The sequence below is a fragment of the Pseudomonas sp. Sample_14 genome, assembly GCF_004307515.1.
Classification (GTDB): domain Bacteria; phylum Pseudomonadota; class Gammaproteobacteria; order Pseudomonadales; family Pseudomonadaceae; genus Aquipseudomonas; species Aquipseudomonas atacamensis.
The window spans coordinates 33,229-90,899 of sequence record NZ_RCOC01000071.1 but is presented as its reverse complement, the minus strand read 5'-3'; the positions used below and the strand labels follow the sequence as shown (position 1 = coordinate 90,899).

Here is a 57,671-nt window from a genome sequence, read left to right as displayed (position 1 = left end):
GACTTCCTCACCGAGGCCTTCTTCAATCGCCGCGAGCAGGGCCGGCAAGGCATCGGCGGCGATGCTCGGCTCGGCGATCAGCTCCAGCACCTGACCGCGGCGGGCACCGAGACTGAGCAGTTTGCTCAGGCTCTTCACCGACACGGCGCTGTCCTGGCTGTCGACGATGCGCACACGGATTTCGCCGTCAAAACTCTTCGCCAGTTGCGCAAGAATCTTCGCTGGTCGTGCGTGCAGACCATGGGCGTTGGCCAGGGCAATACGTGCACTCGGCCAGTCGGCCGGCAGTTCACCGCCAAGCACTTCGAGGACTTTGCGGCTGCTGGTGGCGCGGCCGAGTTCGTGGCCGCGACCTTCGATCAGCAACGCGCACAAACGCTCGAGCAACGCCTGATGCGCTTCGCCCAGACTGGCGAGGCAGAACAGTCCGCTGAGCGGCTGGCCGAGGTAGCGCATCGGTTTGTCCGGGGTGACGAACGCCAGTCCCGGACGCTTCACGGTCTGCTCGCTGTGCAGCCACCACAGGCCATCGCCCAGTGGCAGCGCTTCGACTTGCTGCAACACGCCGGCAAAGCCGTTGCTCACACAATCGGCCTGACGCAGCAGACGTGCGCCGCGCCAGACCAGTTCTTCGAAATCGTCGGCCGACACGCCGAGGCCGATCATCTGCGCATCCAGCGCCAGTTCCTGCGGCGCGCCTTGCAACAGTTTAAGCAGCGCTTCGGGGGAGCTGGCGCGACGCAAGGCCTGGCCCAGATCGGTCTCGCCGAGGGCGCGGGTCAGCAGTTGCAGCAGGCGCAGGTGTTCGTCGGATTTCGCCGCGATGCCGATCGCCAGATAAACGATCTGGCCATCGCCCCAGTCGACGCCGTCGGGAAACTGCATCAGGCGCACGCCGGTGGTGAATACCTGATCGCGGGTTTCCGGGGTACCGTGGGGAATGGCGATGCCTTGACCGAGAAAGGTCGAGCCCTGGGCTTCCCGGGCCTGCAGGCCGGCGAGGTAGCCGTCAGCTACCAGACCATCGGCGACCAGATGACTGGCCAGCAATTGCAGGGCAGCGGGTTTATCCACGGCCGACTGGCCCATGGATATCTGCTCTATAGTGAGCTCGAGCATGCGATCTCCTTTTTGGCGCAGTTCAACGCCAGGTATTGTTTTGAATGGTTCACAGCTTAGGCGCTCTGCCGCGCTTTTCAGCGGCAGTTTTGGCGGTTTCACGGCAGGACCGGCCAAAGGCGTCTAAAACGTAGAAAATACGCTTGCTGAAACGTTTAATCTAGATTGATCGGCACGTTACTCGATAATGTCTCATCCTTGAAGTCCAACTGGTCGGATCTGCCCAGGCAATAAATCGACTGCCCTTATCGGGTAGGATTGGCGAAAATGTCGCGGCATGCTCGAAAAAACAAGGAAATACCGGGTTGAAACTCAGTGATATCGCGCGGTTGGCCGGCGTCTCCGTCACCACCGCCAGCTACGTCATCAACGGCAAGGCCGAACAGCAACGCATCAGCAACGCGACCGTCGAGCGCGTGCGCGCGGTGGTCGATCTGCACGGCTTCACGCCCAATCCGCAAGCGGCCGGCCTGCGCAGTCGGCATACGCGCACCCTGGGTTTTATCCTGCCGGATCTGGAAAACCCCAGTTACGCGCGGATCGCCAAGTTGCTCGAACAAGGCGCACGGGCGCGCGGTTATCAATTGCTGATCGCCAGCTCCGACGATGCGCCGGACAGCGAGCGCCAGTTGCTGCAACTGTTCCGCGCGCGTCGCTGCGATGCGCTGATCGTCGCCAGTTGCCTGCCGGCCGGTGATGACAGCTATCGGCAGTTGCAGGCCAAGGGTCTGCCGATCATCGCCATCGACCGGGTCATGGAGCCGGAGCATTTCTGCTCGGTGATCAGCGACGACCGCGAGGCCAGCCTACATCTGACCCAGAGCCTGCTCGATCCGCAGCCCAAGCAGATCGTGCTGCTCGGCGCCCGCCCGGAGCTGAGCATCAGCCAGGAACGTGCCGCCGGCTTCCGCGAGGCTCTCAAAGATTTCAAAGGTGAGGTGCTGGTCGAGCACGCCGAGTCGTTCAGCCGTGAGTGCGGCAAGCAACTGATGGAAGAACTCCTGCAGCGTCTGGGGCATTTGCCTGACGCGCTGGTGACCACCTCCTACGTGCTGCTGCAAGGCGTGTTCGATGCGCTGCATGATTTCCCGCTGAAATCGCGGCCGCTGCGCCTGGGCACGTTCGGCGACACGCAGTTGCTGGATTTCCTGCCGCTGCCGGTCAACGCCATGTCCCAGCAACACCAGTTGATCGCCGACAAGGCGCTGGAACTGGCCCTGGCCGCGGTCGAGCAGGACGACTACCAACCGGGCGTGCAAGCCATCGCGCGGACCTTCAAGCAGCGTATTCATCGGGACTGAATCGTGGAGCTGATCGACAGCCACACCCACCTCGACTTCCCCGACTTCGATGCCGATCGCGCGGCGCTGCTGGCCGAAAGCCGTGCCCTCGGCGTGCGGCGCATCGTCGTGCTGGGCGTGCATCAGGGCAACTGGCAACGGGTCTGGGATCTGGTGCAGAGCGATGCCGACCTGTACGCGGCGTTCGGATTGCACCCGGTGTTTCTCGATCAGCATCGCCCCGAAGATTTGAGCGCGCTGGGGGACTGGCTGACGCGGTTGCGCGGACATCGGCAGTTGTGTGCGGTGGGCGAGATCGGCCTGGATTACTTCATCGAAAACCTCGATCGCGAACAGCAACAGGCGTTGTTCGAAGCGCAGCTGCAACTGGCCGCGGACTTCGGGTTGCCGGCGCTGATCCACGTACGCCGCAGCCACGCAGCGGTGATCGCCACGCTCAAGCGCTTCAAACTCAAACGCGCCGGCATCATCCACGCCTTCGCCGGCAGCCGCGAAGAAGCGCGGGAATACCTCAAGCTCGGTTTCAAACTGGGTCTTGGCGGCGCACCGACCTGGCCGCAGGCGCTGCGCATGCATCGGGTGCTGCCGGAACTGCCGCTGCAATCAGTGGTACTGGAAACCGACTCACCGGACATGGCCCCCGCCATGTTCCCCGGCCAGCGCAACAGCCCGGCGCATCTGCCGGCGATTTGTGCGGCGCTGGCCGAGCTGATGAATATCACGCCTGAACAACTGGCCAACGCCAGCACCGCCAACTGCTGCGAAGTCTTCGGCTGGTAACACCGCCGTCCCCTGTGGGAGCGAGCCTGCTCGCGAAAGCAATCTGTCAGTGACATCGTCAGTGCCTGACCCGCCGTCTTCGCGAGCAGCCTCGCTCCCACATTTTTGATCCGGTTCCAGCCTTTCAGACACGAAACGCACTGATCAGCTGTTTGAGCTCAACCACCTGCGCCGACAGCGCACGGCTGGCATCTTCGGTCTGGTGTGCACCTTGTGCTGTGCGTTCGCCAGCGCGATTGATCTCGACGATGTTCTGGTCGATGTCATGGGCCACGGCGGTCTGCTGTTCGACGGCAGCGGCGATTTGCTGGTTCTGGTCGACAATCATGCCCACCGCGCCAAGAATGTTCTCCAGCGCCTGCTGGACTTTTTCCGACTGGCCCACCGTGCCATTGGCCATCTGATGGCTGACGCCCATGGCCTTCACCGCCGCGCCGACGCCGCCATGCAGTTTGGCGATCATCTGCTCGATTTCTTCGGTCGATTGCTGGGTACGCTTGGCCAACGTGCGCACTTCATCTGCGACCACGGCAAAACCGCGCCCCTGCTCGCCGGCCCGCGCGGCTTCGATAGCGGCGTTGAGCGCCAGCAGGTTGGTCTGTTCGGCGATGCTCTTGATCACCTCAAGCACACGGCTGATCGACTGGCTGTCGCTGGCCAGTTGATTGATCACCAGCACCGACTGGTCGATTTCGCTGGCCAGTGCGGCAATGCTGCCCTGTTGCGATTCCACCAGGCCGCGCCCGCTGAGTGTTTCGTCATTGACGCTGTGGGCGCTGCTCACCGCAGCGGCGGCACTGCGCGCGACTTCCATTGAGGTCGCCGACATCTGGTTCATCGCCGTCGCCACTTGTTCGATCTGCGAGCGCTGCCCAGCGACAGCCTGATTGCTCTGCGCCGAGACGCTTTCGACCTGCACGGCCTGGCGCTCGACCTCGCCGACGGTATGCCCGACACGTTCGATCAAGTCGTGAATCTTCTTCACCGTGCCGTTGAACACCTCGCCCAACTCGCCCAGTTCATCGCGGCTGCTGGCCTTGAAGTTGACGGTCATGTCACCGGCCGCGACCTTGTCCATCATCGCGCCCAGGCTTTTCAGGGTGGTGCGGGTCGAGGCGTAGAAACCGCCATAAAGATAGAAAATCAGCACGAACACCACCGACAGCGCCGAGGCTTGCAGAATCATGTGCGTGCGGTTCTGTGCCAGACGCTGCTGCAACTGGTTGTCGAGGAATTTCAGCGTGGCCTGATTGAGCTGGTAGGTGTTTTCCATCAGCCCGGTGACCTGATCGTAGAATGCCTGCCACGGCGCATCGAGGGTGTCGGCCATCACCACTTGTTCTTCAAACAGCTCGCTGGCCTGCTTCAGCGAGGCCTTGCTGGTGTCAGCCTGGGCACTGAGGGATTCGCGTGCGGCGTTGCTGGAGCCGAGGGCGTCTTGCAGTTTCAGGGCGTACTCGGCCTGGAGTTTTTCGATCTGCACCAGCAGCTCGTCAAAACGCGTGCTCGAGGAACTGTTGAGAAAGCCCTGGCCCAACGAATACGAGCCCATCGCCCGGCCTTCGCCGAGAGTTTGCGTGACGCTAGGGGTAATCAGCGTGACCAGTTCGCTGAGCTGACGAATGTCGCTCTGGTTGTCGCGGCTCAACCCGGCCTGACTGGTGATGATCTGGCTGAAAATCTGCGCATTGGCCAGCAACTTGCCGATCAACGCGCTTTTGCTTTGCAGCGAAGTCTCCGCCTGCTGGGCCTTGAACGCGGCGATCATTTCATCGCGCTTGGCCTCGAACTGCTTGATCTGCTCGGGATCTTCGGTCATCGCCGTCAGCCCTTCGAGGCGCGCGAGCACAGCCTGCTCCAGCGTCTGGATCTGCGCTTCGACATTGCCGGCCTTGCCGGACTGGCCGAGGGTGACATCGATCTGCACCAGATTGTTCAGGGTCTCCAGATCCCGACGCAGGGTCAGGCTGCTGCCCAGCAGGTCGAGACTTTGCAGTTCGACGCGGGTGCCCTGAAATTCGCGATAGGAGTCGCGTACCAGATAGAAATTGGTCACCAGCATCGGCACCAGGAACAGCACGCTGATCAGGCTGAACTTCATGCCGAAGCTCAGACGGTTCATCAGCGAGACGGCGGGATAGAGCAAGCTCTTCACTGGAAGTCTCCCTTGGTTTTTCTTGTTTTTATTGGCAGGCGCGGGACGACAGCAGATAGCCACTATCGGGCGCTATCTCTGTATAGCGTAAATCGGCGGGAGGTTTTGTAACTTATGGTTACTGATGCATGGTGGAACAGGGTTTTCAGGGCTGCGACGCAGCCCATCGGGGATAAATCCCCTCGCCACAATGAGTTTCACGCTGGCTTATCAGTGAACCAGAACCGTCCACAAGGCAAACCCGGCATACCACAGCACCGCCGCGCGCAGCAGCAGTTCCCACAGGCAATCGAGGGTGTTGATGCCGTCCGGGCCGACCACTGGCGGTGGAACTTCCCCGGCTGCCAGGCCGACCTTGTTGATCAACTGCGCAGCGCTGATGTTCCAGTTCAGCAGCTCATGCAGCATCACCCGGCTGACCGCGACGAAGTTGCCGACCAAGGCCAGACTCGCCGCCAGCAAACGCACCGGCACCCAATCGAAGGCATGACGCAACTGCGCAGCACGCTCGACCAGCGCCGGATTGCTGCCGTGCTCTTCGGCCAGCGCCAGCAAGCGATAGGCCAATGCCGCCACCGGACCGAGGAGGAAGTACCAGAAGATCACCGCAAAAAAACTCTGATAGGCCTGCCACAGCAGATGCCCCTGCACTTGTTCAAGCAATTGCTCGCCGCTGTCGGCGCAGATGTCCAGGTCGCGCTTGGCCACGTGGGCCGCCGCTTGCAGATCCTCACGGCGCCAGGCGTCGCGGAACGGTCCGAGGCCGCCGAGCAGGTCGCCACGCCCGAGGCTGTAAATCACCACCAGCAAATGCACCGGCAGCGCCAGCAGACCGTACGCCACCGGTTCCAGCACCAGCAGCAACAGCGCCAGCAACGCCACCGGGCACAGCACCAGAATCGTCAGCACCAGCCACGGTTGCCTGGCCAGCCGTTTGCTGTTTTCGAGTTTGTGCAGTTCGCGGATCCATCCGCCGTCGCGTTGAAGCCGATGGCGCAGGGCCGAAAACTTCTCGATCCACACCGCCAGCAGTAACACCAGAAAACTCATTGTCCTTCCTCTTTTGCCAGGGCTGCGCGGTAGCGTGCCCAGTCGAATGCTGGTCCCGGATCGGTCTTGCGCCCCGGAGCGATATCGCTGTGGCCACAGATACGCTGAGCGGTGATCGCCGGAAAACGTTTCTGCAACTGCCGGGTCAGCGCAGTCAACGCGCGATATTGCTCGTCGGTGAACGGCAGATCATCGGTGCCTTCCAGCTCGATGCCGACGGAAAAATCGTTACAGGTTTCACGACCCTCGAACACTGAAACGCCTGCATGCCACGCCCGCGCAAGACAAGAGACAAACTGGGTGACCTTGCCGTCACGTTCGATCAGAAAATGCGCCGAGACGCGCAGGTCAGCGATGCCTGCAAAGTACGGGTGTTCGGTGACATCCAGACGATTCTGGAAAAATTCCTGCACCTTGCCCGTGGCGAATTGCGCCGGCGGCAGGCTGATGTTGTGGATGACCAACAGGGACACTTCGCCCGCCGGGCGCTCATTGAAGTTGGGCGACGGGCAGATCTGCACGCCATGACACCACCCGCTCGCGGGATCCAACTGCATACCGATTCCTTCAACGCCGACCATGTGGGCGCCCAGTATGCCGCGATCCGCCCCCGCCGCGCGATCACTTGCCGCGATTGAGTCGCCGCAGGTCGCCCAGCACCGATTCCAGTGCGCGGTCGAACAGCAAGGTGTCATCCAGCGCACGCGCGGCGCCACGGCTGAAAGCCAAGGCGAGGTCGGTGCGGCTGTGCTCCAGCACCTTCGTCCCGGTGCGGTCGACGAAGACATATTTGCCGGTCTCTTCGATGATCGCGGCGAGTTTGCAACGCAAGCTCTGTTCGTCGTCTGCGTCGAACACCACCCAGTGGCCCACACGCAACTGCTCGACCTGAGACAGACCGGCAGCGTCTTGCGCCAGGCGCGGCGCCGGGGTGGCTGCTGCCTGGTCGGCACTGTGCTGCAAGACCTCGGGCGTGACTTCCATCAGCGGCATGGCGCTGTGCTCGGCATCGTCGGAACGTTCCAGCACGCGTACGTGCAGAGCCTCCAGCTCACTGAAAAATTCGCTGGTGGCAAACGGGTCGAACGCGGTGCTGCTCAGGCCATCGCGCAGTGACTTGAGCAAACCCGGGACCAGTGCCAGCAGGCGCAGGCTGGATTCGCCGTCGTCATGGCGCTGCACGCTCCAGACCAACTGTTCCATGGTCTGCACGTCGGCGTGCCATTCGGCAGACTGATCGCCATGCTTGAGGCAGGTCAGCAACAGCACTTTGCTCCAGGCCTGCTGGACGAAACTCACCACCGTCGCCGGCAGCACTTTGCCCAGTAGCGCCTGTTGCAACGCCTGCGCGACACGCCGCTGAGCCAGCTCGGCCCTCGCCCGGCCTTCCTCGGCGTCCCGCAAGCGTTGTTCCAGCAGTTCAGTGCGACGGCGTTCTTCCTGAGTGAAGGCGAGGAAGTCGGCGAGCAGTTCGGAGAAGATCGCCGGGTCGTCGACAAACTCGCTCAGCAAGCGTTGCACCACTTGCTCGATGCGCACGTAGAGGCTGTCGCGCTCAGCGCCGTCGCAATCGCTCCAGCCCATTGCGGCCTCGGCGATTTCGTTGAGCAGGCGCCGCGCCGGGTGCGTGCTGCGGCTGAAGAAACTCTTGTCCAGCACGGCGACCTTGAGCATCGGAATCTGCAATCGGGCAATCAGCGCCTTAAGCGCATCAGGCACGTTGCGATCATCGAGGATACAGTCGAAGACCATGGCGATCAGGTTGATCACGTCTTCGTCTGCAGGCGCGACGACACGGGAGCGGCCACTTCTGACGCTGACCCGGGTCAGCAGTTGCTCGAGCTGATGGCGCAGATCGAAATCTTCCTGAGCCTCCAGCGCCGGTACGTATTGCTGCAAGTGCGACAACAAACGCAACAGGTCGCGGGTGTTGATCGGATGCGCCGGGGCGCCGGGCTCCAGGGTCGGTGTGACGCGGCCGCGGACCTGGGCGAGCAATTGCTGCATCGCGGCGAACACTTCCTCGATGCCTTCGTCCGCTGGCGGCTCGTCGAGATCTTCAATCAATGTGTCGCTGTCCGCAGGCTCGACCATGCGACGAGCCACGGCGGGCTTCAGATGTGGCAACACGCCGGTCGCGAGCAACAGCTGATTGGCCTCGCCATACAGCTGCTCGGTGTCAGCCAGCACATAGCGTTCGAACAGTTTGAGCAGGATCAGCTTGACCTTGATCTCGACGCCGAGGTTACGCCCGGCCTGCAGGAAATATTCGCAGAGCATCGCCGGACTCAGCGGGTTGTGCTGATCGTCCAGACGCTTGCCGAGCATCGAGCTGAAGCGTGCGGTCAGTTGATCGAGAGCGAAGCCGTCGCGCTTGAGCACGCGACTGACCATGGTCTGCACGGCCACGGTACGCTCCATGGCATCGGTGCGCGGCGCCGACTCTTCGACCACCGGCGTGCGTGGCAGAGTGTTGGCGGCGGGGTCGTATTGGGTAAGGCCGGCGAAGGCTTCAAAGAACAGTTCAAGAAAGCCGCGCTCGATATTCTTGCGCTTGAGGCGCAGGTCGCGCATGGCTTCGAAAAAGATGTTCTGATCGACGTCGTTGCGCGCCCGGTCGGCCATTTCGAACAGCGTGTCGTCGGCGTTATCGAACAGCTCCTGCAAATCGTGGCGCAGCTGCTGCGCAGCCTTGTCGCGAACCTGCAGCAGAATCACCGGCAAGCGGGCAAGCGGCGAGTGGTCCGCCAAATCGGCAGTCGCCCGGTGCAAAGGCACCACTTTCCCGTCGTTGCGCATCCAAGCCTCCTGGAACGGTGATTCGGTTCGTCGCTTTCGACACTGCCCCAGCGGAGTCGTTCGTCAAAGCCATGACGTCAAATACAAGGCGGATTATCTGGCAAAAGAGGCCGGCGATGCTATAGGCCTCAGGGTTTCCCCTATACGCCATACACCTCGCACTCAGCGCAGGAAAATCGACCAGATGCGCCAGGCACGCACGTTCTCGCCTTGGGTTGGCTCGCGCCCTGCCCCTATAATCGAACCACTTTGTTTGTGGAGTCCGTTATGCCGAATCTACGTCTCGCCGATCTGACCGCCGAAATCGAAAACAACGTGCGCCGTGCGTTGCTCGAAGACGTCGGCAGCGGCGACATCACCGCGCAACTGATCCCGGCCGAACGCCTGGCCAAAGCCACCATCATCACCCGTGACGACGCCGTCATCTGCGGCACCGCATGGGTCGATGCGGTGTTTCGCCAGCTCGATCCGCGTGTGGCGGTGCATTGGCAAGTGGTCGACGGCCAGCGGGTCAAAGCCAATCAGCCGCTGTTTCATCTGGAAGGCCCGGCGCGCTCACTGCTGACCGGTGAACGCAGCGCGCTGAACTTCCTGCAGTTGCTGTCCGGCGTGGCGACGCGCGCGCAGTACCTGGCAGACTTCGTCGGCGAGACGCAGGTCAAGTTGCTCGACACCCGCAAAACCCTGCCCGGCCTGCGTCTGGCACAGAAATACGCCGTAACCTGCGGCGGCTGCCACAACCATCGCATCGGTCTCTACGACGCCTTCCTGATCAAGGAAAACCACATCGCCGCCACTGGTGGCATCGCCGAAGCCGTGGCCGCCGCACACAAGATCGCCCCGGGCAAACCGGTGGAGATCGAAGTGGAAAGTCTTGAAGAGCTGAAGCAAGCGCTGGCAGCGGGCGCCGACATCATCATGCTCGACGAACTGAGCCTGGATGACATGCGCGAAGCCGTACGCCTGACCGCCGGCAAAGCGAAACTGGAAGCCAGCGGCGGCATCAACGAAAGCACGCTGCTGCCGATCGCCGAAACGGGCGTGGATTACATTTCGATTGGTGCGATGACCAAGGATGTCAAAGCGGTGGATCTGTCGATGCGCTTGAGCCTCTAAACGCAGCGGCAAGCTACAAGCTACAAGCTACAAGCCAAGCGACTCTGCTTTGACTTGCAGCTTGTAGCTAGAAGCTCGCAGCTGCTCTTATACGACGAGATTATTCATCTCGCAGTACTCTTCCCACTCGACACCCAAGACTTCCGCCGCTTCCTTGTGCAGCACGAGGCGCTGCGCCTCGAATTCCTCCGGCGTGCTCGTGTACTTGAGGGTCAGCTCCCACGGCTGCAAGCCCTGCGCTTCGGCTTCGTCTTCGAAGGCCCACTGGATCTGGTCTTTCTGATCATCGGGACTCAGGTCCTTGATCTCATCCTTCAGTTCCGGCACATCCAGAAGGTATTTTTCCAGCGCTTGTTCGTGGCGTTGCTCTTGGGTCAATTCAGTCATGGGGTTCTCGCTGATCTTAGGAATGGAGGATGGATCTGGATCATCAAGGATCTCTCTGACGCAGGAAGCCATTGGAAAATCGGGTTTTCCTGGCCTTCAGGACCATTCGTGGATCATCTGAAAACAACGGTGCTTGCTTGTCTGGTACGAAGGAATCCTAACAGAGACGCAAGCCAGTGCAACCGGGGGAATGAAATGAAGGGTGGTATGCGCTTGGTTACAGTTTCCTGTTTCCATGCGCGAAATTCACTGCGTATAAATCCTCGCCATCGCCTTTGATAGTCGAGGCGAACGAAACCTTCACATTGACCGCCCAAAAACAGGCAACTATATTCAGTTGCAATCATAGGCCAGCATGTCAAAGACTGAAAAACTTCTCGCCAAGCTAATCAACGGGCACAGCGCATTCACTTGGTCCGAGCTTGTCACTCTGTTAGGTCGTCTTGGTTACTCTCAGCTGGAAGGATCCGGTAGCAGGATCAAATTCGACAATGGGGATCCGAACGCATTGATCAACCTGCACAAGCCCCATCCCGGAAATGAAATCAAAACATACGCAAGACGCCAGATTATCGAGCAACTGAAAAAAGGAGGCCTGATTCAATGAGTTCCCAGCTGCACTACAAAGGCTATGTTGGCTCTATCGAGGCGAGCACGGAAGATAAGTGCCTGTTCGGAAAACTCCTTTTCATCAGGGCGCTGGTTAATTATGAAGGACAAACGGTGGCTGAACTGGAAGCAGCCTTTCGCGAGGCGGTAGATGACTATTTACAAACCTGTCAGCAGCTCGGGCAGAAGCCTGAAATCCCATGCAAAGGATCGTTCAATGTTCGCATAGGTCACGATCTGCATTTAGCAGCGGCTCTGGCGGCAACCCGTCAAAATGTGTCGTTGAATGATCTGACACGTCAAGCACTGAACGAATACCTCCAACACCACGCATAAAACCGAAGGCGAAAATTTTTTGCCCGAGACAGGAATCGAACCTGCGACCTTCGCGTTACGAGTGCGCTGCTCTACCGGCTGAGCTACACGGGCGGTGGGCTAAACCTAGCACCGGTCTCGAGCTGCGGCAAATTTGTGGGTTGTCTGATGGTTTTCTTTTGAGAACCACATTTGTGGCGAGGGGATTTATCCCCGTTGGGCTGCGAAGCGGCCGTGAATCTGGCACCTCGGTGTTTCAGGCGGTCGGCAGTGTCTGGTTTTACGACTGCTTCGCAGCCGAACGGGGATAAATCCCCTCGCCACCATTTCTTTATTTCAGATAAAAAATGCCCCCGCCGTTTGCACGGCGGGGGCATCTTCATTGCGCTAAAGCGTTGGGGTGATTAAACGCCCGAAGCCTTGGCAGCTGCCACGTCTTTGATGGACAGCTTGATACGGCCGCGGTTGTCCACGTCCAGTACCAGCACTTCCACTTCCTGGCCTTCCTTCAGGATGTCGGTCACTTTCTCAACGCGAGCGTCGCTCAGCATCGAGATGTGCACCAGACCGTCCTTGCCCGGCAGGATGTTTACGAATGCGCCGAAGTCGACGATGCGCTCAACCTTGCCGACGTAGATCTTGCCGATCTCGGCTTCTGCAGTGATGCTCAGAACGCGCTGACGAGCAGCTTCTGCAGCATCCTTGGTTTCGCCGAAGATCTTGATCGAACCGTCGTCTTCGATGTCGATCGAAGCCTTGGTTTCTTCGCAGATCGCACGGATGGTCGCGCCACCTTTACCGATAACGTCACGGATTTTGTCGGTGTCGATCTTCATCGCGATCATGGTCGGAGCGTTGGCCGACAGTTCGGTACGCGACTGGCCAATGATCTGGTTCATCTGGCCGAGGATGTTCAGGCGCGCTTCAAGGGCCTGGCCCAGAGCGATTTCCATGATCTCTTCGGTGATGCCCTTGATCTTGATGTCCATCTGCAGCGCAGTCACGCCTTTGGCGGTACCGGCTACCTTGAAGTCCATGTCGCCCAGGTGATCTTCGTCGCCGAGGATGTCGGTCAGGACGGCGAACTTCTCGCCTTCTTTAACCAGACCCATGGCGATACCGGCCACCGGTGCTTTCATCGGTACACCAGCGTCCATCAGTGCCAGGGAAGCACCGCACACGGAAGCCATCGAGCTCGAACCGTTGGATTCGGTGATTTCCGACACCACGCGGATGGTGTACGGGAACACGTCAGCGGCTGGCAGCATGGCCGAAACCGAACGACGGGCCAGACGGCCGTGACCGATTTCGCGACGACCGGCGCCACCCATGCGACCACACTCGCCTACCGAGAACGGCGGGAAGTTGTAGTGCAACATGAACGGGTCTTTCTTTTCGCCTTCCAGGGTGTCCAGCAGTTGCGCGTCACGGGCGGTGCCCAGTGTTGCCACAACCAGCGCCTGGGTTTCGCCACGGGTGAACAGTGCCGAACCGTGAGTCTTCGGCAGAACGCCAACTTCGATGTTCAGCGGACGTACAGTCTTGGTGTCGCGACCGTCGATACGTGGCTTGCCGTTAACGATATTTTCGCGAACGGTGCGGTATTCGATTTCGCCGAAGGCTGCTTTGACTTCAGCAGCGCTTGGCTGGCCTTCTTCACCGGACAGCTTGGCAACCACCTGGTCCTTCAGCTCACCCAGGCGAGCGTAACGGTCGGCCTTGATGGTGATGGTGTAAGCCTGGGAGATCGCTTCGCCGAACTCGGCACGGATAGCGCCCAGCAGTTCGGTGGCTTCTGGCGCAGGAGCCCAGTTCCAGGTTGGCTTGGCGGTTTCGGCAGCCAGTTCTTTAACTGCGTTGATCACAACCTGGAATTCGTCGTGAGCGAACAGTACCGCGCCCAGCATCTGGTCTTCGGTCAGCTCTTTGGCTTCCGATTCAACCATCAGCACGGCGTCGGAAGTACCGGCAACGACCATGTCCAGGCTCGAAGCGGCCTGCTGCTCGTAAGTCGGGTTCAGCAGGTAGCCGGTGCTTTCGTGGAAAGCCACGCGAGCGGCGCCGATCGGGCCGTCGAACGGAATGCCCGAAATGGCCAGGGCAGCCGAGGTACCGATCATCGCAGCGATGTCCGGATCGGTCTTCTTGCTGGTGGAAACGACGGTGCAGACAACCTGCACTTCGTTCATGAAGCCTTCTGGGAACAGCGGACGGATCGGACGGTCGATCAGTCGGGAAGTCAGGGTTTCTTTCTCGGAAGGACGGCCTTCACGCTTGAAGAAACCGCCAGGGATCTTACCGGCAGCGTAAGTCTTTTCCTGGTAATGAACGGACAGAGGGAAGAAGCCCTTGCCCGGATCGGCTTGCTTTGCACCGACAACAGTCACCAACACGCTGACGTCGTCGTCAACGGTGACCAATACTGCGCCGGAGGCCTGACGGGCGATACGGCCTGTCTCGAGGGTAACGGTCGATTGACCGAACTGGAATTTTTTGATTACCGGGTTCACGGTGTCCTACCTTCTTTGTGGCTCTTGGGGGAAACGGTTTCTTGCGAATTCTTGGGCAATCTCGGGAATCGGCCCGATGGCAATTGTCCGGGTGCTACAGGTAAAGCCATGCTGCAGATAAAACTTGAGGCTGGGAGCCTGCAAGACGCCAGCGGAAAACCGCTGACGCCCGACAGACCACCAACCTCATAGCGCAATCGCTGATTAGCGACGCAGACCCAGGCGAGCGATCAGCGCGGCGTACCGGCTTACGTCCTTGCCTTTCAGGTAGTCCAGCAGCTTGCGACGCTGGTTAACCATGCGGATCAGACCACGACGGGAGTGGTGATCTTTACCGTTGGCCTTGAAGTGACCTTGCAGTTTGTTGATGTTGGCGGTCAGCAGTGCAACCTGCACTTCTGGCGAACCAGTGTCACCAACAGCTTGCTGGTAGTCAGCAACGATTTGAGCTTTTTCTTGAACGTCGAGAGCCATGAGGCAATCCTTCCTTATCAGGAAACTGTTTCAGGGAAACAGCTTCAACAGGCCAGGGACAAATCCCTGTATCTATAAATGAGTAGTGACCATGCCTGTTAACAGCCACACTCGCCGGCCCGCTTAACGCAGACCGGTTCCGGTCATTCTGACCGAATCAAGCGACGCGGCGCGATGCGCCCGTCTTCGCTCACTTCACCGATACCGATGAAACGACCATTGTGATCCTGTACTCGCACCATGCCGAACTTCGGCGCATCCGGGGCACGTACCGGCTGGCCGTTGAGCCAGTAGAACGCGCTCGCTTCAGAGAAGTGCAGCAACGGCCAATCCTGCAGGCCGCTGTCCGATGGCATCAGGAAGCGATCGACCGCTTCGTTGCCGCCTTCGGCATGTACCGCTTCCAGCTCTTCGAGGGTCACGGTCTGCGCCAGGGTGAAAGGCCCGGCCTGGGTCCGGCGCAGTTCTGCGACGTACGCACCACAACCGAGTTGCTCACCGATATCCTCCACCAGGGTACGAATATAGGTGCCCTTGCTGCAGTCCACCGCAAGCCGCGCAGTATCGCCTTCGAAGGCCAGCAATTCCAAGCGCGCAATAGTAACAGAACGCGGTTCGCGCTCCACTACTTCGCCTGCACGTGCCAGTTTGTACAGCGGCTGGCCATCACGCTTGAGTGCCGAGTACATCGGCGGTATCTGACTGATTTGCCCGCGAAATTTCGGCAGAACCGCTTCGACATCGGCGCGACCAACGGTCACCGGACGCTCCTGCAAAACCTCGCCTTCGGCATCGGCCGTGGTGGTGGTCTTGCCCAGTTGCGCCAGGGTCTCGTAGCCCTTGTCGGAATCGAGCAGGTATTGCGAGAACTTGGTCGCCTCGCCGAAGCACAGCGGCAACACGCCGGTGGCCAACGGATCGAGGCTGCCGGTGTGCCCGGCCTTCTCGGCATTGAGCAGCCAGCGCACCTTCTGCAAGGCAGCGTTGGAGGTGAACCCCAACGGCTTGTCGAGCAGGATGATGCCGCTGACGTTACGACGGATACGTTTGACCTGAGCCACCGAATTACTCCTTGGTGTCTTCAGGTGCTGGAGCGGCAACGTGCTGATTGTCTTCAGCCACGGCGCGCTCGATCAATGCCGACAGATGCGCGCCACGCACGACGGATTCGTCGTAGTGGAAGTGCAATTGCGGCACGCTGCGCAGCTTCATTTCGCGGGCCAACTGCATGCGCAGGAAGCCTGCGGCGGCATTGAGCACCTTGATGCTTTGCGCGATGTCTTCAGCGTTGTCCTGACCCATCACGGTGATGAAAATCTTCGCGTGACCGACGTCACGGGACACTTCCACAGCGGTGATGGTGACCAGGCCGACGCGCGGGTCTTTGACTTCGCGACGGATCAGTTGCGCCAGCTCGCGCTGCATCTGATCGCCGATACGTTGGGTACGGCTGTATTCTTTTGCCATGATTTGTTACCTGTTACTGCCCAGCGGTGAAACCCGCAAGGTCTGAAAGCGGCAAACGCCCGGCCTGACAAAAGCCAGACCGGGCGTTGCGTTTAGAGTCCGGACGCTGTGCCGTGCATTTGCATGCTACGGCCCATCGTGGCCCTTGAAGTGCGCGAGTCAGAGGCTGCGAGCAACCTGAACCTTCTCGAAGACTTCGATCTTGTCGCCGACTTTGACGTCGTTGTAGCTCTTCACGCCGATACCGCATTCCATGCCGGCACGTACTTCGGAAGCGTCATCCTTGAAGCGGCGCAGGGATTCCAGCTCGCCTTCGAAGATAACGATGTCTTCACGCAGTACACGGATCGGACGGTTACGGTGCACGACACCTTCGATCACCATGCAACCGGCGATCGCGCCAAACTTCGGCGAACGGAACACGTCACGCACTTCGGCCACACCCAGGATGTTCTCGCGAACATCGCTGCCGAGCATGCCGGTCAGGGCTTTCTTGACGTCTTCGATGATGTCGTAGATCACGTTGTAGTAACGCATATCCAGACCTTCCTGCTCGACGATCTTGCGAGCGCCGGCATCGGCACGCACGTTGAAGCCGAACAGTACAGCGTTGGAAGCCAGTGCCAGGTTGGCGTCGGATTCGGTGATACCACCGACACCGCCACCCACGACGCGCACTTGTACTTCGTCGTTGCCCAGGCCATTCAAGGCACCGTTCAACGCTTCCAGCGAACCACGGACGTCGGATTTGAGGACGATGTTGAGCGTCTTCTTCTCGGCCTGACCCATGTTTTCGAAGATATTTTCCAGCTTGCCGGCGTGAGCGCGAGCCAGTTTGACTTCGCGGAACTTGCCTTGACGGAACAGAGCCACTTCACGGGCTTTCTTCTCGTCGGCAACCACGCTCATCTCGTCGCCAGCGTCCGGGGTACCGTCCAGGCCGAGGATCTCGACAGGGATGGATGGACCGGCTTCCTTGATTGGCTTGCCGTTCTCGTCGAGCATGGCACGTACACGGCCGTAGTTCGAACCGACCAGGACCATGTCGCCTTGACGCAGCGTACCGTCCTGAACCAGCACGGTTGCTACCGGGCCACGACCCTTGTCGAGACGCGATTCAACCACGACACCACGGCCAGGAGCCGATGGAGTAGCTTTCAGTTCGAGAACTTCGGCCTGCAGCAGAACGGCTTCAAGCAGCTCGTCCACGCCAGTACCCATCTTCGCCGAAACCGGAACGAATGGTGTGTCGCCACCCCAGTCTTCGGAAGTCACGCCGTGAACCGACAGCTCGCTGCGGATGCGATCGAGATCGGCGCCCGGCTTGTCGATCTTGTTCACTGCTACCACCAGCGGCACGCCAGCTGCCTGAGCATGCTGAACCGCTTCGATGGTTTGCGGCATCACGCCGTCGTCCGCTGCAACCACGAGGATCACGATGTCAGTCGCCTTGGCACCACGGGCACGCATTGCGGTAAACGCAGCGTGACCCGGGGTGTCGAGGAAAGTGACCATGCCGCGATCAGTCTCAACGTGGTATGCACCGATGTGCTGGGTGATACCGCCAGCTTCGCCAGCAGCTACCTTGGCACGACGGATGTAGTCGAGCAGGGAAGTCTTACCGTGGTCAACGTGGCCCATTACGGTCACGACTGGTGCACGGGAGAACGACTCACCTTCAAACTTCAGGGACTCGGCCAGGGAATCTTCCAGAGCGGTGTCGCTGACCAGGGTCACTTTGTGGCCCAGTTCTTCGGCTACCAGTTGAGCAGTTTCCTGATCAAGCACCTGGTTGATGGTCGCTGGGGTACCCAGTTTGAACATGAACTTGATGATTTCAGCCGCTTTGACCGACATCTGATTGGCCAGATCGCCAACGGTAATGGTCTCGCCGATCTGCACGTCACGCACGACAGGGCCGGTCGGGCTCTGGAAACCGTGGGCGTTGCGCTTCTTCAGCTTGGCCTTGCCGCGACCACCACGACGGAAGCCATCGCTTTCTTCGTCGGTAGTGCGTGGCGCCACACGTGGCGCCGGGGCTTTTTCTTTGACCGATGCGCGATGCGGAGCGTTTTTGCGCTCGCCATCACCACCACCGCTGCGACGATTGTTGTCGTCGGCGCGTGGCTTGTCCGGACGGCGCTGTTCGTTCTGCTTGTTGCGAACGTCAGCCGATGGAGCAGGAGCAGCAGCCACCGGTGCGCTTTCGCGAACAGGTTCGGCAGCGGCAGCCGGCGCCGCAACGGCGTCGCTGGCAGCGGTTTGCGCAGCAGCAGGCTGGCGACGCGCTTCTTCTTCGGCGCGCTGCTTGGCTTCTTCTTCAGCCTTCTGACGGGCAGCATTTTCTACTGCGCGACGCTCATCCAGTTCACGCTTGCGCTCGGCTTCGATTTCTTCCGGGCTGCGCTGTACGAAAACTTTCTTCTTGCGAACTTCAACGCTGATGCTCTTGCTACCAGCCACACGCAGGGTGCTGGTGGTTTTACGCTGCAGCGTGATCTTGCGTGGTTCTTCCACTTTCGCCTTGTGGCTGCTTTTCAAGTGAGTCAGCAACGATTGCTTCTCACTATCAGTCACACTTTCTTCGGCGGCGGTGTGCGGCAGACCTGCCTCACGCATCTGCTGCAACAGGCGCTCTACCGGTGTTTTGACCTCATCGGCCAGTTGTTTCACCGTGACTTGCGTCATGCACTTCTCTCCTCAGGCCGCGCCTAATTACTCGAACCAGTGGGCTCGGGCGGCCATGATCAACTTGCCGGCACGATCATCGTCAATGCCGTCGATGTCGAGCAGGTCGTCAATAGACTGCTCGGCCAGGTCTTCGCGGGTAATTACGCCGCGCACCGCCAGTTCCATCGCCAAATCCTTGTCCATACCCTCAAGCGAGAGCAGGTCTTCGGCCGGATGGGCGTCTGCCAGCTTTTCCTCAGTAGCGATGGCTTTGGTCAACAAGCGATCCTTGGCGCGAGCACGAAGCTCGTTGACGATGTCCTCGTCAAAGCCGTCGATGTTGAGCATTTCCTCCACCGGTACGTAGGCAATCTCTTCCAGGCTGGTGAAGCCTTCATCTACCAGCACCTGAGCCAGTTCTTCGTCGACTTCCAGCTCGTCGATGAAGTTGCGCAGGATGTCGCCGGTTTCTGCTTGCTGCTTAGCCTGGATGTCCGATTCGGTCATCACGTTCAGGGTCCAGCCAGTCAACTGGCTCGCCAGACGCACGTTCTGACCACCGCGACCGATGGCCTGAGCCAGATTGTCTGCGCCAACGGCGATGTCCATGGCATGGGCATCTTCGTCAACGATAATTGCCGCAACCTCGGCCGGGGACATGGCGTTGATCACGAACTGGGCCGGGTTGTCGTCCCACAGCACGATATCAACACGCTCACCGCCCAACTCACCCGATACCGCCTGGACGCGCGAACCGCGCATACCGATGCAGGCACCTTGTGGGTCGATGCGTTTGTCCTTGGAACGGACGGCGATCTTGGCACGCGAACCCGGATCACGGGAGGCGGCCATGACCTCGATGAGGCCTTCGGCGATTTCCGGCACTTCGATACGGAACAGCTCGATCAGCATTTCCGGCGCGGTACGCGACAGGATCAGCTGCGGGCCGCGGTTCTCGGTGCGGATTTCCTTGAGCAGCGCACGCAGACGCACGCCGACACGGAAGGTTTCGCGAGAAATGATGTCTTCACGGGCCAGCAACGCTTCAGCGTTGTTGCCCAGATCGACGATCACGTTGTCGCGGGTGACTTTTTTCACGGTGCCGGAGATGATTTCTCCCAGGCGCTCGCGATAGGCGTCGACCACTTGAGCGCGCTCGGCTTCGCGAACTTTCTGCACGATGACCTGCTTGGCAGTCTGTGCAGCGATGCGGCCGAATTCGATGGATTCGATTTTCTCTTCGACGACGTCACCGACCTTGGCACCAGGATGCGTTTCGGCAACCTTGCTTGGCCAGGTCTCGATGGCCGGATCGTCGAGATCATTCTCTTCGACGACCGTCCAGCGACGGAAGGTTTCGTAGGAACCGGTGTGGCGGTTGATTTCCACACGCAGGTCCACTTCGTCTTCAAAACGCTTTTTGGTAGCAGTGGCCAGAGCCAGCTCCAGCGCTTCAAAAATTACGCTTGCCGGTACACCCTTTTCATTGGATACCGACTCAACAACCAGCAGTACTTCTTTGCTCATCGTACGCCTCGCCTTTCGCAAGCCATTGGATCCGCGGGATCCGCGTCTCAGTCAAAACTGGGAATAATGTTGGCCTTGTCGATCATATCGATCGGCAACAGGAACTCGTGGTCTTCTACCTGCACCACGACGTCCTGCTCTTCTACACCGCGCAGAAGGCCCTGAAAATTGCGTCGACCTTCGAAAGGCGAGCGCAGCTTGATCTTCACTTGTTCACCGGCAAATTTGGCAAACTGCTCAAGAGTGAACAGCGGGCGCTCCATGCCAGGCGAGGAAACTTCAAGGGTGTATTCAACGGAGATCGGATCTTCAACATCCAGAACACCGCTGATCTGACGGCTGACAATGGCGCAATCGTCCACCAGCACGCCACCCTCTTTATCAATATAAACGCGCAACATCGAGTGACGACCCTGAGCCGAAAACTCGATACCCCAGCATTCATAGCCCAGGGCCACGACCACCGGGGCCAGCAAGGCCTGCAACTCTTCTAGCTTGCTCGACACCTGAACCCCCTAGTGCATGATATGTGCATGCTTTGCAAAATAAAAAAATGGGCATAACGCCCATCCTTGAAACGCCGTCGAACAGCGGCGTTGAAAGTATCCAGCTAACAAAAAGCCCCTTAAAAGGGGCTCCTTAAACTGGTTGCGGGGGCCGGATTTGAACCGACGACCTTCGGGTTATGAGCCCGACGAGCTACCAGACTGCTCCACCCCGCGACAAAGCTGGGGCGGAAGTATACGACCGATCCCTTTTAGGGTCAATGTAACCTTCCACCTGCAAGAAAGCCCGCAACAGCGGGCTCTCCTGACTAATTGGTACCGAGAAGGGGACTCGAACCCCTACACCCTATGGGCACAACCACCTCAAGGTTGCGTGTCTACCAATTCCACCACCTCGGCAATACTACGTTTGGAACTCTTCTTACTTCTGCTCTTGAGCTGGAGGCACGTCAGTCGCTGGAGTAGCCGACTTTTGCTCTTGAAGCACCGGGACATCATCAGAAGCCGGTTGTTGCTTAGGTACTTCCAACACTGCTGGATCTGGAAGACCTGCTTGAGTCAGCTGATGAGCTTTCTCTTTAGCAAAGTAACCTAACCCCAAGCTGGTTATGAAGAAACCGGCGGCAAGTATAGCAGTAAACTTACTAAGAAAGGTAGAGGAACCTTGGCTTCCGAACACAGTATTTGAAGCACCTGCTCCGAAAGACGCGCCAGCGTCCGCACCCTTACCCTGCTGCAGCAAAACCAGAGCAACTACGCCCAATGCACCCAGCAGATGAAAAACGACTACGACTGTTTCCAGCATTTTTTCAGTTTCCCGCGGCGCGACAGATCGCACCGAACTCATCTGCATTCAGGGAAGCTCCACCAATGAGCCCCCCATCGATATCCGGCATGCCGAACAGTTCGACCGCATTGGCCGCCTTCACGCTGCCGCCGTATAGAAGCCGCACACCTCGTGCGACTTCAGAATTCTCTGCCGCCAACTGCTCGCGAATGGCTTTATGCACATCCTGAGCCTGTTGCGGCGTTGCAGTCAGCCCGGTACCAATGGCCCAGACCGGCTCGTATGCAATCACTGCCTTGGCAAAGGCACCGACACCCAGCTCCTCGATGATGCTGCCCAGCTGACGCCCGACAACTTCAAGAGTTTTTCCGGCTTCGCGCTGCTCGAGGGTTTCCCCTACACACAACACCGGAATCAAGCCACATGCCTGTGCCGCTGCGAACTTGCGATTCAGCATCCCGTCTCGCTCGCCCATAATCTGGCGGCGTTCGGAGTGCCCGACAAGCACCAGGGAACAACCTGCATCCACCAGTTGGCTGGGAGCAATCTCACCAGTCAACGCACCTTGCATGGCTTCCACCGCAGAATTCTGCGCGCCGACCGAAATCGACTTGCCTTTCAAGCCATCAATCACTTGATTGATATACAAGCAAGGCGGGAACACCGCGACATCAACACCGCCTGGCAAGGCCAGATGACGAAGGCCGTTGATCAGCTCAGCGACGCTGGCGCGGGTACCGTGCATCTTCCAGTTACCAGCTACCATAGGGCGACGCATGCTGTACCTCGTCGGTCAAAGTGGGCGCAGATGTTACCCAACACAATCATGGCTTGCAAGCCGTATCAGGCAGAAACTTCGGTTACCAGTTTTGCCAGCTCTTCGGCATAGCCGCGAACCTGGTTTTCGTCCTCGCCTTCGACCATTACGCGCACCAGAGGCTCTGTGCCGGACTTGCGCAGAAGCACGCGACCGCGCCCCGCCATCGCCTGAGTGACACGGGCACTGGCTTCCTTGACAGCAGGATGCTCCAGTGGGCTTTCACCGCCGCCAAAGCGAACGTTGATCAGCACCTGAGGGCACTTGCGCAACGCCTGGCGCGTTTGTGCCAGACCTTCATTGCGGGATTTCAGAGCCATCAACACCTGCAAGGCCGCAATGATGGCGTCGCCCGTGGTGGTGTGGTTGAAGCAGACCACATGCCCGGAATTTTCCCCGCCTACGAGCCAGTTGCGCTCTTGCAGCTCGGCAATCACGTAGCGGTCACCGACATTGGCGCGAACGAACGGGATCGACAGATCCGCAAGGGCCAGTTCGAGACCAAGATTGCTCATCAAAGTACCGACGACGCCACCCTGCAACTTGCCACGCTCATGCAGATCGCGGGCAATGATAAACAGCAGGTCGTCACCATCAACAATGGCGCCGGTGTGATCGACCATCAATACCCGATCGCCATCACCATCGAAGGCGATACCCAGGTCCGCATGCTCGGCCAGAACGGCGGCCTGCAACGGCCCCATATGCGTGGAACCGCAGTTATCGTTGATGTTCAGCCCGTTCGGCTGAGCGGAAAGCACGACGACTTCGGCACCCAATTCACGGAAGACGCTCGGCGCTACCTTATAGGTCGCACCATGCGCGCAGTCGATAACGATCTTCAGGCCGGCGAAATTGGTCCCGGTAGGCACGCTGCTCTTGCAGAACTCGATGTAGCGGCCCGATGCATCATTGATTCGCGACACTTTACCGATCTTGCTCGACTCGACGACGGTCATCGGCGTATCCAGCAACTCTTCGATCATCAGCTCCAATTCATCGGGCAGCTTGGTGCCTTTGCCGGAGAAGAACTTGATGCCGTTGTCATCATGCGGGTTGTGCGAAGCACTGATCACGATGCCGGCTTCAGCCTGGAACGTACGCGACAGATAAGCGATGGCAGGCGTCGGCATCGGGCCGAGCAGCATCACATCGGCACCCGCCGAGGTCAGCCCGGCCTCGAGTGCCGACTCGAACATATAGCCGGAGATCCGCGTGTCCTTGCCGACCAGCACCTTGCAGGCACCCATCTTGCGAAAAGCCATACCAGCAGCCCAGCCGAGCTTGAGCATGAAGTCAGGCGTGATCGGGTATTCACCTACACGACCGCGAATGCCGTCGGTACCAAAATATTTCTTGCTCATAAGTGCTCCATCATTCTTATTCGGCTGATTCTACGGCCGCGATCATTCGCACTACATCGACAGTTTCCGCCACGTCGTGGACGCGCAATATCCGCGCGCCCTTGACCGACGCCAGCGCTGCCAGCGCCAGGCCGCCATGCAGACGCTCGCCCACGGGACGATTCAAAGCGTGGCCAATCATACTCTTGCGCGAAACACCTACCAGCAGTGGTCGACCCAGTGCATGCAGGGCCTCCATGTGTTTGAACAAGCTTAGATTGTGCTGCAGGGTCTTGGCGAAGCCGAAGCCGGGATCAAGAATGATCCGCTCGGCGGGAATACCCGCCTGCGCGCACTGATCCATGCGTTCGGCGAGAAACTCACCGACCTCGCGGGTGACATCCTGATACTGTGGATTGTCCTGCATATCGCCCGGCTCGCCGAGCATGTGCATGAGACAAACCGGCAATCCGGTCGCCGCCGCCGCATCCAGCGCGCCATCGCGACGCAACGAACGCACATCATTGATCAGTCCGGCACCGAGCCGGGCGGTTTCGCGCATGACTGCCGGGGTGGAAGTATCGACCGAGATGATGACATCCAGCTCGCGATTGATCAGCTCGACAATCGGCGCGACGCGCTCAAGTTCCTCCAGAGGAGAGACCGCTCGCGCGCCTGGCCGGGTCGATTCGCCGCCGACATCGATCAGCGTCGCGCCAGCCAACACCATCGCTTCGGCGTGGCGCAAAGCCGCATCGAGCTGGCTATAGCGACCACCATCGGAGAAAGAATCAGGAGTGACATTGAGAATGCCCATGACATGCGTCTGGGCCAAATCAAGAACCCGGTTGCCGCAAGGCAACCGGGTCAGGGACTGTACAGAAGTCATTTCAAGCCTTAAACGTCAGCAGCCGGACCGCCAATCGGTTTTTCCGGACGCTCGTCCTGCACGACAGGCGGCGGAGGCGTACCGGTGCCACCCGACCAGTCGCGAGGTTCGCGAGGTGTGCGGCCAGCCATGATGTCGTCGATCTGCTCGGCATCGATGGTTTCGTACTTCATCAGCGCATCAGCCATGGCATCGAGCTTGTCACGGTTATCCGTGAGGATCTGCTTGGCGGTGCCGTAGCACTGATCAATGATGCTGCGCACTTCGGAATCGATCAGCTTGGCGGTCTCACCGGAGAAGCTGGCAGCCTGGCCGCCACCGCCGCGACCGAGGAACACTTCGCCCTCTTCTTCGGCATACATCAGCGGACCGAGTTTTTCCGACAGGCCCCATTTCGTCACCATGTTCCGGGCAATCTGACTTGCACGCATGATGTCATTGGACGCACCGGTGGTCACACCGTCGAAGCCCAGGGTCATTTCTTCAGCGATACGGCCACCGTACAACGAGCAGATCTGGCTGATCAGCGCACGCTTGGACAGGCTGTAGCGATCTTCCTCCGGCAAGAACATGGTCACACCCAGCGCACGACCGCGCGGGATGATCGACACCTTGTAGACCGGATCATGCTCAGGCACGACGCGACCAACGATGGCGTGGCCGGCTTCGTGGTAAGCAGTGTTCTGCTTTTCTTTCTCGGACATGACCATGGATTTGCGCTCGGCGCCCATCATGATCTTGTCTTTCGCCAGCTCGAACTCTTTCATCTCGACGATGCGTTTGCCGCTACGAGCAGCGAACAACGACGCTTCGTTGACCAGGTTGGCCAGGTCAGCACCGGAGAAGCCAGGAGTACCACGTGCGATCACTGCCGGAGCAACGTCGTCGCCCATTGGCACTTTGCGCATGTGCACTTTCAGAATCTGCTCGCGACCACGAATATCCGGCAAGCCGACGACCACCTGACGGTCGAAACGGCCCGGACGCAGCAGCGCAGGGTCGAGTACGTCCGGACGGTTGGTCGCAGCAATCACGATGATGCCGTCATTCATTTCGAAGCCGTCCATCTCCACCAGCAACTGGTTGAGAGTCTGCTCACGTTCGTCGTGACCGCCACCCATGCCGGCGCCACGATGGCGACCCACGGCATCGATTTCGTCGATGAAGATGATGCAAGGGGCGTGCTTCTTGGCCTGCTCGAACATGTCGCGGACGCGGCTGGCGCCGACACCGACGAACATTTCGACAAAGTCGGAACCGGAAATGGTGAAGAACGGCACTTTCGCTTCGCCGGCAATCGCCTTGGCCAGCAAGGTTTTACCGGTACCCGGCGGGCCGACCATCAGTACGCCGCGCGGGATACGACCGCCCAGACGCTGGAACTTGCCCGGATCACGCAGGAACTCGACCAGCTCGCCGACTTCTTCCTTGGCTTCGTCGCAACCGGCAACGTCAGCCAAAGTGGTTTTCACCTGATCTTCGGAGAGCAGGCGTGCCTTGCTCTTGCCGAAGCTCATCGGCCCGCCCTTGCCACCGGCGCCGCCCTGCATCTGGCGCATGAAGAACATGAACACCGCGATGATCACCAGGATCGGGAAGCTGGCCACCAGGAGCTGAGTCCAGATGCTTTGCTGTTCAGGCTGCTTGCCTTCAACCACAACATGATTGTCGACCAGATCGCCGATCAGGCCATTGTCCTGAATTGCCGGACGAATGGTCTTGAAGCTGTCGCCATCGGTGCGCTTGCCGGTAATCACATAGCCGTCAACGGCTACGCGCTCGACCTTGCCATCCTTGACCTGCTGGATGAAGTCGGAATAGTTGAGGGTCTGCGGCTCGTTAGGGCTGGAGAAGTTGTTCATCACCGTCACCAGGACTGCCGCGATGATCAACCACAGGATCAGATTCTTTGCCATATCGTTCAATTAACTACCCTCTGAAGCAAGCTCCGCTACTGGCGCGCGCTTCGCATGATATTCACCGGCCTAACTTACTACATTACCTACAACTCTGGCAGGCGCCGTCTGTAACCCTTTGTGAAACACTTTCTACACAATATTCGCTTATGCCTGCAGAGCGAAATATGAAAAACCTATCGCACTGCCGAAAAACCTCGTTTTACGCATCACCGCCACGATAACCCCAGGCCAGCATGTACTGCTCACGGGAGCTGCCACGGGAAGAGTCTGGCTTGATCATCTGGATCTTGTCGAATTTCTTCCGAGCGTCCTTCAGATAAACATCAAACCCTTCACCCTGAAAAATCTTGATGACGAAATTGCCACCGGGCTTGAGGATCCGCTCCGCCAGGTCCAGCGCCAGCTCACAGAGGAACATGGCCTTGGGCATATCCACTTCGGGCGTACCACTCATATTGGGGGCCATATCGGAAATCACAAGGTCAACCTGCGAATTACCCACGGCCTCCAGGATTTCAGCGAGCACCGAGTCCTCCGTGAAGTCGCCCTGGATAAAATGCACGTCTGGGATGCTGTCCATTTCCAGGATGTCCGAAGCGATCAGACGACCCTGACCGCCGATCAACCGACTGGTCACCTGGGACCAGCCACCCGGCGCGGCGCCGAGGTCGACCACGCTCATGCCCGGACGGATGAGTTTGTATTTTTCCTGGATCTCCAGAAGTTTGTAACTTGCACGCGAGCGGTAGCCATCCTTCTGCGCCTGCTTCACATAAGGATCGTTGACATGTCTTTTCAGCCAACCAAGGCTTGTCTTGGAACGCGCCATTGGGCACCTCGATGATTAGGGTCGTGATTAGTTGGGCGGATCCACGAACCCTCGGGTAAAATGGACGCCATTTTACAGAATCCAGACGAAAGGGTCAGATTATGCCGCTCACTCCAGAGCAGAAGAAACAGTACAAATCCATCGGCCACCACCTCAAACCAGTGTTGACGGTAGCGGACAACGGTTTGACTGAAGGTGTTTTAGCCGAACTTGAACGCGCCTTGGCCGATCACGAGCTGATCAAGATCAAGCTCAATATCCTCGATCGCGAGTCGCGCCTGGCGCACATCGCCGAGCTGTGCAAGGTCGGCAAAGCGGACCTGGTTCAGGTCATCGGCAAGATGGCTCTGGTCTACCGCAAGAACTTCAGCGCCAACAAGCAGCTGTCGAACGTTCATCGCTTCAAGTGATGTGCAGGGTCAAGGGTGTGCTTCGCGCACCCTGCCACTCCATCCCGGCACCGGCTGCATGACCAGCACCAACCCGGAAAATCCCAGTACCAGATAACTGAATACCTGCCAGCGCTGCGCATCCGGCCAGCCGACACGCACGGCGACATACATCGCGCACGCGTACAACGCCATCAACAGCACCTGCCCGCGAAAATCCCGCCATAGACTGGCAAGGCCCTCGGCCTGTACCAGCACCAAAGCCTGAAAGATCACGCACAGAGCGGCGAACCCCACCACCAGCACTTCGAATGCACTGGCCACTTCGTCGATCAACAGCGGCGCCAGGCCGATCTGGCCCAACGCCGGCTGCAAACCGATATGAATCAACCATAGGCCACCGACCCAAAGCATCTGGGTCAGTTGCCAAAGCATGGCGCCCGCATGCAGCGGGCGCCTTCTTTCAGATGTGACGAACTTCGACAATCTCGTACTCGATCACGCCGCTTGGCGTTTTGACGGCGACAACGTCACCCTCTTCCTTGCCAATCAAGGCGCGGGCCAGCGGCGAACCGACAGAGATCTTGCCGAGTTTGAAGTCAGCCTCATCCTCACCCACGATGTGGTAAGTGACGCTTTCATCAGTCTCGACGTTGGCGATCTCGACGGTAGTACCGAAAATCACTTTACCGGTGTGAGGAATGGTCGTGACATCGATGATGACCTGGTTCTGAATCCGGCCTTCGATGTCACGAATACGCGCTTCGACCATGCCTTGCTGTTCGCGGGCAGCATGGTATTCAGCGTTTTCCTTCAAGTCACCCAACTCGCGGGCCGTACCGATGTCCTGGCTGAGCTTCGGACGGACGACCTTGGTCAGGTGAGCATGCTCCTCTTCCAGGGCGCGAGCGCCCTGAACAGTCATTGGGTACTTGGTTATGCTCATGCCTTCAATCCTGCGTGTAGATCCTGCAAGCGGCGCACGGTCTTTTCCGGACCGAACTTCAGCGCTTCGCAGATCGCTTCGCCCGCAGCGATAGTGGTGGTGCAGTAAATCTTGTGCTGCAGGGCATTGCGACGAATGGAGTACGAATCGGCGATCGACTGACGACCTTCGGTGGTGTTGATGATCAGCGTGACTTCGTCATTCTTGATCATGTCGACCACGTGTGGACGACCCTCGGTCACCTTGTTCACGCGGCGCACTTTCAGGCCTGCGGCTTCGATCAGCTTGGCAGTGCCGGCAGTGGCGACCACTTCGAAGCCCAAGTTGATCAGATCACGGGCCACGCCTGCAACCAGTGGCTTGTCGTCATCGCGCACGCTGATGAACGCGGTACCGCCGGTCGGCAGCACTTCGCTGGCGCCCATCTGCGCCTTGGCGAATGCTTCACCGAAGGTGTCGCCGACGCCCATTACTTCACCGGTCGACTTCATCTCTGGGCCGAGGATCGGGTCAACGCCAGGGAACTTGGCGAACGGGAACACTGCCTCTTTCACGCTGTAGAAGTTCGGGATGATTTCTTTGGTGAAGCCGATTTCCTTCAAGGTCTTACCGGCCATCACGCGCGCGGCGATCATGGCCAGGGAAACACCGATGCACTTGGAAACGAACGGCACGGTACGCGAGGCGCGCGGGTTGACTTCGATGACGTAGATATCTTCGCCCTGCAAGGCCAACTGAACGTTCATCAGGCCGACAACGCCCAGTTCCAGAGCCATTTTCTTGACCTGTTCGCGCATCTCGTCCTGGATGTGCGCCGGCAGCGAGTACGGCGGCAGCGAGCACGCGGAGTCACCGGAGTGAACGCCCGCCTGTTCGATGTGCTGCATGATCGCGCCGATCACTACATCTTTGCCGTCGCAGACCGCATCCACGTCCATTTCGATGGCGCAGTTGAGGAAGTGGTCGAGCAGCACCGGGCTGTCGTTGGACACTTGCACCGCGTCACGCAGATAGCGCTTGAGTTCGTCTTCTTTGTATACGATTTCCATCGCACGGCCGCCCAACACGTAGGACGGGCGCACCACCAGCGGATAACCGATCTTCGCCGCAGCGCGAACAGCTTCATCTTCGCTACGCACAGTGGCGTTTGGCGGCTGACGCAGGTTCAAGCGCTCGACCATTTGCTGGAAGCGCTCACGGTCTTCGGCGCGGTCGATGGCGTCAGGGCTGGTGCCGATGATCGGCACGCCAGCAGCTTCCAGGGCGCGAGCCAGTTTCAGCGGAGTCTGGCCGCCGTACTGGACGATCACGCCTTTCGGCTTCTCGACGCGGCAGATTTCCAGCACGTCTTCCAGGGTTACCGGCTCGAAGTACAGACGGTCGGAAGTGTCGTAGTCGGTGGAAACGGTTTCCGGGTTGCAGTTGACCATGATGGTTTCGTAGCCGTCTTCGCGCAGGGCGAGCGCAGCGTGAACGCAGCAGTAGTCGAACTCGATGCCCTGGCCAATACGGTTCGGACCGCCACCCAGGATCATGATCTTGTCGCGACCCGACGGCGCTGCTTCGCACTCTTCCTCGTAGGTCGAGTACAGGTAAGCGGTGTCGGTAGCGAACTCGGCGGCGCAGGTGTCAACGCGCTTGTAGACCGGGAACACTTCCAGCTTCTGACGGTGCGTACGCAGGTTTTTCTCGGTGACGCCCAGCAGCTTGGCCAGACGCTGATCGGAGAAGCCTTTGCGCTTGAGCTTGAACATCAGGTCGCGGTCGATCGAGGACAGACCGAGGGTCTTGACCTTCTCTTCGTCCTTGATCAGGTCTTCGATCTGCACCAGGAACCACGGGTCGATCATGTTCATGCCGAAGATGTCTTCGACCGACAGGCCGGCGCGGAAGGCGTCAGCCACGTACCAGATACGCTCGGCGCCCGGCACGGTCAGTTCGCGCTTGAGCACGCTCATGCTGTCCGGGTTGCTCAGATCGAGCTTCTCGTCCAGACCGCAAACGCCCACTTCCAGACCGCGCAGGGCTTTCTGCAGGGATTCCTGGAAGGTCCGGCCGATGGCCATGACTTCGCCGACCGACTTCATTTGCGTGGTCAGGCGTGCGTCAGCCTTGGCGAATTTCTCGAAGGCGAAGCGTGGCAGCTTGGTGACGACGTAGTCGATCGACGGTTCGAAGGACGCCGGGGTCTTGCCGCCGGTGATGTCGTTCGACAGCTCGTCGAGGGTGTAACCCACAGCCAGTTTGGCCGCGACCTTGGCGATCGGGAAACCGGTGGCTTTCGAAGCCAGTGCCGAGGAACGCGATACACGCGGGTTCATTTCGATCACGACCATGCGGCCAGTGTTCGGGCAGATACCGAACTGCACGTTCGAACCGCCGGTCTCGACGCCGATCTCGCGCAGTACCGCCAGCGAGGCGTTACGCAGGATCTGGTATTCCTTGTCGGTCAGGGTTTGCGCAGGAGCTACGGTGATCGAGTCACCGGTGTGCACGCCCATCGGGTCGAAGTTTTCGATCGAGCAGACGATGATGCAGTTGTCCTTTTTGTCGCGGACAACTTCCATTTCATATTCTTTCCAGCCGATCAGCGATTCGTCGATCAGCAGCTCTTTGGTCGGCGACAGGTCCAGACCACGGGCGCAGATTTCTTCGAACTCTTCACGGTTGTAAGCGATACCGCCACCGGTGCCGCCCATGGTGAAGGACGGACGGATGATGCACGGGAAACCGAGGGTTTCGAGAACCGCGTTGGCCTCTTCCATGCTGTGGGCAATGCCGGAACGCGGGCATGCCAGGCCGATGGATTTCATCGCCTTGTCGAAACGCGAACGGTCCTCAGCCTTGTCGATGGTGTCGGCATTGGCACCGATCATCTCTACGCCGAACTTCTCCAGAACGCCTTCGCGCTCCAGGTCCAGGGCGCAGTTTAGAGCGGTCTGGCCGCCCATGGTTGGCAGTACGGCGTCCGGACGCTCTTTTTCGATGATCTTGGCCACGGTCTGCCACTTGATCGGCTCGATATAGGTGGCGTCGGCCATGTCCGGGTCGGTCATGATGGTGGCCGGGTTGGAGTTCACCAGGATGACGCGGTAACCCTCTTCGCGCAGGGCTTTGCAGGCCTGGGCGCCGGAGTAGTCGAATTCGCAGGCCTGGCCGATCACGATCGGGCCAGCGCCGAGAATCAGGATGCTTTTAATGTCTGTACGTTTTGGCATGGTTTGTCACTCAAATCCGCAGGTCAGTCGGCAAGCCGTCTTGATCGATTTCTGAAGTCCCGAAGGGGCCGCCGGAACCGGGGCCGCCCTCGAGGGCTTCTCTCTACAGTCTCAAGGCGAACGCTTAGCGTCGCTTGGCCATCTCGTTGATGAAGCGGTCGAACAGTGGCGCAACATCGTTCGGGCCCGGGCTCGCTTCAGGGTGACCCTGGAAGCTGAACGCGCTCTTGTCGGTGCGCTCGATGCCTTGCAGGGTGCCGTCGAACAGCGATTTGTGGATCGCGCGCACGTTGGCTGGCAGGGTGGCTTCGTCTACCGCAAAACCGTGGTTCTGGCTGGTAATCATCACCACGCCGGTGTCCAGATCCTGCACCGGGTGGTTGGCACCGTGGTGGCCGTGACCCATTTTCAGAGTCTTGGCGCCGGAGGCCAGAGCCAGCAACTGGTGGCCGAGGCAGATGCCGAATACCGGCGTCTCGGTTTCCAGGACTTCCTTGATCGCCTGGATCGCGTAGTCGCATGGCTCCGGGTCGCCAGGGCCGTTGGACAGGAACACGCCGTCCGGCTTCAGCGCCAGCACATCGGCGGCTGGAGTCTGCGCAGACACTACGGTGACGCGGCAGCCGCGCTCGACCAGCATGCGCAGGATGTTGACCTTGACGCCGTAGTCGTAAGCGACCACGTGATATGGCAGCTCGGAAGCTTCGATGGTCGCGTGGCTGTCGGTTTTCAGATCCCAGACAGTCGAGCGCCATTCGTACTGGGTCTTGGTGCTGACGACTTTCGCCAAGTCCATGCCCTTCAGGCCCGGGAAGCCTTGCGCAGCGGCGATGGCCGCTTCTTCGGAGATGTTGTCGCCGGCCATGATGCAGCCGTTCTGAGCGCCTTTTTCACGCAGGATGCGGGTCAGGCGACGGGTGTCGATACCGGCGATTGCCACAACATTGTTGGCTTTCAGGTAATCGGACAGGGACATCGTGTTACGCCAGTTGCTCGCTACCAGCGGCAGGTCACGGATGACCAGGCCAGCGGACCAGACGCGGTCGGACTCGGCGTCTTCCGGCGTGGTGCCGGTGTTACCGATGTGCGGGTAAGTCAGGGTAACGATCTGTTGGGCGTAGGAAGGATCGGTAAGGATTTCCTGATAGCCGGTCATTGCGGTGTTGAACACCACCTCACCAACGGTCTGACCGTCGGCTCCAATGGCTTCGCCGCGAAAAATGCTGCCATCAGCAAGGGCGAGTATGGCTGGCTTAGTCAAGAAGACCTCCCGTAAATAACGCATGAAAGGGCAATCGCAGGTTGTAAAAAAGCGGAGTGACGTATGGACACGTCACCCCGCTTCTTCACTGAAATTATTCTGCGCGCTTTTAGTGGACACACTAAAGCTGTAGCTTACAGAAAAGGGCGTTTTTGGTCCACCGCTAAAGAGCCTTAAAGGCCGGAGAATGCGACAGGTCGTCGCCAAGCGGTAAAAACCGGCGCAAAACGGGACGTTTGCGCCGGGTTCAGCAACGACTCAACGCAGGTCGAGCACGTCTTGCATGTCGTACAGGCCCGGCTCGCGACCGTCCAGCCACAGCGCCGCACGCACCGCGCCCTTGGCGAAGGTCATGCGGCTCGATGCCTTGTGGGTGATCTCGACGCGCTCGCCATCGGCAGCGAACAGCACGGTGTGATCACCAACGATATCGCCAGCACGCACGGTGGCGAAACCAATGGTTTCACGCTCACGCGCACCGGTCTGGCCTTCACGACCGTAGACCGCGACCTTCTTCAGATCACGCCCCAGGGCATCGGCAATCACTTCACCCATGCGCACAGCCGTACCTGACGGAGCATCGACCTTGTGGCGGTGATGGGCTTCCATGATCTCGATATCGACATCGTCGCCCAGCACGCGCGCAGCGGTGTCGAGCAACTTCAGGCAGAGGTTGACGCCGACGCTGAAGTTGGCGGCGAAGACGATCGGAATGTCCTTGCCCGCCTCGGCCAGCAATTGCTTCTCTTCAACACTGAAACCGGTGGTGCCGATGATCATCGCTTTGCCGTGTTTGCGGCAGAACGCGAGGTTCTTCAGAGTCACGGTCGGGTGAGTGAAGTCGATCAACACATCGAACTCTTCAACCACACGATCCAGATCACCTGACAGCGGTACGCCGATACGGCCCAGCGCTGCCAGCTCACCGGCATCCGCGCCAACCAGCGTGCTGTCGGGACGATCGACCGCCGCCGTCAGACCGGCGCCCGGCGTCTGCTGCACCGCTTCAATCAGGGTCTTGCCCATGCGCCCGGCGGCGCCCATCACTGCAATACGTCGCATGCCGACTCCTTACAAATCGCCGAAGAAACGCTTCACACCGTCGAACCAACCGGTGGTTTTCGGCGAGTGGCTGTTGTCGTCGGCCAGGGAGCTGCGGAATTCTTCCAGCAGTTCACGCTGACGACGGTTGAGGTTGACCGGCGTTTCCACAGCGACACGGCACATCAGGTCGCCGGCACCGCCGCCACGCACTGGCGCAACGCCTTTGCCGCGTACGCGGAACTGCTTGCCGGTCTGCGTGCCTTCAGGAATTTTCAGTTTGACCCGACCGTCGAGGGTTGGAATCTCCAACTCACCGCCCAGTGCAGCGTCGACGAAGCTGATCGGCACTTCGCAGAACAGATGCTTGCCGTCACGCTGGAAGATGTCGTGTTCGCGCACGTTGATCACAACGTACAGGTCGCCAGTCGGCCCGCCCTGGGTACCCGCCTCGCCTTCGCCGGACAGACGAATGCGGTCGCCCGTATCAACACCGGCAGGCACTTTGACCGACAGGGTTTTGTACTCTTCGACACGACCGTCGCCGTGGCAGGCGTCGCACGGATCGGAAATGATCTTGCCCTGGCCATGGCAGCGCGGGCAGGTCTGCTGCACCGAGAAGAAGCCCTGCTGCATGCGCACCTGACCGATGCCGCCGCAGGTCGGGCACGTCGTCGGCGACGAGCCTTTCTTGGCGCCGGAACCATCGCACGGCTTACAGTTGACCAGTGTCGGAACGCGGATATTCACCGACGTACCGCGCACCGCTTCTTCCAGATTCAGCTCCAGGGTGTAGCGCAGATCGCTGCCACGCTGAGCGCCGCCACGGGCACCGCCGCGACCGCCACCGAAGAAATCACTGAAGACATCGCCGAAGATGTCCGAGAAGTTCTGGCCACCGAAGCCGGCACCGCCGCCGCCCATGCTCGGATCGACGCCGGCATGACCGTATTGATCGTATGCCGCGCGCTTGCTGGCGTCGGACAACACTTCATAGGCCTCGTTGGCCTCTTTGAATGCTTCTTCCGAAGCTTTGTCGCCGGGATTACGGTCGGGGTGGTGCTTCATGGCCAGACGGCGATAGGCCTTCTTCAGGTCCGCTTCGCTCGTGCCCCGCTCGACACCCAATACTTCGTAATAGTCACGCTTTGCCATAAGTTCTTTGCACTCTTAAGGACGTTCGGCAAACCCCTCCTGAGCCTCGCCAAACTCGTTGAGCCCCCATTAAGGCCCGGACCCAACTCACGTCAATTCAACGATCCTGGTCTTGATTGATGCGGTATCTGCGGCGCGAAAAGCAGGAGCATTCCCGGCCATACCACCAACATCCGAACGGTGTCGCATGCTGTAAAAATTCACGTATTCCAGATACGCCAACGCGGGAGGCAAGCTCCCGCGCGGCGACATCCTACCAGTCACCGCCGCAAGGCAGTCAACCGGGCGACCAACAACTTACTTGTGGTCTTTGACTTCTTCGAACTCGGCGTCGACAACGTCGTCAGCCTTCTCAGCCGATTCGCCTTGCGGGGCTGCGCCATCAGCTGGCTGAGCCTGTTCGGCGTACATCTTCTGAGCAACCGGAGCGGAGACTTTCGACAGCTCTTCAACCTTGGCTTCGATGGCAGCCTTGTCGTCGCCTTTTACGGCGGCTTCCAGCGCAACCACAGCAGCTTCGATTGCAGTCTTCTCTTCGGCGGTGACCTTGTCGCCCGCGTCAGCGACCATCTTGCGAGTCGAGTGCACCAGCGCATCACCCTGGTTACGGGCAGCGGCCAGCTCTTCGAACTTGCGGTCTTCCTCGGCATTCGCCTCGGCGTCACGCACCATGCGCTCGATTTCTTCGTCGGACAGACCGGAGTTGGCCTTGATCACGATCGACTGGGTCTTGCCGGTAGCCTTGTCTTTCGCGCCGACGTGCAGGATGCCGTTGGCGTCGATGTCGAAGGTCACTTCGATCTGCGGCACGCCACGTGGAGCTGGTGGAATGTCGGCCAGGTCGAACTTGCCCAGCGATTTGTTCTGTGCGGCTTGCTTGCGCTCACCTTGCAGAACGTGAATGGTCACAGCACCCTGGTTGTCGTCGGCAGTCGAGAACACTTGCGATTTCTTGGTAGGAATCGTGGTGTTTTTCTCGATCAGCGCGGTCATCACGCCACCCATGGTTTCGATACCCAGGGTCAGCGGGCTGACGTCGAGCAGCAGCACGTCTTTCACGTCACCGGCCAGAACAGCGCCCTGAATCGCAGCACCCATGGCAACAGCTTCGTCCGGGTTGACGTCTTTACGTGCTTCTTTACCGAAGAAATCGGTAACCAGCTTCTGTACCAGCGGCATACGAGTCTGACCACCGACCAGAATCACGTCGTTGATCGCGCTGACGTCGATACCGGCGTCTTTCATGGCAATGCGGCAAGGTTCGATGGTGCGCTGAACCAGGTCTTCAACCAGTGCTTCGAGCTTGGCACGCGAGATCTTCACGTTCAGGTGCTTAGGACCGGTCGCGTCTGCAGTGATGTACGGCAGGTTGACGTCGGTCGACTGAGCGGACGACAGCTCGATCTTGGCTTTCTCAGCGGCTTCTTTCAGGCGCTGCATCGCCAGCGGGTCACCTTTGAGGTTCATGCCGCTTTCTTTCTTGAATTCGTCAACGAGGTAGTCGATCAGACGAATGTCGAAGTCTTCACCGCCGAGGAAGGTGTCACCGTTGGTGGCCAACACTTCGAACTGGTGCTCGCCGTCAACTTCAGCGATTTCGATAACGGATACGTCGAAGGTACCGCCACCCAGGTCATAAACGATCACGGTGTGATCGCCCTTGGCCTTGTCCATACCGTAAGCCAGAGCAGCTGCGGTTGGCTCGTTGATGATACGTTTTACGTCCAGACCAGCGATGCGGCCGGCGTCTTTGGTGGCCTGACGCTGGCTGTCGTTGAAGTAGGCCGGAACGGTGATCACCGCTTCGGTCACTGCCTCGCCGAGGTAGTCTTCGGCGGTCTTCTTCATCTTCTTCAGAATTTCAGCCGAGATTTGTGGCGGTGCCATTTTCTGGCCGTTCACTTCTACCCAGGCGTCGTTGTTGTCAGCCTTGACGATCTTGTAAGGGACCATCTGGATGTCTTTCTGCACAACTTCTTCGTCGAAACGACGACCGATCAGACGCTTTACCGCGTACAGGGTGTTGTGCGGGTTGGTTACAGCCTGACGCTTGGCCGACTGACCTACCAGAATTTCGCCATCGTTGGCGTAAGCGATGATCGACGGCGTGGTACGCGCGCCTTCAGCGTTTTCAATAACTTTGGCTTTGCCGTTTTCCAGCACGGAGACGCAGGAGTTGGTAGTCCCCAGGTCGATACCGATAATTTTGCCCATGTTCACTCTCCCGAAACTTTGGATTTTGTTGCCGCAGCAGTGGTGGCTGACTGCGGTAGCACTTAAACGCTTGACTTCTAAATGGGGGCCTTGCGGCTAATTTCAAGCCTGCTCGTCAATCGAAGGCGAAACCGGTGCCGGCGCCTTGCTGACCACGACCATCGCCGGGCGCAACAGGCGACCATTGAGCTGGTAGCCCTTCTGGAAAACCTTCAACACGCTGTTCGGCTCGACGTCGGCACTTTCCTGCATGGCCATCGCCTGATGGTGAACGGCGTTGAACGGTTCGCCATGCGGATCGATCGCTTCAAGCTGGTAGCGCTTGAGGGTGTCGTGGAACATTTTCAGGGTCAGCTCGATACCTTCGCGCATCGGGCGGATGCTTTCGTCGTCCGGGCTCGACAGCTCAAGGCCGCGCTCCAGGCTGTCGACGATCGGCAACAGGTCGCTGGCAAATTTCTCAAGGGCAAACTTGTGCGCCTTCTCGACGTCCTGCTCGGCACGGCGGCGAACGTTCTGCAGATCGGCAGCAACACGCAGAGACTGATCCTGCGCGGCGGCCAATTGCTCTTCGAGCACTTGCACACGGGTCGCCAGGTCGTCACCCGAACCTTCGGGCGCCTGATTGGCTTCTGGGTTTTGCGTATCTACTGTCTGTTCGTCAGCCATAGAATTCTCCTTTCAATTTCGTCCGCGAGCCTGACTCGCGCTTCTGCCCCGATATATGGGGCCGCAAAATCAGGCTTCAAGGGCTGAAAACCATTGTCCCTACAAAAAAGTGCTGAATACTCATTCTTGAATGCGCTAAGAAAACTTTTCGATCAAGCAAATCGAGCTAAGGGCGGGCATTGTCAGGCCTGAACAAAACACTGTATAAATAACCAGACCTCAAGCCTGGGAGCTGCCTTTATGCTGGTGCACCTGTCCGTACATAACTACGCCATCGTTGAACATCTCGATCTCGAACTTGATCGCGGGATGAGCGTGATCACAGGGGAAACCGGCGCCGGCAAGTCGATCATGCTCGATGCCCTGGGCCTCACCCTGGGTGATCGCGCCGACAGCGGCGTGGTTCGCCCGGGCGCTGATAAAGCCGACATTCTTGCCACCTTCGATCTTGCTGATATCCCCGAAGCCAGCGCCTGGCTTGCCGAGCGCGATCTGGAAAACGACGGGCCGTGCATCCTGCGCCGGGTCATCACCTCGGAAGGTCGTTCGCGCGGTTATATCAACGGCACGCCCTGCCCGCTTGGCGACCTCAAAGCCCTCGGCGAGCTGCTGATCGATATCCACAGCCAACACGAACATCAATCGCTGCTGAAAACCGACACCCATCGCCGCCTGCTCGACGAATACGCCGGCGCGACCGATCTGGCGCGTCAGGTGCAACTGGCCGCACAGCGCTGGCGCCAGACTCGCCAGGAACTGGAGCGCCTTTCCAACTCCGGCGACGAACAGCGCGCACGTCATCAACTGCTCAGCTATCAGCTCGAAGAACTGGAAAACCTCGGTCTCGGCGAAAACGAACTGGAACAGCTGGAGCAGGAACACAAGAACCTGACCAACGCCGAAACCCTGCTGGGCATTTGTCGGCAAGTGGTCGAGCAGTGCAGCGAAAGCGATTCCGGCAATGTCCTGAATGCGCTGACCGCCAGCCTCAATCGTCTGTCCAGTGTGAACAGCTCGGTGGGTGCGCTGGGTGAAGCCAGCAGTTTGCTGACCAGTGCACAGATTCAGGTAGAAGAAGCAGTCGGCGAGCTCAACCGCTTCCTCGACAACTTCGATGCCGACCCGGCTCGCCTGCAATACCTCGAAGAACGTCTCGATGCGATCTACACACTGGCGCGCAAACACCGGATTCAACCGACCGAAGTCGGCGAGATGCAGCAGAAGCTGCTCGATGAAATCGAAACCCTCAACGCCAACGATGAATCCATCGAGCGCCTGGGTGAAGAATTGGCGGCCTACGCCCGCCACTATCAAGAGAAAGCGTGCGAGCTGAGCGACCTTCGTCATCAGGCGGCCGGCAGCCTCGCCAGTGCGGTGGAGCAGGAAATCCAGCGCCTGGGCATGCCTGGCGGCCGATTCACCATCGAACTGAAAGCCAACAGCAGCGACGAGTTGCTGCCGAATGGTCTGGAACAGGTCGAACTGCTGGTCAGCGCCAACCCGGGCCAACCGCTCAAAGCGCTGGCAAAAGTCGCCTCCGGCGGTGAGCTGTCGCGGATCAGTCTGGCGATTCAGGTCATTACCGCCCAGACCTCCCGCGTGCCGACGCTGGTGTTCGACGAAGTGGATGTGGGTATCGGCGGCCCGACTGCCGAGATTGTCGGCCAGTTACTGCGCCGTCTCGGTGATCGCGGCCAGGTCTTGACCGTGACGCACTTGCCGCAAGTGGCAGCGCAAGGTCATCAGCATCTGTTCGTGCACAAGGTCCGCGACGAGAAGGCGACTCACACCGCCGTCGCCAAGCTCACAAAGAACGAGCGCATCGAAGAAGTCGCGCGCATGCTCGGCGGCATCGATCTGACCAAGGAATCCCTGGCTCACGCGAAAAAAATGGTGGTGACCGCCAAGGCGTAACAAATAGTAGAAAGCACGAAGGCGACCCTTGGGTCGCCTTCGTTCGTTTCGCGAATGTGAAATTCGCGCGACATGCTTACTTTTTCTTGCGCACGTACAGCACCAGGTTGTGATCAACCATTTCGAAGCCATGCTTCTCGACGATCGATTTCTGAAGTTTTTCGATTTCTTCGTCGAAGAATTCGATCACTTCACCCGATTCCACGTTGACCATATGGTCGTGGTGGCCACCGTCAGCCAGTTCGAAGACCGCGTGGCCGCCGTCGAAGTTGTGGCGGACCACGAGGCCGGCCGCTTCGAACTGAGTCAGTACACGGTAAACCGTGGCCAGACCGACGTCCTCACCAGCTTCCATCAACGCCTTGTAGACGTCCTCGGCACTCATGTGACGCTGCTCGGTAGAGTCGAGCATTTGCAGGATCTTGACCCGTGGCAGGGTCACTTTGAGGCCGGCTTTGCGTAGTTCGCTATTTTCAACCATGGTCAGCTTTCTCGCGATGCTGCTTCGCAGCTTCTCTTAATGCGGGTATGATCGGCGTTTACGTTGTCCCAGCCAAGATAGTGGAAGTCGCCCACCGATGCAAAACACCAAGCTCTTGCTAACCAGTTTCACCTTTGTGGGACTGCTCGCACTCGCCGGTTGTTCATTCCCCGGGGTTTACAAAATCGACATCCAGCAGGGCAATGTCGTCACGCAGGACATGATAGACCAGTTACGCCCGGGAATGACCCGGCCGCAAGTACGGTTTATCATGGGCAACCCTCTGCTTGCCGACACGTTCCATGCCGATCGCTGGGATTATCTGTACAGCCTGCAACCGGGTGGCGGTGAACGCCAGCAGGAACGAATCAGCGTTATCTTCAACTCCAACGACCAGCTCGTCAGCCTATCCGGTGACTTCATGCCCGGCGTGAGCCGTGATGAAGCCATTCTCGGCAAGGACAGCGGTACTACCGTGACCGCGCCTGCTGAAAACGCCGACAAGCCAGAAGCTGAAAAACCAGCCAAACCAGGCTCCTTGCTGGATCAGATCCAGAAGGACGTCGATGGTGTGGAAACCGTACCGGTTCCGACACCAGAGCCGCTGGACACCTCGCCGCAGTAATAGGCGAGGCAATAAAAAACCCGGACATTCCGGGTTTTTTATTGCCTGCCGTTTGGTCTGCTCAAGAATTGCGTGCTTTGGCCTCAGCAGCCTTGGCCGCGCGCAAACGTCGAACTTCTTTGGGATCAGCCAGCAGCGGTCGATATATTTCGATCCGGTCGCCCGCCTGAACAGGGCGAGAATCCGCGTCAGCCACGACCTTGCCAAAAATCCCCAGCGGGCACTGCGCCAGATTCAACTCAGGAAACTCTGCCGCGATGCCCGATTCGTGCACCGCCGCCCGAACGCTGACGCCTTCAGCGACGCTGATCGCACGCAGAACCTGGCGATCAACCGCCGCGTACACGACTTCTATCTCGATCACCGGCTTAACCATGCATCTGCTTGGCGCGCTGGCAGAAAGCATCCACCAGCTGGTTAGCCGCCTGATTGAACAGCGGGCCCAACGTAGCGCGCACCAACGGCCCGGCATAATCGAACGACAGATCCAGACTGATCTTGCAGGCCTTTTCGTTCAGCGCCTTGAATACCCAGATGCCGTGCAACTGAGTGAACGGGCCTTCTTCGAGATTCATCTCGATCGACTGCCCCGGCACCAGCGTATTGCGCGTGACGAAATGCTGACTGAGGCCGCCCTTCGCTACGCCGACACTGGCACGCATGTGTTCTGGGGAGCTTTCCAGCACTTCAGCCTCCGAGCACCACGGCAGAAACTCCGGGTAACGCGCGACGTCGTTGACCAGGTCGTAGAGAAACTGCGCCGGGTACGGCAGGAGCGCGGATCGTTGGATATGTGTCGTCATGTAAGCGTTACTTCCAGAGCTGAGCGGCAAAGACTACAAGAATGCCGATAGGCGCCACGTAGCGCATCAAGAACAGGGACAGGGCAAATAGAACCGGGTTACGGATGGACAATTCATCCCGCACCGCTTCACGCCCCATTACCCATCCCGCGAACAGCACGAAACACAAGCCACCAAGGGGCAACATGATCCGCGAGGTGAAGAAATCGATCACGCCGAAGAAGTCGAGACCGCTCTGCGCACCCCATTGATAGAGGCTGAACGCCCCGCCTTCGTTCACGAAAAACTTGGCTTCCTTCCAGATATTGAAAGAAAACACCGTGCCCAGACCAACGAACCAGCAGGTGAACGCAAGCCAGAACGTCACCCAGATGCGGCTGATTTTAGTGCGTTCAACCAGGTAAGCCACCATCGGTTCGAGTAGCGAAATAGCTGAACTCCAGGCAGCCACCGCGACCAGCACAAAGAACACCACGCCCATCAACTGGCCGAAAAAAACGTTACCAAAAGCAAACGGCAGGCTGACGAACATCAGCCCCGGGCCTTCGCTTGGATTCAGACCAGCAGCAAATACAATTGGAAACAATGCCAGACCGGCCACCAGCGATACGAAAGTATCCAACAGCGCAACACCGACCACCGTGCCCGACAGCGAGGTGTTCTTCGGCATGTAGGCGCCGTAGATCATGATGGAGCCGACGCCGACGCTCAGCGAGAAGAACGCGTGCCCCATCGCCGGCAGCAGGCCGTCGAGGACTTTTTCCGGGTGGAAGTCGAACATGAAATGCACGCCTTCCATGAAATGCCCGGTGGTCATGCTGTAGCCCAGCAGCACCAGAATCATCACGAACAGCAGCGGCATCATGATTCGCAGGCTGCGTTCAAGCCCGGCGACCACGCCTTTGGCGATCACGAAGGCCGACAGCAGCATGAAAATCGTGTGCCAAAGTGTCAGGCGCCATGGATTGGAGATGACATTGCCGAAATAGGCGCCGACCTGATCGGCCGTCGCGCCCTGGAAATCGCCACGGCCCATGTCGACGATGTAATCCAGCGACCAGCCGCCGACCACACTGTAGAAAGAAAGAATCAGCAGGGCCGTGATCATCCCGGCAAACGCGCCCCACGACCATTTCGCCGAGTGCCCGGCTTCCAGTGCCAACACCTTCAGGGCATTCGCCGGACTTTGCCGGGCGCGCCGGCCGATCAGGGTTTCCGCGAGCATGACCGGGACACCGATAAGCGCGATGCACGCCAGGAACATCAGCACAAAGGCACCGCCGCCGTAGACCCCGACCATGTAGGGGAACTTCCAGATACTACCCAGTCCCACGGCCGAACCGGTCGCGGCGAGTATGAATACCCAGCGGCTAGCCCAACTGCCGTGGACAGAAACCTTGTCTGTCGACATCGTTTATCACGCCCAAGCGTTAGAAAAAGAGGCCGCATTGTCCGGGATTCACTCAACCTGCTCAAGCACGCAGCAACACCGTAGCCGACAGCCGAACAACTCCATATAATGCCGCCCCTATGGCTAAACAGAAGAAACACCCAACAGGGACCATCGCGCAGAACAAAAAGGCGCGACACGATTACTTCATCGAGCACAAGTTCGAGGCTGGTCTGGTCCTGGCCGGCTGGGAAGTAAAAAGTCTGCGGGCGAGCAAGCTGCAGCTGGTCGACAGCTACGTGCTGCTCAAGGACGGCGAAGCATGGTTGCTCGGCAGCCACATCACGCCGTTGATGACCGCAAGCACCCACGTCATCGCCGACCCGGTGCGCACACGCAAACTGCTGCTCAACCGCCGCGAGCTGGACAAGCTTGCCGCCGCCGTGCAGCAAAAGGGTTACGCCTGCGTCTGCCTGTCCTGGTACTGGAGCAAGCACATGGTCAAGTGCGAAATCGCTCTGGGCAAGGGCAAGAAGGAATACGACAAGCGCGACACCGAGCGCGAGCGCGATGCCGGGCGTGAATTGCAGCGTGCGGTGCGCAACAAGGGCAAGGAAGATTAGTTTTCCACCCTGATCGTTCCCACGCTCTGCGTGGGAATGCATCCCGTGATGCTCCGCGTCACAATGCGGACGCAGAGCGTCCGTTGCTGTATTCCCACGCAGAGCGTGGGAACGATCGTTTGCAGAACTAACTGACTACATCCCCTTGCGCCGCTCCGCCCGAGCCATGCGCTGCACCTCCTGACGTACCTCTTCCAGCACTTCCTGCACATACAGAATATGGCGGCTGGACACTTCCCGCGCCTGCTCGGCACGCCCTTCGATAATCGCCAGATACAATTCCCGATGCTGCGAGATCAGCATGTCGCGGGTTTCCGTGCGCTGTTTGTACATGCCGCCGATGTTGGTCACGACGTTGCGCTTGAGCAGATCGAACAAGCCGCGAATCGTATGCAGCAACACCGCGTTATGGCTGGCTTCGGCAATCGCCAGGTGAAACTTCGCATCCGCCGCGCCCTCTTCCGCCCGGCTGACTTCTTCGTGACGCGAGTAGCAATCCTGCAGCTCTTCGAACGCAGCGGTCAGGCGCTCGCGATCAACATCGGTGGCGCGCAATGCGGCGTAGTAGGCGCACGATGCCTCCAGAGTGTGCCTAAACTCAAGCAAATCACGTTGCGCTTCGGGATTGCTTTCAAGCAATTGCAGCAGCGGATCGCTGAACGTCGAGCCCAGGCCTTCCACCACATAATTGCCGCCGCCCTGGCGACTGACCAGCAAGCCTTTGGCCGCCAGTTTCTGAATCGCCTCGCGCAATGACGGGCGTGATACGCCAAATTGTTCGGCCAGCGTGCGCTCGGCCGGCAGCCGCTCGCCCGACTTCAGCGTGCCCTCAAGGATCATCCCCTCGAGGCGCTCGACAATATCGTCAGACAAACGGCGCTGACGTATCTGATCAAAGCCCATAACTCATTTCTCCACGATCCCGACCGCTCGCCGGGGTGTCTATTCTGGCCTATCCGCGCGCCGCCGACACCTGCCAGACACCACTTCGCCAAAGCGGATCAGTTGCGCTCTGCACCGCATCTTCGACGAAAGTTTCAGAGCGGCAAATTGACACACCGCCACCAAGGCTTTTACCCTAGCCAACAGCGCTTGTAAATTGGTCTTACCAATTATCCAAGATCGCTCACAGTGCCTGACCAACAACAATTAGGGGCCACCCCACTATGCAAACCTGGCAACAGCTCTACAGCCCGCTCGGCAGTCTTGGCGTCTCCGCTCTCGCGGCCGTCATTCCCATCGTGTTCTTCTTTCTCGCCCTGGCGGTGTTCCGCCTCAAAGGCCATGTGGCCGGCAGCATCACCCTCGCGCTTTCGATTGCCGTGGCGATTTTCGCCTTCCAGATGCCAGTGGACATGGCCTTCGCCGCCGCTGGTTACGGTTTCGCTTATGGCCTGTGGCCGATTGCCTGGATCATTGTCGCAGCGGTGTTCCTCTACAAACTGACGGTGAAAAGCGGTCAGTTCGAGGTCATCCGCAGCTCGGTCCTGTCAATCACCGATGACCAGCGCTTGCAGGTGTTGCTGATCGGTTTCTGCTTCGGCGCATTTCTGGAAGGTGCCGCCGGTTTCGGCGCGCCGGTCGCGATTACTGCCGCACTCCTTGTAGGACTGGGCTTCAACCCGCTGTACGCCGCCGGCTTGTGCCTGATTGCCAACACTGCGCCGGTAGCGTTCGGCGCGCTGGGGATTCCGATCATCGTGGCGGGCCAGGTCACTGGCATCGACGCCTTCAAGATCGGCGCCATGACCGGTCGCCAGTTGCCACTGCTGTCGCTGTTCGTGCCGTTCTGGCTGGTGTTCATGATGGACGGCCTGCGCGGTGTGCGCGAAACCTGGCCAGCCGCGCTGGTGGCGGGTTTGAGTTTCGCCATCACCCAATACTTCACTTCCAACTTCATCGGCCCGGAACTGCCGGACATCACCTCGGCACTGGCCAGCCTGATTTCCCTGACCCTGTTCCTCAAGGTCTGGCAACCACGTCGCGCCGCCGGCCAGCACATCGTTGGCGCCGTGTCCGCTTCGGTGGTCAGCGCCAGCGTCGGCGGTTTCGGCCAGAAGCGCACCACCGTGGCTTCGCCCTACAGCCTCGGGGAAATTTTCAAGGCGTGGTCGCCGTTCCTGATCCTCACTGTGCTGGTGACGATCTGGACGCTGAAGCCTTTCAAAGCGATGTTCGCTGCCGGCGGCTCGATGTACGGCTGGGTGTTCAACTTCGCGATTCCGCACCTTGATCAACTGGTGATCAAGACTGCGCCGATCGTGGCCAATCCGACTGCCATTCCAGCGGCGTTCAAACTTGACCCGATTTCCGCCACCGGAACGGCGATTTTCTTCTCCGCGCTGATTTCGATGCTGGTACTGAAGATCAATTTCAAAACTGGTCTGACCACTTTGAAAGAGACCTTCTACGAACTGCGCTGGCCAATCCTGTCGATCGGCATGGTGCTGGCGTTCGCCTTTGTCACCAACTACTCCGGCATGTCGTCGACCATGGCCCTGGTGCTGGCGGGTACTGGCGCCGCGTTCCCGTTCTTCTCGCCGTTCCTCGGTTGGCTGGGCGTGTTCCTCACCGGTTCAGATACGTCGTCGAACGCGCTGTTCAGTTCGTTGCAAGCGACCACCGCCCACCAGATCGGCGTCAATGACACCTTGCTGGTGGCGGCCAATACCAGTGGCGGCGTGACCGGCAAGATGATCTCGCCGCAATCGATCGCCGTGGCCTGCGCCGCGACCGGTCTGGTCGGCAAGGAATCGGATCTGTTCCGCTTCACCCTCAAGCACAGCCTATTCTTTGCAACGATTGTCGGTTTGATCACCCTGGCTCAGGCCTACTGGTTCACCGGCATGCTGGTGCACTAAACCTACAAGACGCCTACAAGAAAGACGGAAATAACCGACGCCGGCCCGTGATCCGGCGTCAGCAATTCACCACCGGGTCTGTAAGGCTGCTGAAAGCAATGCGCTTTATATTCGGCAGCCGCAGCAGACGGATAACCGGGCCCACCCGGAGACACGCCTGATGAGCGAGCTTTTTTACAACGCTGTGCCGAACGCGACCCGCGTGGCACCGCCACTGCCCGAACCTCGGCAATACCCCAGCGAGAAACCGTCGCGGGTCTACCTGTTCGGCACGTGTGTGGTCGACCTGTTCTACCCCGAAGCCGGGATGGACGCGATCCATCTGCTGGAGCGCGAAGGGATTCGGGTCGAGTATCCGCAAGGGCAGAGCTGCTGCGGCCAACCGGCCTACACCTCAGGCTACACCGAGCAGGCGCGGACGGTAGCGCGCTCGCAACTGGCGTTGTTTGCCGGCGATTATCCGGTGGTGGTGCCGTCGGGTTCCTGCGCCGGCATGCTGCGCGAGCATTACGCCGACTTGTTCAAGGACGAGCCGGAGACGTTGAAACAGGTGCAGGCGCTCGCAGCGCGCACCTATGAATTGGCCGAGTTTCTGCTGTTCGTCTGCAAGGTGCAGCTCAAGGACAGCGGCGAACCGGTGAAAGTCGCGCTGCACACCTCGTGTTCGGCACGCCGCGAAATGAACACGCACCTGCACGGCCGCGAGTTGTTGGCGCAGTTGAGCAACGTGGAGCGGGTTAATCACGACCACGAAAGCGAATGCTGTGGCTTCGGTGGGACATTCAGCGTCCGTATGCCAGACATTTCCGGCGCGATGGTGGCTGACAAGACCCGCGCGCTGAAGGAGTCCGGCGCGCACAAGGTACTGAGTGCCGACTGCGGCTGTTTGATGAACATCAACGGCGCTTTGGAGAAACAGCAGCAAGCGTTGCGCGGGCAACATCTGGCGAGCTTCCTCTGGCAGCGAACCGGAGGTGCGCAATGAGCACCTCGACGATTATTCCTACGGTCGCCGTAGAAGAAGATTTCCGCACCCGGGCACACAATGCCCTGGGTGATCAGCAGCTGCGGAACAACTTCCGCACTGCCATGGATTCACTGATGACCAAGCGGGCAGCGGCTTTCAGCGATGCCCACGAAAGAGAACACTTGCGCGCACTGGGCAATTCGATCAAGGCCCGCGCGCTGTCCAAGTTGCCCGACCTGCTCGAGCAACTGGAACAGAACCTGACCCGCAACGGTGTGACAGTGCACTGGGCGGAAACGGTGGACGAGGCCAATGGCATCGTCTTATCGATCATCCGCGCTCACGAGGCGCGGCAAGTGATCAAGGGCAAATCGATGGTCAGCGAAGAGATGGAGATGAACCATTTCCTCGAGGCTCGGGACATTGAATGTCTGGAGTCCGACATGGGGGAATACATCGTCCAGCTCGACCACGAGAAGCCTTCACACATCATTATGCCGGCGATCCACAAGAATGCCGGTCAGGTCGCGTCCTTGTTCCACGACAAACTTGGCGTGGAATACACCAAGGACGTTGACCAACTCATTCAGATCGGTCGCAGGGTCCTGCGGCAGAAATTCTTCGAAGCCGACATCGGCGTCTCCGGCGTCAACTTCGCCGTGGCCGAAACCGGCACCCTGCTGCTGGTGGAAAACGAAGGCAACGGGCGGATGACCACCACCGTGCCCCCGGTGCACATCGCCGTCACCGGCATCGAAAAAGTCGTGGAAAACCTGCGCGACGTGGTGCCGCTGCTGTCATTGCTGACGCGCTCGGCGCTGGGCATTCCGATCACCACCTACGTCAACATGATCTCCGGCCCGCGCAAGGAACACGAACTCGATGGCCCGCAGGAAGTGCATCTGGTCCTGCTCGACAACGGTCGCAGCCAGGCGTTCGCCGACAGTGAATTGCGCCAGACCCTGAACTGCATCCGTTGCGGCGCCTGCATGAATCACTGCCCGGTGTACACCCGAGTGGGCGGCCACACTTATGGCGAGGTCTACCCGGGGCCGATTGGCAAAATCATCACCCCGCACATGGTCGGCCTGGCCAAGGTTCCGGACCACCCGAGCGCGTCCTCACTGTGCGGCGCCTGCGGTGAAGTCTGCCCGGTGAAGATACCGATCCCCGCCATCCTGCGCCGTCTGCGCGAGGAAAACGTCAAAGCCCCGGACGCACCGAATCAGGTGATGCGTGGCCAGGGCAGCAAGTATTCGCGCAAGGAGCGCTTCATCTGGAACGCCTGGGCCAGACTCAACAGCTCGCCGACGCTGTACCGCTTGTTCGCTTTTTTCGCCACGCGCCTGCGCGCCCTTACGCCGAGCAATGTCGGCCCATGGACGCAAAACCACAGCGCGCCAAAACCGGCCGCGCGTTCGTTGCATGACATGGCCCGCGAGCATCTGGCCAAACAGGGAGAGCGTCGATGAGCGCCAAGCAAAATATCCTCGGCAAACTGCGGAAAAGTCTGACCGGCACCACGCCAATTGCCGACAACTTCGATGTCGATCTGGTCACCCAGCCCTACACCTACAGCGCCGAGCAACGCATCCCGCAACTGCGCAAACTGATGGAGGCGGTGCACACCGAAATCCACCTGACCTCGGGCGCCGAGTGGCCGCTATTACTGGCGCAACTGCTGCGCGACCGCCAATTGCCGAGCCTGCTGATCGCACCGACCACACCGCACGGGCAACGCATCGCACAGCACTGGGCGAACAATCCCGAGCTGCCAGAACTGAAGTCCTACGACCGGCCAATGGAAGAGTGGAAAGCCGAGCTTTTCAACGACACCCCGGCCAGCCTCACTGGCACCCTCGGTGCGATCGCCGCGACCGGCAGCCTGATCATCTGGCCTACCCGTGAAGAACCGCGCTTGATGAGTCTGGTGCCGCCAGTGCATTTTGCCCTGCTCAAGGCCAGCGAAATCCGCGACAACTTCTATCAAGTGCAAGAGGAATTCGAATGGGCGCAAGGCATGCCGACCAACGCGCTGCTGGTGTCCGGCCCGTCGAAAACCGCCGATATTGAACAGGTCCTGGCGTATGGCGCGCATGGCCCGAAAGATCTAGTCGTGCTGATTCTGGAGGATCAATGAGTCTTCCTGCTGCTTTCCTGCGTGATGCCGAGCGACTGATTCCAGCAGACCGGCGTTTCGACGATCCGCTGTCGACCCTGGCCTTCGGCACCGACGCCAGTTTCTACCGACTGATTCCGAAACTGGTGATCCGCGTCGAGTCTGAAGACGAAGTCGTGGCGCTGCTGCAACTGGCCCAGCGCGACAAGGTGCCGGTGACCTTCCGCGCCGCCGGCACCAGCCTGTCCGGGCAGGCGATCAGCGATTCCGTGCTAATCGTGCTTGGGGATAACTGGAACGCCCGCGAGATTCGCGGCCAGGGCACGCAAATCCGCCTGCAACCGGGAGTGATCGGCGCGCAGGCCAACGCCTGGCTGGCGCCGTTCGGACGCAAGATCGGCCCGGATCCGGCGTCGATCAATGCCTGCAAGATCGGCGGCATCGTCGCCAACAACGCCAGCGGCATGTGCTGTGGCACCGCGCAGAATACCTATCACACCCTGGCCGGGATTCGTCTGGTGCTGGCCGACGGCACGCGCCTCGACAGCGAAGACCCAGCCAGCGTCGCGGCATTTCGCTCCAGCCACGGCGACCTGCTCGAACGCTTGGCGACATTAGGTCGCGAGACCCGCGCCAACACCGAACTGGCCGCAAGAATCCGCCACAAATACCGTCTGAAAAATACCACCGGCCTGTCGCTCAACGCCCTGGTGGATTTCGACGAGCCTGTGGATATCCTGAGCCACCTGCTGGTCGGCTCCGAAGGCACGCTCGGCTTCATCAGCGCGGTAACTTACGACACCGTCATCGATCACCCGAACAAGGCCTCGGCGCTGATCGTGTTCCCCGATGTCGAAACCTGCTGCAACGCGGTCACGGTGCTGAAAAGCCAACCGGTGTCAGCGGTGGAGTTACTTGATCGGCGCAGTTTGCGCTCGGTGCAGGACAAAAAAGGCATGCCCGCTTTCGTACAGCGGCTGTCGGAAAATGCCTGCGCGCTGCTCATCGAATCCCGCGCCGCTTCGTCAACATTGCTGCAGGAACAGCTGGCGCAAATCATGGCGTCCCTGCGCGATTTCCCCGTAGAGAAGCAGGTCGACTTCACCGAAGATCCGGTGGAAAACGCCCGCCTCTGGGCCATCCGCAAAGACACCTTCCCCGCCGTCGGCGCCGTGCGCAAAACCGGCACCACAGTGATCATCGAAGACGTGACCTTCCCGGTCGAACAACTGGCCATCGGCGTCAATCGCCTGATCGAGCTGTTCGACAAACATGCCTACGACGAAGCGATCCTTTTCGGACACGCACTGGAAGGCAATCTGCACTTCGTCTTCACCCAAGGCTTTAACAGCCCGGAAGAAATCGCACGCTACCAAGCGTTCATGGACGACGTCGCGCAACTGGTCGCGGTGGAATTCGGCGGCTCGCTGAAAGCCGAACACGGCACCGGCCGCAACATGGCGCCGTTCGTGGAACTGGAATGGGGCAGCGACGCCTATCAACTGATGTGGCAGCTCAAACGCCTGCTCGACCCCAACGGCATTCTCAATCCGGACGTGGTGCTCAGCGAAGATCCGCAGATCCACCTCAAGCACCTGAAACCGCTGCCGGCGGCGGACGAGATTGTGGATAAGTGCATCGAGTGCGGTTTCTGCGAACCGGTCTGCCCATCGAAAGGCCTGACCCTGAGCCCGCGCCAGCGCATCGTGATCTGGCGCGATATCCAGGCGAAAAAGCGCGCCGGCGTCGACACCACCGAACTGGAAAAAGCCTACGACTACCAAGGCATCGACACCTGCGCCGCGACCGGCCTGTGCGCGCAACGCTGCCCTGTAGGCATCAACACCGGCGAACTGGTGAAAAAGCTCCGTGGCCGACACGCCACGCATCAGAAAACCGCTGACTGGATCGAAGGAAATTTCGCCAAAACCCTGCAAGGCGCACGCTTCACCCTGCACGTCGCCAACGGCGCGCGGATGATGCTCGGCGCACCGCGTCTGGCGAAGTTGTCGGCAACGCTGACGCGCTTGTCCAAAGGCCAGGTACCGTTGTGGACCAACGCCATGCCCCAACCGGAAAAAGCCATTCGCTTCAGCCCGAGCGTGGCCGACGAGCGCCCGCGCGTGGTTTATCTGGCGGCGTGCGTCTCGCGGGTCATGGGCCCGGCGGCGGGCGACAAAGAACAGATGTCGTTGTACGACAAAACCCGTGGTCTGCTGGAAAAGGCCGGTTACCAGGTAGTCTTCCCCGACAATCAGGACAACCTCTGCTGCGGTCAGCCGTTCGCCTCCAAGGGCTACGCCGAACAGGCCGAGCACAAACGTCAGGAGCTGATCAGCGCCCTGCTTCAAGCCAGTCGCGGCGGCCTTGACCCGATCTATTGCGACACCAGCCCGTGTACGTTACGGCTGGTTCAGGACATCGGCGAAACACGACTGGATCTGTACGATCCGGTGCGCTTCATCCGTACGCATTTGCTGGATCGTCTGGACTTCACACCCCAGGAAGCGCCGATTGCCGTGCACGTGACCTGCAGCACTCAACACTTGGGCGAAAGCCAGGCGCTGATCGATCTGGCGCGCAAATGCAGCAACACCGTGGTGATTCCTGAAGGCATACATTGCTGCGGATTTGCCGGCGACAAAGGCTTCACCACACCGGAGCTGAACAGCCATTCGCTGCGTACGCTCAAGGACGCCGTGCAGCACTGCAGCGAGGGAATTTCCACCAGCCGCACCTGCGAAATCGGCCTGACCCAACACGGTGGCATCGACTACCACGGGCTGGTTTATCTGGTGGATCGGGTGACACAGGCCAAAGTCTGCTGAACAAAAATCAGAACCCTTGAGCGAGGCGGTAGTCCACTGCACATGCCCCGGACCATTCGGGGCCTGTTCAACGGTCAGCGAAGTCTGAACCCTCAGTTCAAGGAGATACACATGAACCGCTCTGTAATGTTAGGTCTGTTTGTCACTGCCTCGATGATGGCGTCCACTTCGTTCGCCGCTGAAAAACCTGCCGATTTGTGCGATGCCAATCTGCAGAGAATCGATAGCGCCAAGACTCAATACCAGACGTCACCGGATCTGAATGCCCGCGTCTCGGCCAGTGTCAGCAAAGCCCGCGCCCTGAAAGCACAAGGCAAGATTGACGACTGCCTCGCTGAAACCCAGCAAACCCTGCTGGACATTCAAAACGCTACCGGTGACACCAAAAAATGATTCATGCGCCGACCTTTTACAGGTCGGCTGCATCGGCACTTGGTCGACCGATCTGGCCATTTGACATTCGTTGCAAATAAAACCGAATTCCTGCGCAGCGAAGCGGTCAACCAGACAGGTCCTATACTGACCTCGCTTGTCTTGACCTCGGCATCGCGGCCAGACCGTCCGGCAGCACCGAGCCCCCATCGTTCAAGGAGATACCCATGAAGCATTCTGCAATTGCTGGATTGTTTATCACTGGTGCACTTCTGGCCTCGCCGGTGTTCGCGGCCGACAAAGACCTTTGTGCCGGGAATCTTCAAAGCATCAAAGACTTCGTCACCAGCCAGCCGTCCCTTCCTGAAAGCTCCATGAATAACATCAAGGAAGCACAGGAAAAAGCCACTGCGGCCCAGGCGTCCGGCAACGACAAGGAATGCATCGAGGTTACCAACGGCATCATCAGCAAGATGCAGATCCGTAACCCGACGCGTAACTGATGTCGCGCAGGCCAACCTTCGGGTTGGCCTGCCAAGCGTTTTGACGTACACTGTGCACGCTTGTTGCCCGAACAGATTCACCGGGCAATGAGTTCGGGGCCGTTTAGGATTCGACGCCGGTTGCGAAACTCTAGGTGCATGCCGACTTGGTAACAGAAGTCGTAAATCCACTGTTGCAACTACTTATAGTTGCCAATGACGACCAATACGGTGTTGCTCTCGCTGCTTAATTGCAGCTGACAATGCTCCTGGTACCTTCGGGTCCAGCAATCATCAGGGGATGTCTGTAAACCCGAAATGATTGTCATATAGAACAGAATCGCCGTGCAGTACGTTGTGGACGAAGCGGCTAAAACTTACACAACTCGCCCAAAGCACCCTGCCCGTCGGGTCGCTGAGGGTTAACTTAATAGACACGGCTACGCATGTAGTACCGACAGCGGAGTACTGGCGGACGGGGGTTCAAATCCCCCCGGCTCCACCAACTCGATGAAGAAGACGCCTTAGGGCGTCTTTTTTTTGTGCCTGAAATCCAGTAAATACGGGGTTTCAGGGCTATTGGGCTCCACAGCGTTTCATGCAGATCGATTTTGAAATGTATTCCAAGGCGTATTCCAAGCCCCCTGACTGATAAATTTCGGAATACATATTGCCCGGCGGCGACGGCCTTCAGTTACGAGTCCGAACCAACGGTTCGAGGCCCATCGCCCCTCAACGACAGAGCCCGCCCAATGCGGGCTTCGTCGCATCTGGTGATTGGTATATTCCCGTCAACAAACACGTCGAGCCCACCACCCAGCACGATGAATTTTTCTTCACCGCACTCCACCCCGCGAACCGATAAAATCCCCCCGCTCATTCAAGAAACTACGGTTCGCCCGCGCTCCTAGCGGGCTTTTTTTCGCCTCGGCTTCTCCATATCTTGCCGCTCCCCACCATATTGCGCGACTCTGCCAGCAGATCCCTCGCCAAGGAGCGCTCGATGCCGCTGTTATCCCTGCCCTGCCCGCGCTTGACCCTTGCCATCCTCTCCCCCGATCAGGCCGAGCTCGAAAGCGCTTTCTACCTACGCAACCAGCGTCACCTCGCCCGCTGGTCACCCATCCGCACCACCGACTATTTCTCCACCGCCAACATCCGCCGTCGCCTCGAGATCCAGGCCAGCGCTTTCGAAGCCGGGTTAGCCATGCATTTCGCGCTGCTCTCGCCGGACGGTCAGCAGATGATCGGTGCGTGCAATTTCAGCGGGATTATTCGGGGGGCGTTTCAGGCGTGTTATTTGGGTTATCACATTGATGAGGCGCATCAGGGGCAGGGTTTGATGCAGGAGGGGCTGGAGGCGGGGATTGGTTATATGTTCGATGTGCAGAATCTGCATCGGATCATGGCCAATTACATTCCCGGAAATGAGCGCAGTGCGCGGTTGCTTGAGCGTTTGGGTTTTGAGCGCGAGGGCTACGCGAAGGCGTATCTGAACATTGCCGGGCGTTGGCAGGATCATGTGCTGACGGCGCTGGTCAATCCGGGGTTCGAGGCGCCGGATCAGCGCTGGTCGCGGCGCCTGGGTTGAGTTGCGCGAAATCTGTCAGACAAAAATCCTTTCAGCTCTCGGGTTTGCGGCCGATACAGACCTGCTAACACCCCTGCTGGCTCAAAAGAACAACAATCTTCCAGCTTAACTGACGACCAAGAAACCCAACGTTTCTGGAGGATTTGCATGAATAGCTGGTTCGGTAACATCAGCGTGAACATGAAACTCGGCCTGGGCTTCGGCCTGGTGCTGGCCCTGACCTGCATTCTGGCGCTGACCGGCTGGACCAGTCTCGGCGGCCTGATCGACCGCAGCAACTGGATGAGCGACATCACCCAGCTCAACGCTGGCCTGACCAAACTGCGCGTGGTGCGCCTGCAATACATGCTGACCAACGGCGACGAAACCGCCGCGCAGAATGTGCAGACCACCCTGGAAAGTTTCGCCGCTCAGCAGCAGGCGTTGATCAGCAAATTCAAGAGTCCGGAGAACGTCAAACTGCTCAAGCAGCAGGCCGCGACCATCGCTGAATACCAGACCTCGCTGAACAAAATGCGCAACGCCTATCGCACCGGCAACAGCGCGCGCGACACCATGAGCGCCAACGCCCAGACCGCCTACAACCTGATCGAATCGATCAGCCAGCGCGTGCAGCAGTCGGAGTTGAGCGATCAGCGTTTCGAGCAGTTCCAGGCGGTTACTGCCGCCAAGGAAGCGTTCATCCTCGCGCGCTATGAAGTGCGTGGTTACACCGCGACCAGCAACGCCGAGACCGAGCAGAAAGCCGTCGGCCAGATCGACGCGGCCATTGCCAGCCTCAAGCCGCTGAACGCGCAATTTGCCGCGACTCAGCAGGATGCCCTGCGCCAATTGGAAACCGCGCTGACCAGCTATCGCAGTGCGTTGATGGCGTACAAGAACGCCAACACCGATGCCGTGCAGGCGCGGAAGGAAATGACCGATCAGGGCACGACCATCGTCGCCCTGAGCGAGCAGCTGTACCAGATTCAGCTCGATCGCCGTGATGCTGAAAGCGCCCAGGCGCGCACCTTCCAGTTGATCAGCACGTTGCTGGCGCTGCTGGTTGGCGTGATTGCAGCAGTGATCATCACCCGTCAGATCACCCGTCCGTTGCAGGAAACCCTGGCCGTGGTCGAGCGCATCGCCAGCGGCGACCTGACCCAGAATGTCACCGTTACCCGTCGCGATGAACTCGGCGTGTTGCAGCAAGGCATTGCGCGCATGGGCGTGACCCTGCGTGATTTGATCAGTGGCATCCGCGACGGCGTCACTCAGATCGCCAGCGCCGCTGAAGAGTTGTCGGCCGTGACCGAGCAGACCAGCGCCGGTGTGAACAGCCAGAAAGTCGAGACCGATCAGGTCGCCACCGCCATGCACGAAATGACTGCCACGGTGCAGGAAGTTGCGCGCAATGCCGAGGAAGCGTCGCAAGCCGCTGCCGCTGCGGACGGCGAAGCCCGTGAAGGCGACAAGGTTGTGAATGAAGCGATTGCGCAGATCGAGCGTCTGGCCAGCGAAGTGGTGCGCTCGACCGAAGCGATGAGCGTGCTGCAACAGGAAAGCGACAAGATTGGTAGCGTCATGGACGTGATCAAGGCTGTTGCCGAACAGACCAACCTGCTCGCACTCAACGCCGCGATCGAGGCAGCGCGTGCCGGTGAAGCCGGGCGTGGATTTGCTGTGGTTGCTGACGAAGTGCGCGGTTTGGCTCAACGCACGCAGAAATCCACTGAGGAAATCGAAGGTCTGGTCGCCGGTCTGCAGAACGGCACCCAGCAGGTTTCGGCAGTGATGAACAACAGCCGCGCGCTGACCGACAGCAGCGTCGCCCTGACGCGCAAGGCCGGCGCCTCGCTGGAAAACATCACCCGTACAGTGTCGAACATCCAGTCGATGAACCAGCAGATCGCCGCCGCTGCCGAACAGCAAAGCGCCGTGGCCGAAGAGATCAGCCGCAGCATCATCAACGTCCGTGACGTGTCCGAACAGACCGCAGCGGCGAGTGATGAGACGGCAGCGTCGAGTGTTGAACTGGCGCGGTTGGGTGGTCAGTTGCAGCAGATGGTCAGCCACTTCCGCGTATGACGTTCGTTTTGCGCTGAGGCTAAAACCGAATCGCGGGCAAGCCCGCTCCCACAGGTTTTCGTGGTCGAGCACTGTTGATGTGTTCACCTCGATAACTGTGGGAGCGGGCTTGCCCGCGATGGCGGTGGGTCAATCAAATCCATGTTGCCTGACACTGCGCATTCGCGAGCAAGCTCGCTCCCACATTTGGATTTATGTGGGTCACAGGATTTGAGCACACCGCAGATCCCTTGTGGGAGCGGGCTTGCCCGCGATGGCGGTGGGTCAATCAAATCCATGTTGCCTG

General features: G+C 59.3%; 50 protein-coding genes, 3 tRNA genes and 1 other RNA gene (1 of these 54 running past the window's edge). 19 read left to right on the top strand and 35 right to left on the bottom strand.

Features of this window, described 5'->3' with window-relative positions; translation table 11 throughout:
* Nucleotides 1-1,119, bottom strand: the 5' end (the start) of a protein-coding gene (ptsP, locus tag D8U61_RS17290; RefSeq protein ID WP_130927374.1) for a phosphoenolpyruvate--protein phosphotransferase. Its footprint begins 1,743 nt before the window's first position; only the first 1,119 of its 2,862 coding nucleotides appear in the window; its start codon is at nucleotides 1,117-1,119; the stop codon falls past the left edge of the window.
* Nucleotides 1,120-1,424: 305 nt separating this feature from the next.
* On the opposite strand from ptsP, the gene cra reads away from it, so the two are divergent.
* Nucleotides 1,425-2,420, top strand: a complete 996-nt coding sequence (gene cra, locus D8U61_RS17285) for a catabolite repressor/activator (RefSeq protein WP_110646628.1) — start codon at nucleotides 1,425-1,427, stop codon at nucleotides 2,418-2,420.
* A gap of 3 nt (nucleotides 2,421-2,423) precedes the next feature.
* The gene (locus D8U61_RS17280; RefSeq protein WP_130927373.1) at nucleotides 2,424-3,200 is read left to right on the top strand and encodes a TatD family hydrolase; all 777 of its coding nucleotides are present in this window, start codon (nucleotides 2,424-2,426) and stop codon (nucleotides 3,198-3,200) included.
* Nucleotides 3,201-3,324: 124 nt separating this feature from the next.
* Here the strand turns inward: D8U61_RS17280 and D8U61_RS17275 are convergent, their stop codons facing one another.
* From D8U61_RS17275 to D8U61_RS17255, 4 genes are all read right to left on the bottom strand, one after another.
* Nucleotides 3,325-5,355: a methyl-accepting chemotaxis protein gene (locus D8U61_RS17275; RefSeq protein ID WP_130901645.1), complete on the bottom strand. Its 2,031-nt coding sequence runs from the start codon at nucleotides 5,353-5,355 to the stop codon at nucleotides 3,325-3,327.
* Between the two features lie 210 nt (nucleotides 5,356-5,565).
* Nucleotides 5,566-6,405: a regulatory signaling modulator protein AmpE gene (gene ampE / locus D8U61_RS17265; protein ID WP_076565795.1), complete on the bottom strand. Its 840-nt coding sequence runs from the start codon at nucleotides 6,403-6,405 to the stop codon at nucleotides 5,566-5,568.
* Nucleotides 6,402-6,962: a 1,6-anhydro-N-acetylmuramyl-L-alanine amidase AmpD gene (gene ampD, locus D8U61_RS17260; RefSeq protein WP_125927175.1), complete on the bottom strand. Its 561-nt coding sequence runs from the start codon at nucleotides 6,960-6,962 to the stop codon at nucleotides 6,402-6,404. Before ampD ends, ampE begins: the two co-directional genes overlap by 4 nt.
* 64 nt (nucleotides 6,963-7,026) lie before the next feature.
* Nucleotides 7,027-9,204: a DUF1631 domain-containing protein gene (locus tag D8U61_RS17255; protein WP_130927372.1), complete on the bottom strand. Its 2,178-nt coding sequence runs from the start codon at nucleotides 9,202-9,204 to the stop codon at nucleotides 7,027-7,029.
* A 267-nt stretch (nucleotides 9,205-9,471) separates the two neighbouring features.
* On the opposite strand from D8U61_RS17255, the gene nadC reads away from it, so the two are divergent.
* On the top strand, nucleotides 9,472-10,320 hold the full coding sequence (nadC, locus tag D8U61_RS17250; RefSeq protein WP_130927371.1) for a carboxylating nicotinate-nucleotide diphosphorylase: 849 nt from the start codon (nucleotides 9,472-9,474) through the stop codon (nucleotides 10,318-10,320).
* 87 nt (nucleotides 10,321-10,407) lie between these two features.
* Here nadC and D8U61_RS17245 read toward each other — a convergent pair whose 3' ends face one another.
* Nucleotides 10,408-10,707, bottom strand: coding sequence for a DUF6388 family protein (locus D8U61_RS17245; RefSeq protein ID WP_130927370.1), 300 nt, complete (start codon nucleotides 10,705-10,707; stop codon nucleotides 10,408-10,410).
* A 355-nt stretch (nucleotides 10,708-11,062) separates the two neighbouring features.
* On the opposite strand from D8U61_RS17245, the gene D8U61_RS17240 reads away from it, so the two are divergent.
* A complete protein-coding gene (locus D8U61_RS17240) occupies nucleotides 11,063-11,314 on the top strand; it encodes a type II toxin-antitoxin system HicA family toxin (RefSeq protein ID WP_073473851.1) in 252 nt (83 codons plus the stop codon).
* A complete protein-coding gene (locus tag D8U61_RS17235) occupies nucleotides 11,311-11,652 on the top strand; it encodes a type II toxin-antitoxin system HicB family antitoxin (RefSeq protein ID WP_056782875.1) in 342 nt (113 codons plus the stop codon). The genes D8U61_RS17240 and D8U61_RS17235 overlap by 4 nt, the downstream gene beginning before the upstream one ends.
* A gap of 20 nt (nucleotides 11,653-11,672) precedes the next feature.
* Here the strand turns inward: D8U61_RS17235 and D8U61_RS17230 are convergent.
* From D8U61_RS17230 to rlmE, 16 genes are all read right to left on the bottom strand, one after another.
* Nucleotides 11,673-11,745, bottom strand: a tRNA-Thr gene (locus D8U61_RS17230).
* A gap of 290 nt (nucleotides 11,746-12,035) precedes the next feature.
* Nucleotides 12,036-14,141 carry a polyribonucleotide nucleotidyltransferase gene (gene pnp, locus D8U61_RS17225; protein ID WP_130927369.1) on the bottom strand — a complete coding sequence of 702 codons (2,106 nt, stop codon included), beginning with the start codon at nucleotides 14,139-14,141 and terminating at the stop codon, nucleotides 12,036-12,038.
* Nucleotides 14,142-14,345: 204 nt separating this feature from the next.
* Nucleotides 14,346-14,615 carry a 30S ribosomal protein S15 gene (gene rpsO, locus D8U61_RS17215; RefSeq protein ID WP_016771751.1) on the bottom strand — a complete coding sequence of 90 codons (270 nt, stop codon included), beginning with the start codon at nucleotides 14,613-14,615 and terminating at the stop codon, nucleotides 14,346-14,348.
* A gap of 143 nt (nucleotides 14,616-14,758) precedes the next feature.
* A complete protein-coding gene (truB, locus tag D8U61_RS17210) occupies nucleotides 14,759-15,676 on the bottom strand; it encodes a tRNA pseudouridine(55) synthase TruB (RefSeq protein WP_024011571.1) in 918 nt (305 codons plus the stop codon).
* A 4-nt stretch (nucleotides 15,677-15,680) separates the two neighbouring features.
* Entirely contained in the window at nucleotides 15,681-16,082 is a 402-nt protein-coding gene (gene rbfA / locus D8U61_RS17205; RefSeq protein ID WP_016771753.1) for a 30S ribosome-binding factor RbfA, read from the bottom strand.
* Between the two features lie 159 nt (nucleotides 16,083-16,241).
* On the bottom strand, nucleotides 16,242-18,770 hold the full coding sequence (infB, locus tag D8U61_RS17200) for a translation initiation factor IF-2 (protein ID WP_130927367.1): 2,529 nt from the start codon (nucleotides 18,768-18,770) through the stop codon (nucleotides 16,242-16,244).
* Between the two features lie 27 nt (nucleotides 18,771-18,797).
* Nucleotides 18,798-20,279 (bottom strand): transcription termination factor NusA, encoded by a 1,482-nt coding sequence (nusA, locus tag D8U61_RS17195; RefSeq protein ID WP_024011569.1) that lies wholly within the window; start codon nucleotides 20,277-20,279, stop codon nucleotides 18,798-18,800.
* 47 nt (nucleotides 20,280-20,326) lie between these two features.
* Complete coding sequence (gene rimP, locus D8U61_RS17190) at nucleotides 20,327-20,785, bottom strand: ribosome maturation factor RimP (protein WP_007973115.1); 459 nt, start codon at nucleotides 20,783-20,785, stop codon at nucleotides 20,327-20,329.
* Nucleotides 20,786-20,924: 139 nt separating this feature from the next.
* Nucleotides 20,925-21,001 (bottom strand) — tRNA-Met (locus tag D8U61_RS17185).
* A gap of 97 nt (nucleotides 21,002-21,098) precedes the next feature.
* Nucleotides 21,099-21,184, bottom strand: a tRNA-Leu gene (locus D8U61_RS17180).
* A gap of 22 nt (nucleotides 21,185-21,206) precedes the next feature.
* A complete protein-coding gene (gene secG, locus D8U61_RS17175; protein ID WP_016771756.1) occupies nucleotides 21,207-21,590 on the bottom strand; it encodes a preprotein translocase subunit SecG in 384 nt (127 codons plus the stop codon).
* 4 nt (nucleotides 21,591-21,594) lie between these two features.
* Nucleotides 21,595-22,350, bottom strand: a complete 756-nt coding sequence (gene tpiA, locus D8U61_RS17170) for a triose-phosphate isomerase (RefSeq protein WP_125927169.1) — start codon at nucleotides 22,348-22,350, stop codon at nucleotides 21,595-21,597.
* Between the two features lie 65 nt (nucleotides 22,351-22,415).
* Entirely contained in the window at nucleotides 22,416-23,753 is a 1,338-nt protein-coding gene (gene glmM, locus D8U61_RS17165) for a phosphoglucosamine mutase (RefSeq protein WP_110603491.1), read from the bottom strand.
* Between the two features lie 16 nt (nucleotides 23,754-23,769).
* Nucleotides 23,770-24,621, bottom strand: coding sequence for a dihydropteroate synthase (gene folP, locus D8U61_RS17160; protein ID WP_056782869.1), 852 nt, complete (start codon nucleotides 24,619-24,621; stop codon nucleotides 23,770-23,772).
* 8 nt (nucleotides 24,622-24,629) lie between these two features.
* The gene (gene ftsH / locus D8U61_RS17155; RefSeq protein ID WP_016771759.1) at nucleotides 24,630-26,537 is read right to left on the bottom strand and encodes an ATP-dependent zinc metalloprotease FtsH; all 1,908 of its coding nucleotides are present in this window, start codon (nucleotides 26,535-26,537) and stop codon (nucleotides 24,630-24,632) included.
* Nucleotides 26,538-26,739: 202 nt separating this feature from the next.
* Nucleotides 26,740-27,369 carry a 23S rRNA (uridine(2552)-2'-O)-methyltransferase RlmE gene (gene rlmE, locus D8U61_RS17150; RefSeq protein ID WP_016771760.1) on the bottom strand — a complete coding sequence of 210 codons (630 nt, stop codon included), beginning with the start codon at nucleotides 27,367-27,369 and terminating at the stop codon, nucleotides 26,740-26,742.
* A 101-nt stretch (nucleotides 27,370-27,470) separates the two neighbouring features.
* Between rlmE and D8U61_RS17145 the strand changes: the two genes are divergently transcribed.
* A complete protein-coding gene (locus tag D8U61_RS17145) occupies nucleotides 27,471-27,779 on the top strand; it encodes a YhbY family RNA-binding protein (protein ID WP_016771761.1) in 309 nt (102 codons plus the stop codon).
* 9 nt (nucleotides 27,780-27,788) lie between these two features.
* Here D8U61_RS17145 and D8U61_RS17140 read toward each other — a convergent pair whose 3' ends face one another.
* The 8 genes from D8U61_RS17140 to grpE all read right to left on the bottom strand — a co-directional run bounded on the left by D8U61_RS17140 (nucleotide 27,789) and on the right by grpE (nucleotide 38,262).
* Complete coding sequence (locus D8U61_RS17140; protein WP_130927366.1) at nucleotides 27,789-28,193, bottom strand: MFS transporter; 405 nt, start codon at nucleotides 28,191-28,193, stop codon at nucleotides 27,789-27,791.
* A 28-nt stretch (nucleotides 28,194-28,221) separates the two neighbouring features.
* Entirely contained in the window at nucleotides 28,222-28,698 is a 477-nt protein-coding gene (gene greA / locus D8U61_RS17135; RefSeq protein ID WP_038861135.1) for a transcription elongation factor GreA, read from the bottom strand.
* Between the two features lie 2 nt (nucleotides 28,699-28,700).
* Nucleotides 28,701-31,922, bottom strand: coding sequence for a carbamoyl-phosphate synthase large subunit (gene carB, locus D8U61_RS17130; RefSeq protein ID WP_016771764.1), 3,222 nt, complete (start codon nucleotides 31,920-31,922; stop codon nucleotides 28,701-28,703).
* Nucleotides 31,923-32,046: 124 nt separating this feature from the next.
* On the bottom strand, nucleotides 32,047-33,183 hold the full coding sequence (gene carA, locus D8U61_RS17125; protein ID WP_130927365.1) for a glutamine-hydrolyzing carbamoyl-phosphate synthase small subunit: 1,137 nt from the start codon (nucleotides 33,181-33,183) through the stop codon (nucleotides 32,047-32,049).
* Nucleotides 33,184-33,441: 258 nt separating this feature from the next.
* Nucleotides 33,442-34,245 carry a 4-hydroxy-tetrahydrodipicolinate reductase gene (gene dapB / locus D8U61_RS17120; RefSeq protein ID WP_016771766.1) on the bottom strand — a complete coding sequence of 268 codons (804 nt, stop codon included), beginning with the start codon at nucleotides 34,243-34,245 and terminating at the stop codon, nucleotides 33,442-33,444.
* A 9-nt stretch (nucleotides 34,246-34,254) separates the two neighbouring features.
* Nucleotides 34,255-35,379, bottom strand: a complete 1,125-nt coding sequence (gene dnaJ, locus D8U61_RS17115) for a molecular chaperone DnaJ (RefSeq protein WP_130927364.1) — start codon at nucleotides 35,377-35,379, stop codon at nucleotides 34,255-34,257.
* A 297-nt stretch (nucleotides 35,380-35,676) separates the two neighbouring features.
* Complete coding sequence (gene dnaK, locus D8U61_RS17110) at nucleotides 35,677-37,593, bottom strand: molecular chaperone DnaK (RefSeq protein WP_024011565.1); 1,917 nt, start codon at nucleotides 37,591-37,593, stop codon at nucleotides 35,677-35,679.
* Between the two features lie 102 nt (nucleotides 37,594-37,695).
* Entirely contained in the window at nucleotides 37,696-38,262 is a 567-nt protein-coding gene (gene grpE / locus D8U61_RS17105) for a nucleotide exchange factor GrpE (RefSeq protein WP_016771768.1), read from the bottom strand.
* Between the two features lie 240 nt (nucleotides 38,263-38,502).
* On the opposite strand from grpE, the gene recN reads away from it, so the two are divergent.
* On the top strand, nucleotides 38,503-40,176 hold the full coding sequence (recN, locus tag D8U61_RS17100) for a DNA repair protein RecN (RefSeq protein ID WP_130927363.1): 1,674 nt from the start codon (nucleotides 38,503-38,505) through the stop codon (nucleotides 40,174-40,176).
* Between the two features lie 76 nt (nucleotides 40,177-40,252).
* Here the strand turns inward: recN and fur are convergent, their stop codons facing one another.
* Nucleotides 40,253-40,657: a ferric iron uptake transcriptional regulator gene (fur, locus tag D8U61_RS17095; protein WP_016771770.1), complete on the bottom strand. Its 405-nt coding sequence runs from the start codon at nucleotides 40,655-40,657 to the stop codon at nucleotides 40,253-40,255.
* Nucleotides 40,658-40,754: 97 nt separating this feature from the next.
* Between fur and D8U61_RS17090 the strand changes: the two genes are divergently transcribed.
* Entirely contained in the window at nucleotides 40,755-41,282 is a 528-nt protein-coding gene (locus D8U61_RS17090) for an outer membrane protein assembly factor BamE (protein WP_016771771.1), read from the top strand.
* A 61-nt stretch (nucleotides 41,283-41,343) separates the two neighbouring features.
* Here the strand turns inward: D8U61_RS17090 and D8U61_RS17085 are convergent, their stop codons facing one another.
* From D8U61_RS17085 to D8U61_RS17075, 3 genes are read right to left on the bottom strand one after another with little or no spacing between them, the layout of a single operon-like run.
* Complete coding sequence (locus D8U61_RS17085; RefSeq protein ID WP_122880538.1) at nucleotides 41,344-41,658, bottom strand: RnfH family protein; 315 nt, start codon at nucleotides 41,656-41,658, stop codon at nucleotides 41,344-41,346.
* The gene (locus D8U61_RS17080; RefSeq protein ID WP_016771773.1) at nucleotides 41,651-42,085 is read right to left on the bottom strand and encodes a type II toxin-antitoxin system RatA family toxin; all 435 of its coding nucleotides are present in this window, start codon (nucleotides 42,083-42,085) and stop codon (nucleotides 41,651-41,653) included. The genes D8U61_RS17085 and D8U61_RS17080 overlap by 8 nt, the downstream gene beginning before the upstream one ends.
* Before the next feature lie 7 nt (nucleotides 42,086-42,092).
* Nucleotides 42,093-43,496: a sodium-dependent transporter gene (locus D8U61_RS17075; protein ID WP_016771774.1), complete on the bottom strand. Its 1,404-nt coding sequence runs from the start codon at nucleotides 43,494-43,496 to the stop codon at nucleotides 42,093-42,095.
* A gap of 119 nt (nucleotides 43,497-43,615) precedes the next feature.
* Between D8U61_RS17075 and smpB the strand changes: the two genes are divergently transcribed.
* Nucleotides 43,616-44,098: an SsrA-binding protein SmpB gene (gene smpB / locus D8U61_RS17070; protein ID WP_007953781.1), complete on the top strand. Its 483-nt coding sequence runs from the start codon at nucleotides 43,616-43,618 to the stop codon at nucleotides 44,096-44,098.
* 135 nt (nucleotides 44,099-44,233) lie between these two features.
* On the opposite strand, the gene D8U61_RS17065 is transcribed toward smpB, so the two are convergent.
* On the bottom strand, nucleotides 44,234-45,001 hold the full coding sequence (locus D8U61_RS17065; protein ID WP_016771775.1) for an FCD domain-containing protein: 768 nt from the start codon (nucleotides 44,999-45,001) through the stop codon (nucleotides 44,234-44,236).
* Nucleotides 45,002-45,264: 263 nt separating this feature from the next.
* On the opposite strand from D8U61_RS17065, the gene D8U61_RS17060 reads away from it, so the two are divergent.
* From D8U61_RS17060 to D8U61_RS17015, 10 genes are all read left to right on the top strand, one after another.
* Nucleotides 45,265-46,959 carry a lactate permease LctP family transporter gene (locus tag D8U61_RS17060; protein ID WP_130927362.1) on the top strand — a complete coding sequence of 565 codons (1,695 nt, stop codon included), beginning with the start codon at nucleotides 45,265-45,267 and terminating at the stop codon, nucleotides 46,957-46,959.
* A 160-nt stretch (nucleotides 46,960-47,119) separates the two neighbouring features.
* Nucleotides 47,120-47,944, top strand: coding sequence for a (Fe-S)-binding protein (locus tag D8U61_RS17055; RefSeq protein ID WP_016771777.1), 825 nt, complete (start codon nucleotides 47,120-47,122; stop codon nucleotides 47,942-47,944).
* Nucleotides 47,941-49,398 (top strand): LutB/LldF family L-lactate oxidation iron-sulfur protein, encoded by a 1,458-nt coding sequence (locus tag D8U61_RS17050; RefSeq protein WP_041477924.1) that lies wholly within the window; start codon nucleotides 47,941-47,943, stop codon nucleotides 49,396-49,398. The genes D8U61_RS17055 and D8U61_RS17050 overlap by 4 nt, the downstream gene beginning before the upstream one ends.
* Nucleotides 49,395-50,066, top strand: a complete 672-nt coding sequence (locus tag D8U61_RS17045; protein WP_130927361.1) for a lactate utilization protein — start codon at nucleotides 49,395-49,397, stop codon at nucleotides 50,064-50,066. The genes D8U61_RS17050 and D8U61_RS17045 overlap by 4 nt, the downstream gene beginning before the upstream one ends.
* On the top strand, nucleotides 50,063-52,873 hold the full coding sequence (locus D8U61_RS17040) for an FAD-binding and (Fe-S)-binding domain-containing protein (protein ID WP_130927360.1): 2,811 nt from the start codon (nucleotides 50,063-50,065) through the stop codon (nucleotides 52,871-52,873). The genes D8U61_RS17045 and D8U61_RS17040 overlap by 4 nt, the downstream gene beginning before the upstream one ends.
* A gap of 111 nt (nucleotides 52,874-52,984) precedes the next feature.
* Nucleotides 52,985-53,266: a hypothetical protein gene (locus D8U61_RS17035; RefSeq protein WP_016771780.1), complete on the top strand. Its 282-nt coding sequence runs from the start codon at nucleotides 52,985-52,987 to the stop codon at nucleotides 53,264-53,266.
* A gap of 206 nt (nucleotides 53,267-53,472) precedes the next feature.
* The gene (locus tag D8U61_RS17030; protein ID WP_016771781.1) at nucleotides 53,473-53,748 is read left to right on the top strand and encodes a hypothetical protein; all 276 of its coding nucleotides are present in this window, start codon (nucleotides 53,473-53,475) and stop codon (nucleotides 53,746-53,748) included.
* 95 nt (nucleotides 53,749-53,843) lie between these two features.
* Nucleotides 53,844-54,232: a transfer-messenger RNA gene (gene ssrA, locus D8U61_RS17025) on the top strand.
* A 498-nt stretch (nucleotides 54,233-54,730) separates the two neighbouring features.
* Nucleotides 54,731-55,318, top strand: a complete 588-nt coding sequence (locus D8U61_RS17020) for a GNAT family N-acetyltransferase (protein ID WP_041477898.1) — start codon at nucleotides 54,731-54,733, stop codon at nucleotides 55,316-55,318.
* A gap of 147 nt (nucleotides 55,319-55,465) precedes the next feature.
* Nucleotides 55,466-57,385, top strand: coding sequence for a methyl-accepting chemotaxis protein (locus D8U61_RS17015; protein ID WP_130927359.1), 1,920 nt, complete (start codon nucleotides 55,466-55,468; stop codon nucleotides 57,383-57,385).
* The last annotated feature ends 286 nt before the right edge of the window (nucleotides 57,386-57,671 follow it).

Coding starts and splice junctions, on each gene's coding strand:
- D8U61_RS17015 (WP_130927359.1), top strand. CDS start 55,466: ATGAATAGCTGGTTCGGTAACATCAGCGTGAACATGAAACTCGGCCTG.
- rbfA (WP_016771753.1), bottom strand. CDS start 16,082: ATGGCAAAAGAATACAGCCGTACCCAACGTATCGGCGATCAGATGCAG.
- D8U61_RS17055 (WP_016771777.1), top strand. CDS start 47,120: ATGAGCGAGCTTTTTTACAACGCTGTGCCGAACGCGACCCGCGTGGCA.
- carB (WP_016771764.1), bottom strand. CDS start 31,922: ATGCCAAAACGTACAGACATTAAAAGCATCCTGATTCTCGGCGCTGGC.
- D8U61_RS17245 (WP_130927370.1), bottom strand. CDS start 10,707: ATGACTGAATTGACCCAAGAGCAACGCCACGAACAAGCGCTGGAAAAA.
- nusA (WP_024011569.1), bottom strand. CDS start 20,279: ATGAGCAAAGAAGTACTGCTGGTTGTTGAGTCGGTATCCAATGAAAAG.
- recN (WP_130927363.1), top strand. CDS start 38,503: ATGCTGGTGCACCTGTCCGTACATAACTACGCCATCGTTGAACATCTC.
- D8U61_RS17050 (WP_041477924.1), top strand. CDS start 47,941: ATGAGCACCTCGACGATTATTCCTACGGTCGCCGTAGAAGAAGATTTC.
- dapB (WP_016771766.1), bottom strand. CDS start 34,245: ATGCGACGTATTGCAGTGATGGGCGCCGCCGGGCGCATGGGCAAGACC.
- dnaK (WP_024011565.1), bottom strand. CDS start 37,593: ATGGGCAAAATTATCGGTATCGACCTGGGGACTACCAACTCCTGCGTC.
- D8U61_RS17080 (WP_016771773.1), bottom strand. CDS start 42,085: ATGACGACACATATCCAACGATCCGCGCTCCTGCCGTACCCGGCGCAG.
- nadC (WP_130927371.1), top strand. CDS start 9,472: ATGCCGAATCTACGTCTCGCCGATCTGACCGCCGAAATCGAAAACAAC.
- D8U61_RS17045 (WP_130927361.1), top strand. CDS start 49,395: ATGAGCGCCAAGCAAAATATCCTCGGCAAACTGCGGAAAAGTCTGACC.
- D8U61_RS17235 (WP_056782875.1), top strand. CDS start 11,311: ATGAGTTCCCAGCTGCACTACAAAGGCTATGTTGGCTCTATCGAGGCG.
- D8U61_RS17145 (WP_016771761.1), top strand. CDS start 27,471: ATGCCGCTCACTCCAGAGCAGAAGAAACAGTACAAATCCATCGGCCAC.
- ampD (WP_125927175.1), bottom strand. CDS start 6,962: ATGCAGTTGGATCCCGCGAGCGGGTGGTGTCATGGCGTGCAGATCTGC.
- ampE (WP_076565795.1), bottom strand. CDS start 6,405: ATGAGTTTTCTGGTGTTACTGCTGGCGGTGTGGATCGAGAAGTTTTCG.
- grpE (WP_016771768.1), bottom strand. CDS start 38,262: ATGGCTGACGAACAGACAGTAGATACGCAAAACCCAGAAGCCAATCAG.
- D8U61_RS17090 (WP_016771771.1), top strand. CDS start 40,755: ATGCAAAACACCAAGCTCTTGCTAACCAGTTTCACCTTTGTGGGACTG.
- D8U61_RS17075 (WP_016771774.1), bottom strand. CDS start 43,496: ATGTCGACAGACAAGGTTTCTGTCCACGGCAGTTGGGCTAGCCGCTGG.
- D8U61_RS17030 (WP_016771781.1), top strand. CDS start 53,473: ATGAAGCATTCTGCAATTGCTGGATTGTTTATCACTGGTGCACTTCTG.
- D8U61_RS17240 (WP_073473851.1), top strand. CDS start 11,063: ATGTCAAAGACTGAAAAACTTCTCGCCAAGCTAATCAACGGGCACAGC.
- rlmE (WP_016771760.1), bottom strand. CDS start 27,369: ATGGCGCGTTCCAAGACAAGCCTTGGTTGGCTGAAAAGACATGTCAAC.
- fur (WP_016771770.1), bottom strand. CDS start 40,657: ATGGTTGAAAATAGCGAACTACGCAAAGCCGGCCTCAAAGTGACCCTG.
- D8U61_RS17140 (WP_130927366.1), bottom strand. CDS start 28,193: ATGCTTTGGCAACTGACCCAGATGCTTTGGGTCGGTGGCCTATGGTTG.
- D8U61_RS17065 (WP_016771775.1), bottom strand. CDS start 45,001: ATGGGCTTTGATCAGATACGTCAGCGCCGTTTGTCTGACGATATTGTC.
- D8U61_RS17085 (WP_122880538.1), bottom strand. CDS start 41,658: ATGGTTAAGCCGGTGATCGAGATAGAAGTCGTGTACGCGGCGGTTGAT.
- smpB (WP_007953781.1), top strand. CDS start 43,616: ATGGCTAAACAGAAGAAACACCCAACAGGGACCATCGCGCAGAACAAA.
- D8U61_RS17040 (WP_130927360.1), top strand. CDS start 50,063: ATGAGTCTTCCTGCTGCTTTCCTGCGTGATGCCGAGCGACTGATTCCA.
- D8U61_RS17035 (WP_016771780.1), top strand. CDS start 52,985: ATGAACCGCTCTGTAATGTTAGGTCTGTTTGTCACTGCCTCGATGATG.
- rpsO (WP_016771751.1), bottom strand. CDS start 14,615: ATGGCTCTCGACGTTCAAGAAAAAGCTCAAATCGTTGCTGACTACCAG.
- secG (WP_016771756.1), bottom strand. CDS start 21,590: ATGCTGGAAACAGTCGTAGTCGTTTTTCATCTGCTGGGTGCATTGGGC.
- ftsH (WP_016771759.1), bottom strand. CDS start 26,537: ATGGCAAAGAATCTGATCCTGTGGTTGATCATCGCGGCAGTCCTGGTG.
- dnaJ (WP_130927364.1), bottom strand. CDS start 35,379: ATGGCAAAGCGTGACTATTACGAAGTATTGGGTGTCGAGCGGGGCACG.
- glmM (WP_110603491.1), bottom strand. CDS start 23,753: ATGAGCAAGAAATATTTTGGTACCGACGGCATTCGCGGTCGTGTAGGT.
- folP (WP_056782869.1), bottom strand. CDS start 24,621: ATGACTTCTGTACAGTCCCTGACCCGGTTGCCTTGCGGCAACCGGGTT.
- infB (WP_130927367.1), bottom strand. CDS start 18,770: ATGACGCAAGTCACGGTGAAACAACTGGCCGATGAGGTCAAAACACCG.
- D8U61_RS17020 (WP_041477898.1), top strand. CDS start 54,731: ATGCCGCTGTTATCCCTGCCCTGCCCGCGCTTGACCCTTGCCATCCTC.
- D8U61_RS17255 (WP_130927372.1), bottom strand. CDS start 9,204: ATGCGCAACGACGGGAAAGTGGTGCCTTTGCACCGGGCGACTGCCGAT.
- D8U61_RS17060 (WP_130927362.1), top strand. CDS start 45,265: ATGCAAACCTGGCAACAGCTCTACAGCCCGCTCGGCAGTCTTGGCGTC.
- tpiA (WP_125927169.1), bottom strand. CDS start 22,350: ATGCGTCGCCCTATGGTAGCTGGTAACTGGAAGATGCACGGTACCCGC.